Annotated in this window: 38 protein-coding genes, 5 tRNA genes and 1 pseudogene (2 of these 44 running past the window's edge); 14 read left to right on the top strand and 30 right to left on the bottom strand. The window is 36.1% G+C overall.

The genetic code is table 11. The features are described 5' to 3' along the window. Together rpmA and rplU are read right to left on the bottom strand one after the other, a co-directional pair. A protein-coding gene (gene rpmA, locus WCP78_RS02255; protein ID WP_336278879.1) for a 50S ribosomal protein L27 crosses the window boundary here: on the bottom strand, nucleotides 1–172 show its 5' portion. 98 nt of this gene lie to the left of the window's left edge; 172 of the gene's 270 nt are visible here — the first part of the coding sequence; its start codon is at nucleotides 170–172; its stop codon lies off the left edge, out of view. Between the two features lie 22 nt (nucleotides 173–194). Further along, on the bottom strand, nucleotides 195–662 hold the full coding sequence (gene rplU, locus WCP78_RS02250) for a 50S ribosomal protein L21 (RefSeq protein WP_336278878.1): 468 nt from the start codon (nucleotides 660–662) through the stop codon (nucleotides 195–197). 303 nt (nucleotides 663–965) lie between these two features. On the opposite strand from rplU, the gene WCP78_RS02245 reads away from it, so the two are divergent. Further along, nucleotides 966–1,055 (top strand) — tRNA-Ser (locus WCP78_RS02245). Nucleotides 1,056–1,078: 23 nt separating this feature from the next. Here WCP78_RS02245 and pgi read toward each other — a convergent pair. The 3 genes from pgi to WCP78_RS02230 all read right to left on the bottom strand — a co-directional run bounded on the left by pgi (nucleotide 1,079) and on the right by WCP78_RS02230 (nucleotide 7,186). Next, a complete protein-coding gene (gene pgi, locus WCP78_RS02240; protein ID WP_336278877.1) occupies nucleotides 1,079–2,740 on the bottom strand; it encodes a glucose-6-phosphate isomerase in 1,662 nt (553 codons plus the stop codon). Between the two features lie 166 nt (nucleotides 2,741–2,906). After that, nucleotides 2,907–6,047: an efflux RND transporter permease subunit gene (locus WCP78_RS02235; RefSeq protein ID WP_336278876.1), complete on the bottom strand. Its 3,141-nt coding sequence runs from the start codon at nucleotides 6,045–6,047 to the stop codon at nucleotides 2,907–2,909. Further along, a complete protein-coding gene (locus tag WCP78_RS02230) occupies nucleotides 6,047–7,186 on the bottom strand; it encodes an efflux RND transporter periplasmic adaptor subunit (protein ID WP_336278875.1) in 1,140 nt (379 codons plus the stop codon). Before WCP78_RS02230 ends, WCP78_RS02235 begins: the two co-directional genes overlap by 1 nt. 386 nt (nucleotides 7,187–7,572) lie before the next feature. On the opposite strand from WCP78_RS02230, the gene WCP78_RS02225 reads away from it, so the two are divergent. From WCP78_RS02225 to rpsU, 3 genes are all read left to right on the top strand, one after another. Further along, nucleotides 7,573–7,649: transfer RNA gene (locus WCP78_RS02225), tRNA-Arg, on the top strand. Nucleotides 7,650–7,983: 334 nt separating this feature from the next. After that, the gene (locus WCP78_RS02220; protein ID WP_336278874.1) at nucleotides 7,984–9,657 is read left to right on the top strand and encodes a formate--tetrahydrofolate ligase; all 1,674 of its coding nucleotides are present in this window, start codon (nucleotides 7,984–7,986) and stop codon (nucleotides 9,655–9,657) included. Between the two features lie 155 nt (nucleotides 9,658–9,812). Further along, on the top strand, nucleotides 9,813–10,046 hold the full coding sequence (gene rpsU, locus WCP78_RS02215; protein ID WP_336278873.1) for a 30S ribosomal protein S21: 234 nt from the start codon (nucleotides 9,813–9,815) through the stop codon (nucleotides 10,044–10,046). Between the two features lie 1,061 nt (nucleotides 10,047–11,107). Here the strand turns inward: rpsU and WCP78_RS02210 are convergent. Beyond that, a complete protein-coding gene (locus WCP78_RS02210; protein WP_336278872.1) occupies nucleotides 11,108–12,481 on the bottom strand; it encodes a glutamate--cysteine ligase in 1,374 nt (457 codons plus the stop codon). 68 nt (nucleotides 12,482–12,549) lie between these two features. Then, nucleotides 12,550–13,293, bottom strand: coding sequence for a 16S rRNA (uracil(1498)-N(3))-methyltransferase (locus tag WCP78_RS02205; RefSeq protein ID WP_336278871.1), 744 nt, complete (start codon nucleotides 13,291–13,293; stop codon nucleotides 12,550–12,552). Between the two features lie 235 nt (nucleotides 13,294–13,528). Here WCP78_RS02205 and WCP78_RS02200 point away from each other — a divergent pair, with 235 nt between their 5' ends. After that, nucleotides 13,529–13,672 (top strand): hypothetical protein, encoded by a 144-nt coding sequence (locus WCP78_RS02200; RefSeq protein ID WP_336278870.1) that lies wholly within the window; start codon nucleotides 13,529–13,531, stop codon nucleotides 13,670–13,672. Between the two features lie 90 nt (nucleotides 13,673–13,762). On the opposite strand, the gene WCP78_RS02195 is transcribed toward WCP78_RS02200, so the two are convergent. Further along, complete coding sequence (locus tag WCP78_RS02195) at nucleotides 13,763–15,628, bottom strand: AsmA family protein (RefSeq protein WP_336278869.1); 1,866 nt, start codon at nucleotides 15,626–15,628, stop codon at nucleotides 13,763–13,765. Between the two features lie 327 nt (nucleotides 15,629–15,955). Between WCP78_RS02195 and folD the strand changes: the two genes are divergently transcribed. Continuing rightward, complete coding sequence (gene folD, locus WCP78_RS02190; protein ID WP_336278868.1) at nucleotides 15,956–16,855, top strand: bifunctional methylenetetrahydrofolate dehydrogenase/methenyltetrahydrofolate cyclohydrolase FolD; 900 nt, start codon at nucleotides 15,956–15,958, stop codon at nucleotides 16,853–16,855. 1,032 nt (nucleotides 16,856–17,887) lie between these two features. Here the strand turns inward: folD and pgl are convergent. The 4 genes and pseudogenes from pgl to WCP78_RS02170 form a co-directional block, all read right to left on the bottom strand. After that, a complete protein-coding gene (pgl, locus tag WCP78_RS02185; protein WP_336278867.1) occupies nucleotides 17,888–18,643 on the bottom strand; it encodes a 6-phosphogluconolactonase in 756 nt (251 codons plus the stop codon). Between the two features lie 1,019 nt (nucleotides 18,644–19,662). Then, nucleotides 19,663–20,484, bottom strand: a pseudogene (locus tag WCP78_RS02180) (type I glutamate--ammonia ligase); the annotation flags it as partial. A 299-nt stretch (nucleotides 20,485–20,783) separates the two neighbouring features. Further along, nucleotides 20,784–20,860 (bottom strand) — tRNA-His (locus WCP78_RS02175). Between the two features lie 134 nt (nucleotides 20,861–20,994). Then, the gene (locus WCP78_RS02170) at nucleotides 20,995–22,083 is read right to left on the bottom strand and encodes a quinone-dependent dihydroorotate dehydrogenase (RefSeq protein ID WP_336278866.1); all 1,089 of its coding nucleotides are present in this window, start codon (nucleotides 22,081–22,083) and stop codon (nucleotides 20,995–20,997) included. Nucleotides 22,084–22,669: 586 nt separating this feature from the next. On the opposite strand from WCP78_RS02170, the gene mscL reads away from it, so the two are divergent. After that, nucleotides 22,670–23,083, top strand: coding sequence for a large conductance mechanosensitive channel protein MscL (mscL, locus tag WCP78_RS02165; protein ID WP_336278865.1), 414 nt, complete (start codon nucleotides 22,670–22,672; stop codon nucleotides 23,081–23,083). Nucleotides 23,084–23,085: 2 nt separating this feature from the next. Here the strand turns inward: mscL and WCP78_RS02160 are convergent, their stop codons facing one another. Together WCP78_RS02160 and WCP78_RS02155 are read right to left on the bottom strand one after the other, a co-directional pair. After that, the gene (locus tag WCP78_RS02160) at nucleotides 23,086–24,402 is read right to left on the bottom strand and encodes a PAS domain-containing sensor histidine kinase (RefSeq protein ID WP_336278864.1); all 1,317 of its coding nucleotides are present in this window, start codon (nucleotides 24,400–24,402) and stop codon (nucleotides 23,086–23,088) included. A 1,029-nt stretch (nucleotides 24,403–25,431) separates the two neighbouring features. Next, the gene (locus WCP78_RS02155; protein ID WP_336279117.1) at nucleotides 25,432–27,987 is read right to left on the bottom strand and encodes a DNA translocase FtsK; all 2,556 of its coding nucleotides are present in this window, start codon (nucleotides 27,985–27,987) and stop codon (nucleotides 25,432–25,434) included. A 406-nt stretch (nucleotides 27,988–28,393) separates the two neighbouring features. On the opposite strand from WCP78_RS02155, the gene WCP78_RS02150 reads away from it, so the two are divergent. The 3 genes from WCP78_RS02150 (at nucleotide 28,394) to rpoH (ending at nucleotide 31,903) form a co-directional block, all read left to right on the top strand. Then, on the top strand, nucleotides 28,394–29,824 hold the full coding sequence (locus tag WCP78_RS02150; RefSeq protein WP_336278863.1) for an aldehyde dehydrogenase family protein: 1,431 nt from the start codon (nucleotides 28,394–28,396) through the stop codon (nucleotides 29,822–29,824). Between the two features lie 34 nt (nucleotides 29,825–29,858). Beyond that, entirely contained in the window at nucleotides 29,859–30,863 is a 1,005-nt protein-coding gene (locus tag WCP78_RS02145; protein ID WP_336279116.1) for an RluA family pseudouridine synthase, read from the top strand. A gap of 155 nt (nucleotides 30,864–31,018) precedes the next feature. Beyond that, entirely contained in the window at nucleotides 31,019–31,903 is an 885-nt protein-coding gene (gene rpoH / locus WCP78_RS02140; RefSeq protein WP_336278862.1) for an RNA polymerase sigma factor RpoH, read from the top strand. Between the two features lie 145 nt (nucleotides 31,904–32,048). On the opposite strand, the gene WCP78_RS02135 is transcribed toward rpoH, so the two are convergent. The 3 genes from WCP78_RS02135 to WCP78_RS02125 form a co-directional block, all read right to left on the bottom strand. Continuing rightward, nucleotides 32,049–33,482 (bottom strand): hypothetical protein, encoded by a 1,434-nt coding sequence (locus WCP78_RS02135; protein WP_336278861.1) that lies wholly within the window; start codon nucleotides 33,480–33,482, stop codon nucleotides 32,049–32,051. A 214-nt stretch (nucleotides 33,483–33,696) separates the two neighbouring features. Then, entirely contained in the window at nucleotides 33,697–34,986 is a 1,290-nt protein-coding gene (locus WCP78_RS02130; protein ID WP_336278860.1) for an adenylosuccinate synthase, read from the bottom strand. Nucleotides 34,987–35,365: 379 nt separating this feature from the next. Beyond that, nucleotides 35,366–36,529 (bottom strand): phosphoserine transaminase, encoded by a 1,164-nt coding sequence (locus tag WCP78_RS02125; RefSeq protein WP_336278859.1) that lies wholly within the window; start codon nucleotides 36,527–36,529, stop codon nucleotides 35,366–35,368. 367 nt (nucleotides 36,530–36,896) lie between these two features. Between WCP78_RS02125 and WCP78_RS02120 the strand changes: the two genes are divergently transcribed. Then, nucleotides 36,897–36,972 (top strand) — tRNA-Phe (locus tag WCP78_RS02120). Between the two features lie 1,592 nt (nucleotides 36,973–38,564). Here the strand turns inward: WCP78_RS02120 and WCP78_RS02115 are convergent. From WCP78_RS02115 to WCP78_RS02100, 4 genes are read right to left on the bottom strand one after another with little or no spacing between them, the layout of a single operon-like run. Continuing rightward, the gene (locus WCP78_RS02115; protein WP_336278858.1) at nucleotides 38,565–39,134 is read right to left on the bottom strand and encodes a biotin transporter BioY; all 570 of its coding nucleotides are present in this window, start codon (nucleotides 39,132–39,134) and stop codon (nucleotides 38,565–38,567) included. Between the two features lie 58 nt (nucleotides 39,135–39,192). Then, entirely contained in the window at nucleotides 39,193–39,792 is a 600-nt protein-coding gene (locus WCP78_RS02110) for an energy-coupling factor transporter transmembrane component T family protein (protein ID WP_336278857.1), read from the bottom strand. Beyond that, on the bottom strand, nucleotides 39,789–40,469 hold the full coding sequence (locus tag WCP78_RS02105) for an energy-coupling factor ABC transporter ATP-binding protein (protein WP_336278856.1): 681 nt from the start codon (nucleotides 40,467–40,469) through the stop codon (nucleotides 39,789–39,791). Before WCP78_RS02105 ends, WCP78_RS02110 begins: the two co-directional genes overlap by 4 nt. A 26-nt stretch (nucleotides 40,470–40,495) precedes the next feature. Beyond that, nucleotides 40,496–41,938: an amino acid permease gene (locus tag WCP78_RS02100; protein WP_442895295.1), complete on the bottom strand. Its 1,443-nt coding sequence runs from the start codon at nucleotides 41,936–41,938 to the stop codon at nucleotides 40,496–40,498. A gap of 1,078 nt (nucleotides 41,939–43,016) precedes the next feature. Here WCP78_RS02100 and WCP78_RS02095 point away from each other — a divergent pair. Beyond that, a tRNA-Thr gene (locus WCP78_RS02095) sits at nucleotides 43,017–43,092 on the top strand. 987 nt (nucleotides 43,093–44,079) lie between these two features. Here the strand turns inward: WCP78_RS02095 and lldD are convergent. Both lldD and WCP78_RS02085 read right to left on the bottom strand, forming a co-directional pair. Next, nucleotides 44,080–45,231 carry an FMN-dependent L-lactate dehydrogenase LldD gene (gene lldD, locus WCP78_RS02090; RefSeq protein WP_336278855.1) on the bottom strand — a complete coding sequence of 384 codons (1,152 nt, stop codon included), beginning with the start codon at nucleotides 45,229–45,231 and terminating at the stop codon, nucleotides 44,080–44,082. A gap of 797 nt (nucleotides 45,232–46,028) precedes the next feature. After that, complete coding sequence (locus tag WCP78_RS02085) at nucleotides 46,029–47,120, bottom strand: 2'-deoxycytidine 5'-triphosphate deaminase (protein WP_336278854.1); 1,092 nt, start codon at nucleotides 47,118–47,120, stop codon at nucleotides 46,029–46,031. Nucleotides 47,121–47,406: 286 nt separating this feature from the next. Between WCP78_RS02085 and mutL the strand changes: the two genes are divergently transcribed. Together mutL and WCP78_RS02075 are read left to right on the top strand one after the other, a co-directional pair. Then, nucleotides 47,407–49,254 carry a DNA mismatch repair endonuclease MutL gene (mutL, locus tag WCP78_RS02080; RefSeq protein ID WP_336278853.1) on the top strand — a complete coding sequence of 616 codons (1,848 nt, stop codon included), beginning with the start codon at nucleotides 47,407–47,409 and terminating at the stop codon, nucleotides 49,252–49,254. A gap of 118 nt (nucleotides 49,255–49,372) precedes the next feature. Beyond that, on the top strand, nucleotides 49,373–49,618 hold the full coding sequence (locus WCP78_RS02075) for a DUF2093 domain-containing protein (protein ID WP_336278852.1): 246 nt from the start codon (nucleotides 49,373–49,375) through the stop codon (nucleotides 49,616–49,618). A 46-nt stretch (nucleotides 49,619–49,664) separates the two neighbouring features. Here WCP78_RS02075 and lpxK read toward each other — a convergent pair whose 3' ends face one another. The 7 genes from lpxK to WCP78_RS02040 form a co-directional block, all read right to left on the bottom strand. After that, nucleotides 49,665–50,684, bottom strand: coding sequence for a tetraacyldisaccharide 4'-kinase (gene lpxK, locus WCP78_RS02070; RefSeq protein ID WP_336278851.1), 1,020 nt, complete (start codon nucleotides 50,682–50,684; stop codon nucleotides 49,665–49,667). Then, nucleotides 50,674–51,999 carry a lipid IV(A) 3-deoxy-D-manno-octulosonic acid transferase gene (gene waaA / locus WCP78_RS02065; RefSeq protein WP_336278850.1) on the bottom strand — a complete coding sequence of 442 codons (1,326 nt, stop codon included), beginning with the start codon at nucleotides 51,997–51,999 and terminating at the stop codon, nucleotides 50,674–50,676. The genes lpxK and waaA overlap by 11 nt, the downstream gene beginning before the upstream one ends. A 705-nt stretch (nucleotides 52,000–52,704) precedes the next feature. Further along, nucleotides 52,705–52,950, bottom strand: a complete 246-nt coding sequence (locus WCP78_RS02060; RefSeq protein WP_336278849.1) for a DUF4170 domain-containing protein — start codon at nucleotides 52,948–52,950, stop codon at nucleotides 52,705–52,707. A gap of 44 nt (nucleotides 52,951–52,994) precedes the next feature. Then, the gene (locus WCP78_RS02055; RefSeq protein WP_336278848.1) at nucleotides 52,995–53,798 is read right to left on the bottom strand and encodes a 3'(2'),5'-bisphosphate nucleotidase CysQ; all 804 of its coding nucleotides are present in this window, start codon (nucleotides 53,796–53,798) and stop codon (nucleotides 52,995–52,997) included. Beyond that, nucleotides 53,785–55,116: a TldD/PmbA family protein gene (locus tag WCP78_RS02050; protein WP_336279114.1), complete on the bottom strand. Its 1,332-nt coding sequence runs from the start codon at nucleotides 55,114–55,116 to the stop codon at nucleotides 53,785–53,787. The genes WCP78_RS02055 and WCP78_RS02050 overlap by 14 nt, the downstream gene beginning before the upstream one ends. A 704-nt stretch (nucleotides 55,117–55,820) precedes the next feature. Further along, nucleotides 55,821–56,378, bottom strand: a complete 558-nt coding sequence (rsmD, locus tag WCP78_RS02045) for a 16S rRNA (guanine(966)-N(2))-methyltransferase RsmD (RefSeq protein WP_336278847.1) — start codon at nucleotides 56,376–56,378, stop codon at nucleotides 55,821–55,823. Continuing rightward, on the bottom strand, nucleotides 56,359–57,671 hold the 3' portion of the coding sequence (locus WCP78_RS02040; RefSeq protein ID WP_336278846.1) for a pseudouridine synthase. Its footprint extends 73 nt past the window's final position; 1,313 of the gene's 1,386 nt are visible here — the last part of the coding sequence; its start codon lies beyond the right edge, outside the window — the gene reads right to left on this strand; its stop codon occupies nucleotides 56,359–56,361. Before WCP78_RS02040 ends, rsmD begins: the two co-directional genes overlap by 20 nt.

Genomic DNA, 57,671 nt, shown 5'->3' with positions numbered 1-57,671 from the left:
TATGATCTTTCCCAATACCAACGTTATCCCCGGGATGCCAACGTGTACCACGTTGGCGAACAATAATATTTCCAGCAATAACGCTTTCACCACCAAATTTTTTAACACCGAGACGTTTTGATTCTGAATCGCGACCATTCCGCGAAGAACCACCAGCTTTTTTATGTGCCATAGATGCTCTCCTTTGAACTTTCTTACTTATCTGATGTTATGACTGAATCTTCTGACACGGCTTTTGCCTTAGAATTTTGTGTATCAGCTTTCTTGAGAGAATCAGAAGCTTTTGTTTCCTTTCGTACAGCAACTTTCTTTTCAGCCGACTTTGCACCTGTTTTTCTCGACTCTAGGCTACCAGTCAACACCTCCAGAACACGAAGCGTCGTAACTTCTTGGCGATGACCCCGCGTACGCTTGGAATTCTGACGACGACGTTTCTTAAATGAAATAACCTTACGCAAACGCCCCTGCTCTATAATTTTAGCTGTAACCACAGCACCAGAAACAACGGGGGTTCCAACAGTTACATTATCTCCCTCACAAACCATCAATACATCTTTAAACTCAATAACATCACCGACATTACCAGTGATTTTTTCAACTTTTACCAACTGGTCAGCAATAACACGATATTGCTTTCCACCAGTTTTAATGACTGCGAACATTCTTTATCCTTTCGTTCGATCCAGCTCTTATTTCACTTTCAATTTAGATGATAAAGGGAAACAGGCTACTTTTTATCAGTCGCAACAACTTAAAAGGAGTATCAAATACTCATAAAACGTGCATGCATGAACCTTCCTATGCTCAACACCTAAACACATATGATAGAATTTATATTCTCTGTCAAGAAAGACGAATTAAAAAGCAAAAAAGGGGTTGTTCTAAAAGCAATTGAAGGTTACTTATCCATCACTACTCATTTAGTTTTCTGAGATAGAAAAATTCGGTTGTATTTTAATATTTACGGAGAGATGGCTGAGTGGTTGAAAGCACCGCACTCGAAATGCGGCATAGAGGCAACTCTATCGGGGGTTCAAATCCCTCTCTCTCCGCCACTTTATTGAAGAACATGCATTATTTAAATTTCTTTACCTAAAATGCGTCTCTCTTGAATATGCGTTAAAAGCCCCAATGTAGAACTATCGCGATTGCAAGCTTTTTTTTCTCCACGAATGATAGGCAACAATTCATTTGCTAGCTCTTTTCCTAGCTCAACACCCCATTGATCAAACGAATTAATATTCATCAAAACACCCTCAACAAAAACGCGATGTTCATAAAGTGCAATTAAACGACCGAGCGTAAAAGGAGTCAGCAAATCTTGAATTAATACAATACTTGGCCGATTCCCTACGCAACTTTTATGAATTGCAAAACTATCTCTCTTGCTATTATAGGTTTCACTATTTTGAACGAAACATTCAACACCCTCAAGACTGTGACCTTTCATCAAAGCTTCTGACTGTGCTAAGCAATTGGCTACCAACATATCATGCATATGATCTAAATTAGATTCATGACCTTTGACAAATAGAATAAGCTCCACAGGAACAATATCTGTTCCTTGATGCAGAAGCTGAAAAAAAGCGTGCTGTCCATTTGTCCCTAAACCTCCCCAAGTAACTGGACCACTTGAAAAAGTTATTGGACGACCATCTAAAGAAACATTCTTGCCATTTGATTCCATATCAAGCTGCTGCAAATAAGCTGGAAGACGTGCTAAGCGTTGCGCATAAGGAATGATAGCACGCGATGAATAACCACAAATAACACGATGCCAAAACCCTAAAAGAGCAAAACGAATAGGAATATTTTTTTGCAAAGGTGCATTTTTAAAATGCTGATCCATTTGTTGAGCACCTTTAAGAAATTGGCGAAAACCCTGACCTCCTATCGCCAACATAACAATAAGACCAACCGCAGACCAAATTGAATGGCGCCCTCCTACCCAATCCCAAAATTCAAAAATTTGTGAAGAATCTATACCAAATTCTATCACTTTATCGATGGCACTTGAAACAGCAACGAAGTGCTTCTTGACTGCCTCTTCCTCTATATGTGAACTGATCCATTGACGTGCAACACGAGCATTTTCCATTGTTTCAGTTGTCGTAAAAGTTTTAGAAACAATAATAAACAGGGTTGTCTCTGGATTCAAATCAACAAGGATATCGGCAATATGCGCACTATCTATATTAGAAACGAAGTGGCAATCAGGCCCATCATGATAAGGTTTTAAAGCACTAGTAACCATTGCAGGTCCAAGATCAGAACCTCCGATACCAATGTTTACAACATCAGTTATCCTTTTACCGCTACTTCCTTTATAACTACCATTCCGAACCGTTTCAGAGAAATTTTCCATATGAGCAAAAACAGCTTGGATATCTTGAACAACATCGCGTTTATTAAAAATGAAAACTTCATTAGCAGGCAAGCGCAAAGCAGTATGGAGAACCGAACGATTTTCAGTAGCATTAATGAGATCACCAGAAAACATAGCTTCACGTCTACCTAAAACATTTGCCACAACAGCCAAATTATCTAAGAGATCTAATGTATTAGATGCTACGCCACATTTTGAAAAATCAAAAAGGAGGTCATCAAGTCTTAAGGAGAAATTAGTAAAACGTTGTTTGTCTTTTGCAAAATGTTGACGAATATCATGAACTTTATCTCTTACAGCATGTTCTTTTAAAGCTTTTAAAACATCCTCAAAGATTTTCTCATCACGAATCATAAATTATATCTCCTATGGTCGTCACCAATAGAATTTAAACATAAATGATAACAGGCTAGAAAAGTGCTCTTTTATTGCAACTTGTCCATACACAAAATAAATTAGTATGAAAAAATATAAATATACTAAGATGGCATTTTATAAATAAAGATTTGTTCAAGCAATATCATTCAACTTGGCTTAATTCTTTTGTTAAACGTGCAGCTTCTTCTGCTTTTGGTTTAACAAAGCGTCCTAAAAAGAGGTAAACGACTGGCGTTACATAAAGAGTACAAAGAGTTGCTAACCCCAAACCACCAACAATAACCCAACCTAAAGCTATCCGTGCTTCTGCACCAGCTCCTTTTGCCAAAATTAAAGGGATTCCCCCCAAAATAGCACAAATCATTGTCATACAAACTGGACGAAGGCGAATATTAGCTGCTTCCTCTATAGCTTCACGTACACCTTTACCTCGATCACGTAACTGATCCGCAAATTCAACAATTAAAATCCCATTTTTTGCCATAACACCGATTAATAAAATCAAACCAATTTGACTATAAATGTTGAGACTTACACCGCTTAAAAGCATAGCAATCACGGCACAACCAAGACCCAATGGCACAGTAGCCATTATAATGAATCCTGAAATAAAACTTTCAAACTGCGCAGCTAAAACTAATAAGATTATTATAAAGGCAATTATAAAAACGATTGCTAAATTAGAAGATGTTTCGCCAAGTGTTGCAGCTTCTCCTAAAGGTACAATATAATTTTCTTCTGGTAACAAGGAAGAAGCAATGTCTTGCATAATCCGGTAACCATTTCCTAATGCAACACTTGGAGCAAGATTTGTACTTATAACAACAGCACTCATACGCTCTTCCCGTTTTAGTTGAGGTGTAGTGGCTCTTTCTTGCATATCCGCTATAACTGACAAAGGAACATACCGATTATCTTGTGTTTTTAAAACGACATTTTCCAAATCTGCAGGATCCTTGATGGGGTTTTCATGTGATGTAAGTTTTACATCGTAGGAATGATTATTCACGTAAATGGAACCAACCTTTTTTCCATCCAACATTGCCTGCAGAGTATTACCCAAATTGGTAATATCAATTCCCAAATTGGAAGCTTTTTCTCTATCAATTTCAATAAAAAATTGTGGTTGTGTTGCATCAACAGTAAGCCGAGGACGCACGAAACGTTTATCGGCATGTAGAGCATTCACAAGTTTACCAGCAACTGATTGCAGTTTTTCATAATTATCTCCAACTATTGCAAATTGCAATCCTTGACCAGTTCCTCGAACTCCTAAAGAATTTCCTTGCGCAACAAATACAAGCACTGATGAAAATTGTCTTACTTTTTTATTAATATCTTTCACAATTTCTTGCTGGCTACGCGAACGTTTTTCCCAAGGCGAAAGCAATAAAATAAGGAAAGCCCTATTAGATGAACCACCAATTCCAGCAATAGAATAACTGTTAACAACTTCGCCAGAATCACGCAATGGTTGCAAGCTTTCTTCAATTTTCTCTACCTGTCCATTTAAATATTGTGCTGAAACTCCCTGAGGACCGTTAACAACTAATAAGACAGCTGCTCTATCTTCTTCTGGTGTTAACTCATGCTGTAGATTCATATAACTTACTACACAAACCCCTAAAAAGATAAATGAAAAGAGGAGAACAATCCAAGGGTGTTCTAAACATCTACGCAAATTACGAGCATAATGTTCACTAAAAAAAGCACCTAATTTGTCTAAAAAAATAAAATAACGTGCATTCTTTTCATTATCTTTATCTTTAACCTGTCCTTTAAGTACACGTGAAGCGAGCATAGGACAAAGTGTCAAAGCAACAACCGAAGAAATCAAAACAGAAATTGCTAAAACAAAACCGAATTCTCTAAAAAGCCTTCCAATTTGTCCAGGAAGGAAAGAAATAGGTATAAAAACAGCTACTAAAGTCAATGTTGTTGCTAAAACCGCAAAAAATACTTCCCGTGTTCCTAAAACCGATGCGGATAAAGAGCCCAGACCCATATCACGTCGCCGCATAATATTTTCAAGAACAACAATTGCGTCATCAACGACAAGACCTGTTGCCAAAACAAGTCCTAAAAATGTCAGAATATTCAAAGAAAAACCTGCAAAGTAAATCGCAGCAATTGTTCCAATTAAAGCTACTGGAATAGATAGAGCGGGAATGAGCATTACACGCACATCCCGAAGAAAAAGAAAAATTACTATAATCACACTGAGCACAGCAATAGCCAATGCAGTTTCTACTTCATAAAGAGCACTCTTAATAAAAGTAGCATCGTCACTGATAATATTTACATGCACGTCAGAAGGCAAAGTAGCTTTTAAGTGATCAAGAGCTTCTCGAACACCTTTAGAAATATCAAGGGTATTAGATTGCGCCTTACGCACAATTCCTAACCCAATTCCTGTTTCTCCATTAACGCGGAGAATAACCGTCTCTATATCAGGAGACAAAGTAACATGTGCAATATCACCTATATACACGTGAGGTTTTAACATAACCTGTTCAAAAGCCTCTGGTGTTGTCAGTCGAGCAGTAGCACGCACAATTAATGCTTCCTTGGAATTACGTAGCGATCCCACGGGTGCATCTACTGACATGTCAGCTAGAACACGCGCAACATCCGCTACAGTTAATCCATAACTTGCAAGCTTTGCTTGATCGACATCAACCTGAAAAATTTTTGTGCGAGCATTATCAACTTTTACGTCACCAACCCCATCAACAGCAGAAAGCAAATCAACAATCTGATCATTCACAATAGATGTCAAATCATCAATACTTATTGCCGGTGAATTCACTACCAAATACATAACCGCAGCAGCATTAGAATCTGCCTTAATAATCTGAGGAGGATCTGCCTCTTTGGGCAAAGAGTTAGTAATGCGAGAAATAGCATCACGAATATCAGAAGAAGCAATATTCAGATCAACACCAACATTAAACTTAATTTCAATATGGGAACGACCAAAAGAAGATGTTGAAGAAATGGTCTTAACACCTGAAACACGAGAAACTGCATCCTCTATAGCTTTTGTAATCTCACGATCAATTGTTTCTGCTGATGCACCATGAAAATTCGTCACAACCGTCATGACTGGGATATCTACATCCGGTAATTCACGCACATCAACACCTATCCACGCAGCAAATCCTGCAATCATGATCATGGCGTTCACGACAAAAGTAAAAACTGGTCTACGAATAAAAAGCGCTACAATACCACCTTGTTCTGGCTTATCCAAAAGCTGTTTTTCTTCAGACTCTTGACTCATTATGCATCCTGCCCATCAGATGTCGATGATTTTTGTTTATGAGCCTCTGAATCATCAATAATAGCACTTCTCCCTGGGTAAAGCATTTGAACCCCCTGAACAATGATTTGATCACCATCCTCTAGAGCAGCCTTTACAAAGACTTGATTTTCTTTATGTTGAATAATCGACACCGGAACATATCCTACCTTACCATCTTTCACGCGCCAAACAAAAGATCCTCTACTATTCCACTGAATTGCGAGAGGATCTACGACTGGGAAAAGTCCATCAAGAAACTTAAACTGAATAGAAAAAGACATACCAGACATAAGTGTATCTTTTTCATTTTTAATTTCAACTTGAACGTGAAGTGTACGGCTTTCTTCGTCGATTTTATTATCAAGTGCGTAAATACGACCAACAAAGTTTTTTTCTGGTTGTGCTATTAATTTTGCAACCACTTCATCCCCTTTATGAATGTGCGGTATATATCGTTCAGGTACCCACACATCAACCAAAACGCGCTCCCTATTTTCAATGCGACCTATCACAGTATTAAGAGTAACAGTATTCCCTACATCGGTAGGAAAAATGCCTACAATTCCATCAATTGGAGCACGAATTGTTCTCCGATCAAGTGCTAAATCCGCATCACGCAAAGCCAAATTCGCATTATCTAAATCTAAGCGTGCAGCAATTTCCTGAACTTCTGTCGCTGTATTAGTAGCACGCAACTTAAGAGTTCGTGACAGTGTCAACGCACTATTGTCACGTTGTACCCTCGCTTTTGCAACGGCGATTTCTTCTCTTTTAGAGTCAAGCTTTACAATCACATCTCCTGTGTGTACTTTTGCTCCTGCAGATACATAAATTTTATCAATAACACCAGCTGACCAAGGCGTTAGCTCTGCTGCTGCAATAGCTCGCCCATTACCAATAGCAATAAACTGTTTATAAAAATTTTGAACTTTAACAGGATTAACAACAACATGAGCTGGAGGCATGCCTTTTGGCGTCTTTGACGTTGCATTTGGTACATTTTTTGTTCTATTCACTGTACCAAGAGATTGTTCTGAACCATGTTTGGACCAAAAATAGGCGGCTACCAAAACAATGGCTAAAAACACTAATGGAATGATTTTTCTCAATAACCCCATACGTCCACCCCTGCTTTGCAATTAAACGTAAATTTTTCCTGAAAGCCCCTCAACAGCAATATCCGAACCTTACATAGGAATCGAACTCATATAGGTAGTACACCTTAAAGCTAGCTAGGAAACATATCCTATATAATACTACGCTGTCAATCTAACTATAATTTTGTAAATTAAAATTCTGTGCACTAAAGCATTAAGTATTGTTATCATGTCGTTAGCACAATAAAAAACATCATGTGAAAACCCAACTAACCCTAGAAATAATACTGTAGCATTTTAAAGGATATAACAAACGAACAGATAAATTTTTTATTTCCATCAAGTTTCACTTGCAATTCTGTAATGAAACGATTAGGAAACCCTTAGTATTTAGCAAGTGAATGTGTGCACCCGTAGCTCAGCTGGATAGAGCACCAGACTACGAATCTGGGGGTCAGGAGTTCGAATCTCTTCGGGTGCGCCATTTTTTTCTGTAGCGGACTCCTCTCCTTGCACTTATCTAACATATTGGGTTGAATTTGGGTTGAATAAAGTGTCTTACAGAAAATTTAAGTGATCTCGATATTTTCTTACTATTTGATAAATACCTCAAATCTCTTGCTCATAATTTGTCTGTTTCTTCAATTAAATATACCTGTGGTGGTCAATTATTTTTGCCTCCAGCATATGCATCCCTTCTTGCATAGAAAGAAATAAATCTTTAACGATACTTAACTATATTTTCAGGGACTATAAAGTCTATTGCCTAATTATCTGTGTGATCTAAATACCAAAAGACCAAATTTAAGGAATTTCCCATGTCTAAAACAGATACTGAAATTGCTCGCGCGGCTCATAAACGACACATCACTGAAATTGCTGAAAAAATTTGTATCGCACACGAGAATCTCATTCTTTATGGATATGATAAAGCTAAAATTTCTTCTACATACATAAAATCGCTCAATAACAATCCGGATGGTAAACTTATCCTCATCACTGCGATCAATCCAACACCTGCAGGAGAAGGCAAAACAACAACAACAATTGGACTTAATGATGCTCTTAACCTTATTGGAAAAAAAACAATAGCCGCTTTAAGAGAGCCATCTTTGGGTCCATGTTTTGGCATAAAAGGTGGCGCTGCAGGCGGTGGTTATGCTCAAGTTATCCCGATGGATGATCTTAATTTACATTTTACTGGTGATTTGCATGCCATTACAACAGCTCACAATCTTCTTGCTGCAATGATAGATAATCACATCTACTGGGGGAACGATCTGAATATTGATCCACGCCGCATTGTTTGGAAACGCGTTCTTGACATGAATGATCGTGCATTGCGTGATATTGTTATTTCGTTAGGAGGAGTAACCAACGGCTTTCCCCGTCAAACAGGCTTTGATATTACTGTTGCATCAGAAATTATGGCTATTTTTTGTCTTGCAAATGATTTAGAAGATCTTACACAAAGATTAAAAAGAATTATTGTCGCATATCGCTATGATAAAACACCTGTAACAGCCGCTGATCTTAGTGCAGAAGGTGCCATGACAGCTCTACTCAAAGATGCGATGCAACCTAATCTCGTACAGACAATTGAAAATAACCCTGTTCTTGTCCACGGTGGACCTTTTGCTAACATTGCTCACGGCTGTAACTCAGTTATTGCAACGAAAACGGCATTAAAGCTCGCCGATTATGTTATCACAGAAGCAGGATTTGGAGCAGATCTTGGAGCTGAGAAATTTTTTGATATTAAATGTCGACAAGCTAATATTATACCAGATGCCACAGTCATCGTAGCCACAATTCGTGCATTAAAAATGAATGGTGGAGTGAATAAAAATAATTTGGCAGAAGAAAATATCACCGCTTTACAAAAGGGAGCAGCTAATCTTTTACGACATATCAAAAATATGGAACACTATGGTATCCCTTGTATTGTTGCTATCAATCATTTCAATACTGACAGTGATGATGAAATAAGCACATTACAAAAAATAGTTGCAACAACTGGACACAAGGCTGTTTTATGCAAACATTGGGAACAAGGTGGAAAAGGTGCTTTAAAGCTTGCACAGGAACTTATTACCTTAATTGAAAAAGAAGATGCACATTTTAAAACTCTGTATAAAGATGACCTACCACTCGTTCAGAAAATTAACTGTATTATAAGAAATCTGTATGGTGGACGGGGTGCCATAATACCAGATCATGTTCTTAAGCAACTCAAATCTTGGGAAGAAGAAGGATATGGCACGTATCCCATTTGTATGGCGAAAACCCCCTATTCCTTTTCTTCTGATCCTCAAAAATACGGTGCTCCTGTTGACTTTGACATTCCTATACGAGAAGTTCGCCTCTCAGCAGGTGCGGGCTTTATTGTTGTCATTTGCGGAGATGTTATGACTATGCCCGGCTTACCACATTATCCTATCGCTGAAAAAATACATCTTGACAAAAATAATGAAATTCAGGGTCTTTTATAAATCTATATTTGTAAATTTATTAATTAAAAAGAATAGAGTTTTTAAAAAGCTGTATAGACAAGTCATTCATTTATGTGGTATGTGTCTGTCGATCTAATTTGTAGAAGATTGGTTTTTACCTATTATTTATACACTGAAATAAAGCAGGATAAGCTGTGCAAGTACTCGTTCGTGATAATAATGTTGATCAGGCGCTACGCGCGTTAAAGAAAAAAATGCAGCGTGAAGGTATCTTCCGTGAAATGAAAATGCGCGGATATTATGAAAAGCCATCGGAAAGGCGTGCACGTGAAAAGGCTGAGGCTATTCGTCGCACACGTAAGCTTGCCCGTAAGCGTGCGCAAAGAGAGGGTCTTATTAGCAATGGACGAACTGGGGCTTTACGATAGTGTTCTGTTAGTATGCTATAAAATGGCGTGATAATGGAATGGGTGTGATTTAGGAAATTTACATTTTAAATTGTAAAGGTTTTTCTTTCTTAAAAATTTGTTTACGCTGGTTTTAAAGAAGGAAAACAGACTTCTTTAGTAAATGTTTCACTTGTTATTCTATTTTTAGTACTCAGTATTTTTCTTTAAGCTGTTTTATTTTTGTTATATCTAATTTGTCTTACATATGATAATTGCATTTTCCCTAGAGAAAATTCTAACTTAGCCTTTAGTCATTTCAAGTAAAAGGATGAGAGGTCATCACTGAGAATTGTTAGTGACGATACTGCCATCGTATATTGAGAAAATACTCCTTTTATCTCTCTTAAATATAAGTTCTTTGAAAAAAAATTCCATTTAGGTAATGTCGAAAATAAAAGTGTGTATTGGATTCACAATTTTTCCTATTAACTGCTCAAACTAGGCTAGAACTTTATGATTCTTTTCATATAGAATGGTTTTGACTTCATAAATTCTAATTCTAATATAGCTCAATCTGCCTATTGCGGTGTAGTATATTGGTGTTGCCAAAACTTATCCTAATAAGATTATGAAACGCTCCTATCAAACTGCAAAGTTTGATAATGAATATTTACCACTCTGCTATAAAAAGAGATACTTTACATTCTTTAATACACACCATATTATTTTATTACATTTAAAGTGAAGGATATGATTTTATACAATAAATAAAAATTTAAAACCTTCTAAAAAAGAAATCCGGAACCCCTCAAATAACGAACTATACTAATTAAAATATTCACATCGTTCTAAAGTTTATTATCACCCTCATCCCACACCTCCTCTTTGTAACTACCTATAGACAAATTTTAAAAATACGTGATAATCTTTAACTTTTTAGTTAGTACTAATTTAAGAATTTATCTGTGCTATACATAGCTTAATTTCTCAATATTATTCCCACTAATAGTTGAAATTTAAAAATTTCTGTTATCACGGATACTCATACCATAAACTTCTCTTCTGTAAGTACACAAAGAAAACTTTTCCTCTTTAAAGTCCTAAAAAACATGTTCTGAAAACACCGCTGCCACCGACTCACCCCAAATAGAATGGTAGTTAGACAAAAGTTTATCAGCACTTGTTTGTCCCATTGCAATGATCTCTTCCAAGGGAGTTAGAAAATTTGTTTCATCAAAACCATCATCGTTATATTGCTTACGATTTTTTAAGCCTTTGCGCGAAATAGCAATAGCCTGACGTGCTAATTCTAAAATTATGGTTTTACGAAAAGATGTTCTTAATCCTTCTTTAGGAACACGTTCACGCATATCCAAAACTTCTTCAAAACACCAATCTTTTGTCAAATCCTCTGCCTCATTTAATGCTTCACTATCATAAAGAATTCCCACCCAAAAAGCTGACAACGCGCAAATATGCTTCCAAGAACCGCAATCAGCACCTCTCATTTCCAAAAATCGTTTTAAGCGAACTTCGGGAAACAAAGTTGACAGATGATTAATCCAATCCCCTATATTCGGTGTTGAATTTACAATCTTCCCTCTTAATGCTCCATTCATAAACTGTCGAAAAGTTATATGTGTACAATCGTAATAGTGCCCATCGCGCACAACGAAATACATTGGGACATCAAGTGCCCATTCAACATAATCTGAAAAACCAAAACGCTCAGAAAATACAAAAGGTAGAACTCCAGATCTTTGATTATCTGTATCGCACCAAATTTTAGAACGCCAAGACAAAAAGCCATTCGGATGCCCTTCAGTAAAGGGTGAATTGGAAAATAACGCTGTTGCAATGGATTGTAATTTCATTGACACTTGCATTTTTCGGCGCATATCAGTTTCAGATGAAAAATCAAGATTCACTTGAATAGTTGATGTTCGATACATCATATCGAGTCCATTGTGACCAACTTTCGGCATATAATTGGTCATAATCTTATAACGTGATTTAGGCATTCGTGGAGTTTCTGCTAACGTCCACTGTGGACTGGCTCCGATGCCAAGAAACCCAATGCCTAATGGCTTGGCAATTTTTTTAAGAAGAGCTAGATGCTCCATAAGCTCACAGTAAGTTTGGTTAACTGTTTTCAGCGGTGCACCAGATAATTCAAACTGCCCTCCTGGCTCTAAAGAAATAGCGCCCTGCCCCACTGGTTCGACAAGCCCGATAATATTCCCTTTATCTAAAATAGGCTTCCATTCTAGAGCTTTTTGCATTCTCTTTAAAAGTGCACCTATTCCCCTCGTGCCTTCATAAGGAACAGGACGAAGGTTATCTATATAAAACGGAATTTTTTCATGTTCTGTTCCAATACGCCAATTATCTTTTACTTTACACCCCCCTTGGAAATAGCTAACCAAGGAATCTAAATTATAAATTTCACTTTCATCGGTTATATCAAGCGCCATAATTTATTTGATCCTATCATTAGTTCTACCATTTTTAATGAATCATTTAGAATGATTTGACAAACTTCTCAATCAATTAACCAATCCCCCACCGTAGCATTAAGAAGAGCTAAAGCGGCGACAGCTGCCGTATCAGCACGTAAAATACGCGAACCTAACGATATCGGAATTACAAAATGATGTTTTTTTAAAAAACTCCGCTCTTCTTCACTAAATCCACCTTCCGGTCCAATTAAAATCCCCAAAGCAGTAACTTTGTGCTTCTGCAAAAGTGGTAATGGATTACGCAATTCATGCACTTCATCACAAAAAAACAAAATGCGGTTCTCATCCCAACGTCTTAAAAGTTCTGTTAATGATACAGCAGAAACACATTCAGGTAGAGATAAAATACCACACTGTTCAGAAGCTTCAACAACATTAGCCTTCATTCGTTCCATATTGATACGAGTAACCTGCGTATGGTGCGTTATAACAGGCTGCAAAACCGACACACCCATTTCTACAGCTTTTTGCACCATATAATCCAAACGTGCACTTTTAAGTGGAGAAAAACAGTAAATAAGATTCGAATGTATAGTTTGTGATCTTTCTTGATGAATGAGTTGAACTACAACAAATTTTTTGTTTACGGTTACGAGTTTAGCAAGCCACTCACCATCTTGCCCATTGAAAAGTAAAATTTCAGCTCCTTCTTGCATGCGCAAGACACGTACGAGATAAGAAGCTTGTGCCCCCTCTATCCTTATTTCTTTATTCAAAAAAAGTGGCTGTCTAATAAATAATCTTTTAAGTTTATAATTTATGCGCATAAAAAATTGTGCCTTAATTAACCATAATCGTCAAAAATGAAGAAAAAATATAATAAAGAGAGAAAAAATCACATCTATAAAACTATAATGGATAAAGAACTATAGAGTTTCTTTATTTTCATGATATAATAATGAAACTAATAGAATATTAGATGGTTCTGCTTTCATATAACTTCATAATAAACACCATTTATCAGTGCGTTCAATAATTTATCGCATGATTGGAGAAAAAGATATGTCTGCTAAAAAAGCCGCAATTATCACTATCACAACCATCATAGCCTTTATTTTAATTACCATAGGGATTGGTTCAGTTGGAGCTGGTGGGAAGCATATGATTGTCGAAGATGGATATGGCATCTCCTCTCAAATTAAGTAGACATACACGTCAGTGTATCTTGAAAAGTACGTTAATATAACATTTTTCAACGATTTTTTATAAACCTTGACAAACAATAAAAAGCAAAAATCAATTTACGTAAATGTCTTTTTTAACTAAAAAACTGCCACTATACTGCCCCGCAGAAATAAGGGAAAAGACAAAAGGTGAAACAAGACTATTCGTAAGGCATTTAACATCTTTGCATAAAGTTTTTGAACTATTGTTTTTTCGTAATTGTGCCTGCAGTGTAAGTCCATTATTCCAATTTTGATTCATAGCGTCTGCAACTTTTCCTTTAATAGACAAACTCCAGTCCGCTGTACGCATCAGTGATTCTGCCACTGTCATTGTACCGTCTAAAAATCTCGTTTGAATATCCCAACGATTAAAAGCTGTTGATAGGGTATTGTTATTCTCTAAAAGAAATTGTTTATTCTCTAAAAGCTTCTCCTGCAAATCATTTAAATCATATCCTAATAGCCGGCCTGAAGACATATTTAATGCTAATTCACCTTGCATTTGCGCAAAAATTTCCGACCAATAACGAGTAATCGTCTGTATTGTCATCATAAAACTCGCTTTAGTTTGCGCAAATGGCATAATTCCCAAAGCCTCTAAAGCTTCCTGCGTATCAACAGAAGAACCAGAAATGCGTCCTTCAATGCGCATTTTCTGGCCATATGGTATAATTTGGATGTTACTTTGAATAGATCCACCAAAAACATTAGCATGTCCAATGTCGAGAATACCCTGTCCATTTCTTATTTGTATAGCAGCCGCTAAATTAGTAAGTGCAACATGACCTACTTTTGTTTCTAGAGCAGAAAGTCGTATATCTACTCCAATATGCTCAAAAAATGCTACATCCTCTTCAACTGAAGAAAATACAGTTTCCAAGAGGTTAAAATTTAGATTATCAAATGCTAAAGATCCAATTATAACTGGTACATGATCTTGAAAATAAAATTCTAAAGCTCCACGCGCATTTACTGTGCCTACATTAAATGTAACATTATTAATTTGAATATGCATTGGCTGCGCTAAGAAATACGATTCCCATACAACAGGTTCTTTTAATTTATACCCCCAAAACTGATTTGCTCCGATCCAGGATAATGTCTGATTCCAACCTGGAGAGCGCATTGATACCTTTCCATCAAAAATATAATATTCAGATAACTGCACTTGACCTACAAAGGTTATACCACCACGCACAGAATTGAGACTTGCCTTAATCTGGCTTTTTCCTCCTGCTAACAGCAGTAATGCTTGATCCGCATCAATCGATAGTTTTGTTAATTCTCCGTGCCAACGAGCATCTGCACGGAGCCGTGCTCCCTGTATTGACTCTGGCCAATCTAAAGTCACATTTAATCCCGTTATTTTTTCGGTCATACTCGAAATACTATCATGGTACACGATTACACCATCTTCAATAACAATCCGCCCAAAAGGTTGTTTCAAAAGACGCTTTATATCTGGCTGATCAGGATTATGCTGAATTACTTCGCGTGCATTTCGTATCGCTAATCCTAATGTACCTTGTGACCGTGAAAATCTATCAAAAAAATCAGCTGCTGTTTTAACTGGCTTTTCCATCACAAATTGTGGACGCACAATCCGTGTCTCTGAAAAAGAAACATGTCCAAAAAAAAGATCCATTAAAGAAAGATCAACTTCTATTGATTCAGCTTCCAATAATGGTACAGCATTATTGATCTTTGATGTTAAAGTAATGCCGGAAAGAAATGCTTTAGGATAAGGCAAAAGTTTCAACCGTGGTGGATCACGTAATTGTACGTTATAGCCCGTCCATGCGCTCAAATCCTGTGCTAAACGAATACGAATCGCATCTGTCGACACAAGATAGGGTAAAGCAAAAATACCAATCCCAAACACAAAAATAATTGTAACACAAACCCCGCTTAAAAACTTTATTACTCTGACACGCACAATCTTCCTCTACATTTTAGCCCCTATAACAAACTAAAAGCAAATTTAAATTATCATTAAAAAGCTTATTATTTAATGCTAAAATTCATTCTCTACAGTTCATAACTGAATTATTCTTGTTCTTATCTAAAGTTTATTTGAACGGCAATATTGCCGCTTCTTAACAAAACGATTATTTTAAAATCTTTCGAAAACTAAAAAAAGATATAAAACTGTAAAACCACCCTCATCGTTCTCATTAATATCGCTGTGGTGTTCTATTGTATTATCAAAAAATACTCTACAAAAAAACAAAAACAAATAATCCTACCGAAAGGGATCCCTCTCATGAACAATATTATCAATGGAAAAAAGCTTGCTGAAGAAATCATTGTGAAAGTTAAGGCTGAAACAATAAAACTCCACGAGCACTACAAGATACAACCTGGTATCGCTGTTATAATTGTTGGAGACGATCCTGCAAGTCAAGTATATGTAGCATCTAAGAGTAAAAAAGCCGAAGAATGCGGTTTTTTTTCAATAAAGCATATGCTTTCCAAAGAAATACGAGAAGAAGAACTCCTTCAACTCATTGCAAAATTAAATGCAGATTCTAAAATCCATGGTATTTTAGTGCAACTTCCCCTACCTCGCCATATTAATACAAACCACATAACACAAGCTATTTCTTTCCAAAAAGATATCGATGGTTTTCATTATATTAATATGGGAAAACTCGCGGCAAATGCACTTGAAGATGCCATTATTCCCTGTACCCCAGCTGGTGCCATGATAATGATTGAACGGCAATGTGGACGAGATTTATCTGGTCTTGATGCTGTCGTTATTGGACGCTCTAATATTGTCGGCAAACCTATGGCAGCCCTCTTAACAGCAGCGAATGCTACTGTGACAATCGCTCATAGCCGTACCCGAGACCTCGATGATGTATGTCGTAGCGCTGATATTCTAGTAGCAGCTATCGGTCATCCACGCATAATTAAAAAAGAATGGGTTAAAAATGGTGCCATTGTTATTGATGTTGGCATTAACCGCGTTGCAGCACCAGAAAAAGGTATAGGGAAAACACATCTTGTTGGTGATGTCGATTTTGAAGGAGTAAAAGATAAAACCGCCGCGATTACCCCTGTTCCAGGAGGAGTTGGACCAATGACAATCGCCATGCTTATGGTTAATACACTCAAAGCTGCCGCCAGATTGAATAATCTGCCTGTACCAAAATTTTAAAGCTTTCACTAACTTTATTTAGTCACATCACTTTTTATTTTTACTTCTGGCATGCACAAGATGCCCTTTTATATGCACAATTAATTGACTGATCAAAACAAAATATTTTATGTCCAATACCATGTTCATTATTTGAAAGGTCAGCACATGGCTATTTGCATGTTAAATTTTACACAACGTTTAAATAGCTAACTTACAATGCAAATACCCCAATAGACAATGTCATAACTCTATAAAAACACAACATAAACGTTACTAAAACCTTCCATATAAATTGTAATAAAGGCTTTTCTCAATGTACAGCGATAGCTCTTATACTCTTAAAATAATATCTGTTTTAACTTTTGAAAAGGTGCTTTTATAAGTGAGATAGGAACAAGATAACCACGCACGATACCATCTTTTATATTGATGAATGATATTATGTAAAATGACTTTGAGTGATTTTTGATTCAGTATCGCCTTTATCGTGTGTGTGTGTTGATTTTTGAAATCATCTAGCAAACTTCAAGATTATAAACTTATGGCTCCCTTTAAATCTAAACTCGAATGGCTTTGCATCACAATATTTTCATTTTCTAAAGCTAGAAACATATTATGAAGAATTCTACATATTTCTTCTTTAGATCTTCTAAACCTTTCCCTTTATAAGGCATATAAATTTCAACGTACTGAAGATTTTACCTCATTCTCTATTACTATCTAAAAAATTAAAAAGGATATTATGTATTAAAGCCTTATATATTATTATATCGTAATTTTATCCCTCATCATTAATACATTTTACTTCTTTATAGCTTCTATTAGATAATCATGAGTTGAAAAATTTCCTGTAGCTTTACCCTACCATACAAATCAACCAGTTCCTCTTTCAAAAGATTTAAAGTTTTTGTTTATTCCGAATTTTTGAATTAAGTATAAAGAACAAGCAAAATAAAGCTCTTTTATGATTATAATTCACATATAAAATACTATTTTGCTACGTGCATATCTGTCTGCCCCCAAAAGGCTATTCAATCTTTCCAAACAAGGCTAGATGCTCGCACCAATATCCTGTCCTATTTCACTTATTTTATTTTCTTCAGGTGACCAATAAACCTGAAGAAGATGCTGAGCGTAGCGTAAAACCGCCCGAACAGGCATTTCCATTTCAGATCCTCCCTGACAAATAACTTCAAAACAATCGCGTTTCTTAAGCCCTTCAAAATGGAGAACAATGTAACGAGCTTGCAGTATAACTGGTAAAGTCAACGTAAGTCTTGGCTCACGAGCACTCTTTGCATGAATAGGTAAAACAAGCGCACGCGTTTGAAGATCAAGAGCTTGCTTCAAACGATCAGCATCAGGAAAAAAGGAAGCTGTATGCCCATCAACATCCATTCCTAAAACAACAACATCAAATGGTCTAGGCAAAGTATTGATACGATTAGCTGCTGAAAAAGCCGCAAGCTCAACAGTAATTGTATTATGATAAAGTCCTACAAAACGCGCTTTGGATGCAAAATTTTGTAACAAATAACGCCGCACAACATGTTCGTTAGAGCGTTCATGATCAACAGGAACAAAACGTTCATCAACTAAAGTGATAATAATATTTTGCCAATCTATATCAGCCTTTGACAAATAATGAAAAAACAATTCAGGTGTTTTCCCACCAGACACCGCTAAAACTGCTCGCTTATGCTCAAGAACAGATACACTAAGTTCTGCTGCAACTCGATCAGCTAATGCTAAAGCTAAGGCAGCTGGTGTTTCAAAATTTAAACGATCGATATTAATTCCATGCATTATTATTGTTCTAAACTAAATTTATTTTCATATACACCCATCATGTTCCACCAAAACATTTGAAACAGATGACGCATTAACCAATGTGCTATGCCTATGAATAGATCTGCCTTTTACTTTCCATCCCCTAATAATCATACCAATCTAACGCTAAACAAATTCAACTTCTTCATGACATATAAACAGAGTTAATTTCCACGAATAACACACCTCAATAAGCGTTCATAAGCAGCAGCATTACACTCAGAAAACGCGGACACAAAACTCATGTCTCATGGAATATACAAGAACTGCATACCATAAAGAAGACCTAGATCCTGAATTATTAAGTCGTTGTTTTACGTTCTTATAAGGCTAGAGACAAATAAGTAAATCTATTATAATAAATTTATTGAATCCATATTAAAATATTATGGAGAATAGATTTGAAAAGCACAACAATTTTAGATATCTGCGTCAATATTTACTGACTGATTAGGTCAATAAAAAGTGTACCCGTTCACAACGCTAATTATTCATTTTAGTTTTAAGGACAACATATTTTTTTCTTCTATAGATCCTCTCCTCAAATCATATAGAAGAACGCCCAATATACCAAGCAAGATATTGTTACATACACTATATTACTTCACATTATAAATATCGATAGATCTAAAAAATATAAAACTGTATTTTTTTATCATGCCAGTGCGATATGATTAATAAATAATATTCCATAGCCACCAACCACCGCAATGATAACATTTGATCTTATATTGTGTCGCCTAACGCATCGGAGAAATGCATAAGAGACTCTGAATTTCCCTTTATAGAGAGATTCAAATAGCCATTGTAAAATATAATATTGGTTAGAAATCCACAATGACTCATAAAAGAACTCTATAAGCCACGATACCATCAAATTTTGAAATATATCAATATGAGAAATTTAATATTTTTACAAACAGATCTTTGAGTTTAACCGTTGTTAGGCATGAGACGGGCGACAAGAGGAGAAAGCATCATCAGAACTTCAGACAATAGCGAAAACAAGTACTTTTCCTACCATCCTTCTCCGTACAAATTTAACACCTGTTTTCTTATCAAGAACTGATTGGTAGAATATGCATGGTGAACCCTGGTTGTTCTTGAATAGGCTTCTTAGCCATAAAAGTTGCATATATATTATGCTTAAATGCCGCTTCACGAATTGTGTGTTTAAACGTAAAAATTGGATCCGCTAATTCAATCGGATCACCATAATGTAAAATTTAATTTCAAACTGGCCAGCTCCTTTCTCATGAGTAAGCTTATCAATCTCTAGTTCTTACGCTTCCGAAAAATGATAAATATCATCAATAAGGTTATTGAATTCATTCACGCCAGCCATCTAATATCCCCCTGTCCTCTGCAAATTGCTCGTCCCTAACAACCAACCGAAAGAACTAACTGATAATCAGAGCCAAGATTTCTCGCTACCAAATAAAGTTCAATTTCTGATGAAACAAGTGGCTCTAGCGCCATTTGGTTGTAAAAACCAACTGCTGTTCGTAAAATATTTCGTAGCATACAATCCATAATTTTCCCATTTTGATATATAAAATCATAAATCACAGTGCAGTAGGGTTATCTTCCATAATATAATGCTTAATTTAGAAAGATTAGGTTTAAGGGTAAAAATCACCTCCTGTTTTGGAATATTCAAAAATACGGCTATCTTCAGGATACTCTCCTGAAGTTATTGCCATGAAAACTGCTGAAGATAATGCTAATAATCTTTCTGATATAAATTTTTTAGAAAGCGTTACCTTACCACATACTACACCCACTTGATCAGACGTAATGCACTCAATATTTTCAATACCTCAGAAAGAAAGCTACCTACTGGAGAAGCTCACTTCTAACTGTTATACTACATAATTTTTCAAGGAAAACATGACAGTCGCAGAATCCTTTGCTTTTCATTTTCTACCATTTATTACAGCTAGAATATCACTACTCAAAATTAAGCATCGTTGTTATGACATTATTCTATGCATGAGCTGTGAAAAAATTGCATCAACCCCATTTAAAGAATGCTATAATTAATTGCCACCAAGGTAGAATATAATGCCTCGCAATCACTATAAATCCCTTATTATATCAAATATAGTGAAAAAACTGGTACGGTTGGTGGGATTTGAACCTACGACCTCTGGTGCCACAAACCAGCGCTCTAACCAACTGAGCTACAACCGCATAATAAACGTCTTAATAGGTGTTCACTATTTAGTAAACACTCTTCTCTTCTAATTTGACATAAGGAAGATCAGAAAAGTTTGCAAGCCCCCTAAAAAAAATCTTACATTTTTTATTCAGAAAAAACAATTTTATCACAAATGTAGTGTACGTTCTGCCCAATACTTAACACGCTGATCACGGTAAGCTTTTATAGTATCAACACCATCTTGCTGCATAAATTGCAAAATATCTTTTAGAATAGTTATTGCAAGATCTGGCCCTTCGTAAACCATCCCACTATATAACTGAATCAAATCTGCACCAGCTTTAATTTTTTCTAACGCAGTTTGTGCATTTCTTATACCACCAACACCAATAAGAGCAATCTCTTTACCTAATTTTTGACGCATTTTTGCAAGGACAATAGTGGAACGTTCAAATAATGGACGTCCAGAGAGTCCCCCCTTCTCTCCACTTAATACGCTATTCATCAGTCCTTGACGTGAAAGAGTGGTATTGGATACGATTAAACCATCAAAATCAGAAAGTGCCATTTCTTCAGCCACATCATCTAGTTCTTTCTCTGATAAATCGGGCGCAATTTTTAAAAAAATAGGGATGGAAAATCCGTGCTTTTTTCTCTGTTCACTACGCACCTTCGAAATAGCACTAATTAAAAGATGTAAACTTTCACGAGCCTGTAAATCTCGTAAACCAGGCGTATTAGGTGAAGAAATATTAATTGTAAAATAATCAGCAACATCATAAAAATGAGCAATACCAGTAATATAATCGTCAACTTTATCGACTGTATCCTTATTGGCGCCGATATTAATCCCTATAATACCGAGCCGTTTACAGATGTGAATTCTGCTGTAAACAGTCTGATGCCCATCATTATTAAAACCCATTCTATTAATGATTGCTTCATCTTCTTTTAAGCGAAAAAGCCGCGGCTTAGGATTTCCCATTTGAGGTTTTGGCGTAACCGTTCCAATCTCAGTAAATCCAAAACCTAGACTAAAAATAGCATCCACAACCTCTGCATTCTTGTCAAAACCTGCAGCAAGACCAACAAAATTTTCAAAATCAAGACCCGCGACAGTCACACATAAACGTTTATCAACAATCTTTTGGCAACTGTTTATGCCACTTTTCAGACTGACAATCGCTAAACGATGTGCATGCTCTGGATCTAACATAAATAAAGCAGAACGACCAATACAACGAAAGAAATTCATCAATCCTTCTCCACAACTAAACAATCTATCGCACCTCATATAAACCACTTAACATACAAGATCACAAATAAAGATAGCAAATTATAGACGATAAGAATGAAACTTCTTTAATGTAAATGAGAAAGTGCACAGGTATAATGGATATTCATGTTTATGTTTATAAACACTGCGTAAAATTCCTTATATATTTGGAAAGGCTTTTTTGAAATTATTCGAGCATTGAAAATTAAAGAAATCTGCAAATAAGCAATAAAGATCCTTTATAAAATATACCTAATTTTCAAAATTTTATCGTAAAGGTCGTAAAACAATTTTATAAATCAGGTACAATTCTTTTCTTTTAGCTAAGAACAAAATCAAACACAATTTATCAAAAAAGTCTTCGATAATACGAGCTTTATAATAAATCGATTCCCGTATCATAAAGAATACAGCTCCTAGTAAGTTCTGACATATTCAAACAGTCTTAGAAAATAATTTTAATATCTATAATAACACTGCACTAAAAGAAAAAGCTACCCTTCACTTTTTTATAAAAAGCGATAATTAGCCTTATCATACGTTAATAAATAAACAGGGGAACACAATGCTTAAAGAATTCAGAGAATTTGCCTTAAAAGGTAATATGATTGATCTTGCTATCGGTGTCATTATAGGGGGCGCTTTTAGTGGTTTAGTTAATTCAATTGTCAATGATATTTTTATGCCAATCATTGGTCTCATCACAGGTGGAATTGACTTTTCTAATATGTTTATCCAACTTGCAGGTAAAAAACAAGCTACACTGAGCGCCGCAAAAGAAGCCGGAGCCACAATTAGTTATGGTCACTTTATAACTCTATTTATAAATTTTCTCATTATTTCTTGGCTTCTTTTCTTATTGGTGAAAGGCGTCAATAAAATACGCCACAAACAAGAAAAAGAGGAGAATCCTAAAAAAATGTCTTTAGAAGAACAACTTCTATCAGAAATTAAAGATTTATTAGCCGAAAAAAAATGAATTTATTTGTAAGTCTTTTCATGGAATACAGGAAAAAACATTTCTACAGTTGTTCCATGATTAGGCTTTGAAAATAACATAAATTGGCCACCACTCTCTTCTACCATCGCTTTACACATTGGTAAACCTAAACCAGTTCCAACAAAAACGCTGTCACCAGATCGACCATCTTTGCGCTCTACTTGACCATAAGGTTGTATAGCTTGCATGATTTCTTCATCGCTCATCCCTATACCATTATCACTCACTGAAATTTTTACTCGTTCTTTTTGAATATAAGAAACGTGAACAATAATTTGCCCACCAAACGGTGTAAAACGGATAGCATTAGAAAGAAGATTCCACATAATTTGACGAAATATTTGTTGTGATACACAAATAAATGGCACATGAACCGGTGCAACAATGCGCATAATAATACCATTATGATTAGCCTGTGTTTCAAGGAAAGCTATACTCGCCCGCAAACAAGATGTAACATCAAATGCTTCAGCTATAAGAGACTCATTGGTCTTATTATTTGAGCTAAAATGATTTGCTTTCGAGCACTCTAATAATTGATTAACCAACGATAATATATGTTTTCCAGATGAGATAATATCACGCAAATACCCACGATAACGCTCATTATCTATCGAACCAAAACGGCCATCTTCCATAATTTCTGCGAAACCGATAAGAGCACTCAAAGGTGTTCGCATCTCATGAACAATTCCAGCTACTTTGTTTTCTTCTACCTTTTTACCTAATGGTAGAGCCACACCTGTCATATCACGCAGCATAACAGCATAATTGTTTTTCCGTACCAAAGGTACAATTATTATAGAAACTATTACATTTTTATGATCTTTTGTTACTAAATCAGCTGTTTCACCACGGTTTAAAACCCGATTTTTTTCCTGTCTATGAATTAACTCAAAATATTTTTCCACTAAAGGACGACTTTGCAAAGTAAATAATGATGATAGTGGCTGTGCCAGTAATTCATTTATTTCATAGCCAGTTAATGCTAGAGCAGCGCTACTAACTGATTGAATAAAACCCTGTCCATCTAACCATAAAACGCCATCAGTAGCTATATCCAATAATGATAAAACCACCGCTGGTTCTTTTATGAGAGTTTGTTCTATTACATTTATAGATAATGTCCGAGCAGACGACATTTTAATTGCCGCTTTCTCAGATAAATGCCCAGATCCTAAAGATGAATGCAACTCATCACGCAACCGTTCTGCAATTTCACCAAAAGCTGCACGCTCTATCTCTGAGAGGTCTGATATTTTTGTATTCGACTTTTCATCTCTTTTTTCTTGCATCATTAAAATACCAAAACCAAGAAACTCTTGACCCTATATTTAACATCAAAATTAGTAAGCAAATAATTCAACATAGAGCTCTTTTGAACAACTATCTACAGATCATTAAATTGTGTGTTTGTTTCCAAAGACAGATCACCTTTAATAAATACAGAGTATCCAGTATCGTTCATTATTATATTTGTGACGAACATAAAAATTAGTCTTAAAATACAAAAAATACCAGCTCAATAGCTTTTTAGTTAATGCTTTTAAAATATATAAAATTGGCCATTTTTATCTCCGAAGAAAAATGTCGCAGCAAAATTTCAGTATAAAACGAAAAAATTTTCATCTAATAATCTAATTCATTTGCTTTTAATAACACTATAAAATCAGAAAACTTTCCGGCTTGACCTTCAAGAAAATAACTTCACCATGTATATTGACATTTTGAACAGGAAGAATGATCTCGATTTGCATTTCATTTTCAACACTAAGGAAGGAATTTCCACCGCAGTTGCATATTTATCCACTTCTGCAACAAACGAACATAATTGCAGCACCTGAGCAGCAATCCCCAAAACATCTTCTTCCAGCAAGCTTCAAGCAACAATGTCTCACTTAAACTAAACAGTAGCAGAAGCAATTATAGAAAATTCAGCATAACACTTTAAAGTTACTCTCAATTCAAGGAGACTATGTTGAATACTCTTCAATACCTTATACTATTCCGTTTTATCTAAAAAGACTCTTTCAAATTATAAATAATGCAGAAGATAACCAAAAAATACACCCAAGTACCATTTAACCAAAGAATATTTTACTATCAGAGGAGATAATAAAATCTATCTGTCCTCACATGAGGGTTTGTTTAATTTCTCTTACATTTCAGATAATCTTCAAATGCCCGAGACATCTTAAGCCTCCTTTTCATCCGGCACCACTTATGAGCATTTAATGTAAGATATCACCTCTGATATTCTTCCCCATTTAATATTAGATAACACCCGTTTTGATAAATAAATTAAGAAAATATCTAAAATAGCTGTACTATGAAGCCATAAAATCATCTTGCTTACCGCTGTATTCACTAAGCAAAATTTCACGTTTACCAACATGATTGGCAGCTCCAACAATGCCTTTTTCTTCCATCCGTTCAACTATGGAAGCGGCCTTATTATAACCGATTGCAAGCCGGCGTTGAATATAAGATGTTGAACATTTTTTATCACGCATAACAATCTTAACAGCTTGTAGATAGAGTTCATCACCGTCATCATCTAAACCTTCTATAGTAGAAATTTTTGCAGCTGAATCAGCAGACTCCACATCTTTATTATCCTCTTCGCTGTCCGTTACCGTTGCTAAATAATCAGGTTTTCCTTGTATTTTAAGATGGGCAACCACAGATTCAACTTCTTCATCAGATACAAAAGGCCCATGAACCCGAACGATACGTCCACCGCCTGCCATATGCAACATATCTCCCTGACCCAAAAGTGTTTCAGCACCTTGCTCTCCCAAGATTGTACGGCTATCAATTTTCGATGTTACCTGAAACGAAATACGGGTGGGAAAATTTGCTTTAATCGTACCTGTAATTACATCAACAGAAGGGCGCTGCGTTGCCATAATGAGATGAATGCCTGCAGCACGCGCCATTTGCGCTAAGCGCTGAATAGCGTTTTCAATTTCTTTACCGGCTACCATCATAAGATCAGCCATTTCATCAACAATAACAACAATATAAGGAAGCTGTGTCAAATCCATTGCTTCTTCATGATAAAGCATTTCCCCACTTTCCTTATCAAACCCAGACTGTACAGTACACATGATTGTTTCGCCTTTTTGCGCTGCCAATGCAACTCTTGCATTAAAACCATCAATATTACGCACCCCTAACTTAGCCATTTTACGGTAACGCTCTTCCATTTCACGAACTGCCCATTTTAAAGCTGTTACAGCTTTCTTTGGATCAGTCACTACAGGCGTTAAAAGATGTGGAATACCGTCATAAACAGAAAGTTCTAACATTTTAGGATCAACCATAATCAGACGGCACTGTTTTGGTGTCATTCTATAAAGAATTGACAAAATCATTGTATTAATCGCAACAGATTTACCCGACCCTGTTGTGCCTGCAACCAATAAATGAGGCATTTTAGCTAATTCTGCAATGACAGGCTTACCATTAATTCCCTTCCCTAAAGCAAGGGATAATTTAAATTGACTTTCACGAAAAGAGTTTGATTGGATTAATTCACGCAAATAAACTGTTTCACGAACTGCATTTGGTAACTCAATCCCAATAACATTGCGTCCAGGGATCACTGCAACACGTGTAGAAATAGCAGACATCGAACGAGCAATATCATCAGAAAGACTAATGACTCTCGATGACTTTACTCCAGCCGCAGGTTCAAATTCATACATTGTCACCACTGGCCCTGGATGAACATGTATAATTTCACCCTTAATTCCAAAATCTTCCAAAACGCTTTCTAAAAGTCCCGCACTACGCTCCAATGTTTCTTGCGTAATAATTGCTCCATCGTGGAAAATGGGTTCTTGCAATAAATCAATCGGAGGAAATTTATAATTGTTACTATAATTTTTATCATCCACAGATTGAAAATTGGGTATAAAAGTGGAATCACCACGACCTAATCGTGTACTGACTGTGTAGGATGTTTTATCTTTTTTTCTTAGCACAGAAACATCTTCTAAGTTTTCTACTATACTAGTAGTATTGCTTGAATTATCGGTGACTGCGGTCGCTCCTACATCACTCAGTGTGTCAGCAGTCTTTTCAAAATCAAACTCAGAATTATACACCTGAGTCTCTTTAACTGCATGTGTATAGCTCTTTGCACATGTTACGTTAGAAGTTTTCTTAATACCTTGAACATCTTCTGTTGAGGATTCTGATGTAATTGAATCGTACAATTTCGGAAAACGATATTCAAGAACACGGTAAAAAGCAGTGATTGACTTATCAAAAGTAGAAACAGTATCCAGCGCAACATCATTGTTTTTACGCTTAATAGATGTTGCATCTTTTTCTAATATTTTAGCATCGATCTGTTCTAATATAAAGGGTTCACACTCAAAAAATGCATCATCAGAAAGATAAAAAGTAGGCTTTGTTCTTTCTTCCATATTCTCTACTGGTAATTTATGCTTCTCTATATTTTTTTCAGCCTGAGTGCTAATAGTTTGCTGTGGTAACTGTCCCAAAACTGTTAAAGAACAAAATGGCTCTTCATTTTTAACTGATGAAGAATCAGTCATTCTTTCAGTCAATTGAGAATGTATTGTTTTTTTGTTATAATATGGAATTCTCGTAAGCTTTTTATGCTTTTGCTCTGCAAAAATTTTAAATTGTTCCGCAAAAATTGGATCTGTTTCTATGCGACGACGTAGAATCTCAACTTCTGGCGTTCGCGTGAAACGAGCGTTCCGCCCAAAGGTGAATGCTTTTTTCCATACTTCGGGATAAGGAAATATCTTAGCAAGGTCAGCAGACGAACTTGTTTCTGCTACATTCTTTGCACTCTCATCAGAAAAAGAAGACGTAGAAATGGATTTTGTTTTCGAATTATGCATGATACCCAACAAAATTACAGCAATGAGAAAGAACATTGCTTTTTCAATAAAGAATGCGCAGAACATACAACATGAAGGTTAATAACTTTTTGCTGATAGTACTATTTTATGAAAAAATTATACCTATCAACGGTGCGCCCTTTCCACCTAGTAATGCATATCACAAAATTTATGGTGCTACCCAGCTGCGCTACATTATTTTAGAAAAACTCTATCACAGAAATTAAAAAAAAATCACTCATTCTTCTCTTTTTTCTCACATCTGACAGGCGAGAACCGCTTCCATTTTCCATTATCAATTTCTGCAAAGCAGTTCTATTTTTCACTTTTTATAAAATTATCCTTGTTATTTTCGTTTAAAATAGCTGAAATAGCTTAAAAATTAACAAAAAATAGGAAATGCAAAATGCTTAATAAACGAAAATTCTACATCAATGGTCGATGGGATGATCCGAATAATCCTCATGATTCACATGTTATTAATCCATCAACAGAAGAAGCTTGTGCTGTCATTAGCCTTGCCAGCACAAAAGATGCAGATAGAGCAATTAGTTCTGCTAAAAATGCTTTTCAAAGCTGGAAAACAACCCCAGTGAATGAAAGACTTAGCTTCGTTGAAAAAATTTTAGAGCTCTATGAAAAACATTCAGAAGATATGGCAAAAACCATTTCGATGGAAATGGGAGCGCCTATTGATATGGCACGCAATGCACAAACTGCATCGGGCTATTCTCATATTCGCAACTTTATCAAAGCTTTCAAAGAGTTTTCATTCCAAGACGTTTTAGTGGAAGGAAATGAAAAAGCTATTCTTCACTATGATCCTATCGGCGTGGTAGGATTAATTACCCCATGGAACTGGCCTATGAATCAGGTAACTCTTAAAGTTATTCCTGCTTTATTGGCGGGATGCACAATGGTATTGAAACCTTCTGAAATTGCCCCTCTCTCTGCTATGCTTTTTGCTGAAATTTTAGATGAAGCTGCTCTACCTGCTGGTGTTTTTAATTTAATCAATGGAGATGGGAGCAATATAGGCTCTTACATATCCTCTCATCCAGATTTAGAAATGATAAGTTTTACAGGATCAACCAGAGCAGGAAAATCTATTTCTAGAAATGCCAGCGACACTTTAAAAAGAGTTTGTCTCGAACTTGGAGGTAAAGGAGCTAATATCATTTTTGCCGATGCTGATTCAGAAGCTATTCAACGTGGTGTACAGCACTGCTTTTATAACAGTGGACAAAGTTGCAATGCACCAACGCGCATGCTTGTAGAGCATACTATTTATGACAGAGCCATCAAAACAGCCAAAGATATCGCTGAAAAAACAAAAGTTGGTCCAAGCCACCAAGCGGGGAATCATATTGGTCCCGTAGTATCAAAACAACAGTACGATAAAATTCAAGAGCTTATTCAATCCGGAATTGATGAAGGTGCAACTCTTATTGCAGGTGGCTCTGGTTTACCGATGGGAATGGAACGTGGTTATTATGTACGCCCAACAGTTTTTTCCGATGTGAAACCTAATATGCGTATTTTTAGAGAAGAAATATTTGGTCCAGTTCTTTCGATTCTTCCTTTCAATACGGAAGATCAAGCCGTCGCTTTAGCCAATGATACCGAATATGGTCTCTCAAACTATATACAATCGCAGGATCAAAACAAATGTAGACGTATCGCTGTGCAAATGCGATCTGGTATGGTAGAAATTAATGGACATGGCTTACCCAGTGGTAGTTACTTTGGCGGAGTCAAATTTTCCGGGCGTGCCCGTGAAGGCGGACAATGGGGTATTAAAGAATTTTTAGATACCAAAGCAATTTCGTACTGGTAAAAAAAATTTTTATTAAAAGCTTAATTAGGATCATATATTGGTTCAATGGATAACGGATGAGAGTGCTCTTGGGCAACGACTTGATCAGTGGCTTTCTAAACAATGCCACAATGAGTTGTCGCGTTCACGTTTGCAAATCCTCATCCGTGAAGGTTCACTTAGAATTAACGGTCAATTAATAAAAGAACCGAAAACAAGATTAAAATCCGATCAAATAATTGAATTGACAATACCCGTCCCCAGGGATGCAAAACCTAGTGGTGAAGCCATTGCATTAGATATTTTATTTGAAGATAATCACATTATTGTCATCAATAAACCAGCTGGTCTCGTGGTTCATCCTGGCAATGGGAATTGGACTGGAACATTAGTTAATGCTCTTATTTACCATTGTGGTGATAGTTTGTCTGGTATCGGCGGCGTCAAGCGCCCTGGTATCGTCCATCGTCTTGATAAAGATACAAGTGGAGTTATGGTTGTTGCTAAAAATGATTTTGCTCATAAAAATCTCAGTATCCAATTTTTTGATCACGGACGTACCACTGCACTAGATCGATGCTACCACGCATTAATTTGGGGATCCCCCAGCAGAAATACTTTGACAATTAACGCACCCCTTGGCCGTTCTCCTCATAACCGAACAAAACAAGCTGTCATCCACAGTCAAAGCTCTCATTCTCGCCATGCTATCACTCATTTTTCCCTACTTGAAAAATATGGAGCTCGTGCAGATAAAACATCTTTTGCCAGTCTTTTGGAATGCCGTCTAGAAACCGGACGTACGCACCAAATTCGTGTTCATATGGCTCATATCGGACACCCACTCGTAGGTGATACTGTTTATGGAAATTCTTTTAAAACAAAATCAAACATACTTAATCCCATAATAAAAAATGCAATTAGTAAACTTAATAGACAAGCACTCCATGCAGCTAGTCTTACCTTTCAACATCCCGCTACAGGTAAAGTTATGTCTTTTTCTTCACCACTCCCACAAGATATGGCTGAACTTATCGATCATTTCAAAAAAATTAATTGAAACTTTTGTCTTTTTCATGATTTTATAATAGAATATCTCTTTTTGAACAAAATTTAAAATTAAACTTGTCAAGCTGTTATAAGAGAGAAGTTGTGTAATATCTGCGAATAGAGTTTGCCTTGTCAGGAAATTCATGAAAAAGGAGGGTGCTATATATGGCCCATATGAATTTGGTATCAGTGATAACAGGTGAGGGAGGATTGAGCCACTATTTGGAAGAGATACACCGTCTTCCAATGCTTAAGCCAGAAGAAGAGTATATGTTGGCTCAACGTTACCGTGGGCATAATGATCTGAAAGCTGCACATAGATTGGTCACGAGTCATTTACGCCTTGTAGCTAAGATTGCAATGGGATATCGAGGTTATGGGTTGCCTATTGGGGAAGTTATTTCAGAAGGTAATATTGGACTCATGCAAGCTGTAAAACGTTTCGAGCCAGAACGTGGGTTTCGTCTTGCAACCTATGCGATGTGGTGGATTAAAGCATCAATTCAAGAATATATATTGCGGTCTTGGAGTCTCGTAAAAATGGGGACAACAGCTAACCAAAAGCGTTTGTTTTTTAATCTTCGTAAATTGAAAAATAAACTGCAAGCATTTGATAGCGGTGATCTCAATGCGGAACAAGTCAAAGAAATTGCAACCCAGTTAAATGTAACAGAAGACGAAGTTGTATCAATGAATCGCCGACTTTGTGGTGATACTTCACTCAATGCACCCCTTCGTATAAAAGAAGGAGAAAATAGCGAATGGCAAGATTGGTTAATTGATGACTCTGACAATCAAGAACAAGTTTTAATCGAACAGGATGAATTAGCAAATCGTCGCTCTATGTTAACACACGCTATGGGAAATCTGAATGAACGAGAAAGACGTATATTTAAAGCACGCCGTTTAAGCGATGAACCACTAACGCTAGAAGAGCTCTCAAATGAATTCAACATCAGTCGGGAGCGTGTAAGACAAATTGAAATGCGTGCATTTGAAAAAGTGCAACATTCCATATCTACAAGAGCCTCTACTTTATCTCAAAGATAAATACAAAACTAATAATAATGTCTGCTATTTTTGATATTGAGGAACAAAAATTTATTCACTTCATCTATCTTGATTAAGTTGTTATGCCCTTTTAAAGGAAGAAAAGCTAATTGTAGCTTTTCACTTACCTCTCTTTATCAGTGCTTTATTTTTTTTGCTCAAGAGCTGTTAGTTTATCTGGCTTTATGAGCCACTGTTTAATAACCTCATTAAAAATAGCTTCACCTGTTGACCCTTTTGCGAAAGTCAATTCGTTTACACGTCCCCTTTTATCAGTTAGTACTAAACGTATCCAGTCTAATTCCCGCATCAATTGTAAATTTCGGTCAAGAAATGGATGATTGCCACTTAATGCAATAAGAAAAAGATCATCATCAATTTTTGCAAAAACGGTTCTTGTTAAAGAGCGCCCTATTGATTGCTCACTTGCCTTAAAAGTCAACGCTTGAACATTGCTTATAGCTTGGCCTGAAAATTTATCAGAAGTAATAAAAATCAGATCCATAGTATATGCAGCAGGAAAAGATATGTCAGTATTACGGCGTAAAACTAACCGTAATGATAACCCTTCATCTGGAATCGTTATATCACCTTGTATAGCTGACTCTTCTGGAGCTCCTTTAACATGAGATTCCTTTATAAGCGACCATCGTACACTACCCGTTGCTATCTTTTCTGTATCATAATTCGTACGCGTTTTATATAAAATGGCTTCACCTAGCTGTTCAATTGATTGCAGATTAGCAGCAACAACTGTTGAGATTCCTTCTCCATTTGATGAACCATTTGCCGTTCGATCTAGACCAACATCAACTTCACTACCGTCCTCTAATAAACGTTGCGTTAATTTTTTATTAGTTAAAAATGTTCTCGGTAATGCATTAGCAACTTGAATATTTGCTTTTGATAATTGGTATTCATTTGATACAAATACGCGCTTACCAATAAGAAAAATACCAATAATCAATATGATAAAACTAGTAAAAGCAACAATACCTATCATAACGCGCTTTTGTATTGATGACCGATTAGCACGACGTAAAGCCTGAGAAAAAATATGCGAAACAACATGAGAATGATCTACTTGAGAAGCAGAAACTAGAGAGGATTCTTTAAGTGTTTTTTTATTAACGCTCTTAGAAGGAAAATGAACATTCATATTAATAGGCTCTGCGTCTGGTATATTTGACGCAGAAGCTTCATCACATGTCTTACTTTCCTTTGAGCTTGGAACAAAGAATTCCTCTCTTTTATCTGGCACCACAACCGAAACATCCTTACCTTGTGGTAACACAGAGTTTTGTATGATTTTGTCGTTTTCAGTCGCACCTACAGATTTCCACTCAGCACCTGAAAAAAATGACTTCTTTTCAACTGCCAAATATTCTTCTTCAACAGTTGTAATAGCACTTTGCAAAATCTGTCTTTGCTCATATGCCATATCTTGTGGAATTTTTGCTACTACAAATTGCTGTTCTAGTGTTTCAATAGCTCGTTTATAGATTCGTTTGCGTGTTTGTTCTGTAACATTACCTTGCGCATCAATCGCTTTTTTTAAGATTCTAATGAAATCGACCATATCCTATGTATTTTTTCTTATACTGAGAAATAAATCCCAGCCACAAGACCAAAATGCCTTTTATTTTAACCTTCTAAATTGATTGCTATTAATTGATTATAAATGCAGTTTTAATTTAAAGCGAATATATAAAATAAACAATGCTATTTTGTACTTTTCCATCATTCACACTTAAGTTTTTACTCATAGAAAAAAATAAAGATAAAACTAATTATTAATCTGCAAAGGGATCAGTCACAAGAATAGTATCTCCACGCTCAGGACTAGTGGATATTAAAGCCACCGACGCACCGATTAGTTCTTCAATATAGCGTATATATTTGATAGCTTGCACTGGTAAATTTTCCCAACTTAATGCATGCGCTGTTGTTTCTTTCCAGCCATCCAATGTCTCATACAGTGGCCTTACACGAGCCTGAGCTCCCGTAGAAGAGGGTAAATAATCAATCCTCCTACCATCAAGTTCATAGCCAATACAAATTTTAATTTCATCTAAGCCATCCAATACATCAAGCTTTGTCAGTGCTATACCCTTAACACCACAAATTGTTACCATTTGACGTACTAAGACAGCATCAAACCAACCACATCTACGCTTTCGCCCGGTCACAACACCAAATTCATTCCCACGCGTCCCAAGAAATTCGCCAACATCATTCATCTGTTCTGTCGGAAATGGCCCTTCTCCAACACGTGTCGTATAAGCTTTTGCAATGCCCAAAACATAATGAATTGAGCCAAGCCCCATACCTGAACCAGTATATGCTTGCCCACAAATTGTATTTGATGATGTCACATAAGGATAAGTCCCAAAATCATTATCAAGCACAGCACCTTGAGCCCCTTCAAAAAGAATGCGCTTTCCCATCCTATAACTTTCATCTAAAAGACGCCACGTACAATCCATAAAAGGCAAAATGTCATCCGTTACTTGCATCAATTCATCATAAAGAACTTGAGAATCAATCTCTGCAACACCCATCCCACGACGCAAAGCATTATGATGTCGTAAAAGCCGTTCAATCTTGACCATGAGCGTACTTGTTTCTGCCAAATCCATTACTCTAATAGAACGACGACCTACCTTATCCTCATAAGCTGGACCAATACCACGCTTTGTTGTTCCGATGGTTAAACCCGAAAGACCACTTTCTCTAATTGCATCTAGATCACGATGCAAAGAAAGAATTAAAGGAGCATTTTCAGCAAGACGTAAATTTTCTGGGGTAATATTCACACCCTGACTTCGTAATTTTTTTAATTCTGCAACAAAATGATGAGGATCTACTACAACACCATTGCCAATAATTGATAATTTTCCACGAACCAAACCAGACGGCAAAAGCGATAATTTATAACTAGTTCCATCAATAACCAATGTATGACCCGCATTGTGTCCTCCCTGGTATCTTACAACAACATCTGCTTGCTCAGATAACCAATCTACAATTTTACCTTTGCCTTCATCTCCCCATTGCGTACCAACAACTACCACATTGGCCATAACTTTCTCCGTTGTATTTGGTAAAATAAAACTAGCATAAAAATAGATTCTGCTTTATAATTAGATCTTAGAAAAAGTGCTATTCTTCATGTTAAATTTTCTCACCCCTCGTCTTTATGGTCATAAAAGAAAACATAACTAAAGTATAGAGTGCACATTAATTAATAACTAATTATTTTTGCTGTAAAAAATAGAAAAATTAAAAGCTCTTAATTATTACTTTTGCCATAATTAGCGAATGATTATATCTATTCTTTTATCATTCACAATCTGTATAATGTGTAAGGATAATTTACATACTAAAAAAATGCAACAGATCATAATAACCTATTACATTTTCTTTTTTGAAAAAACTTTCTTATAAAATTATAAAAACTATTTAAAGGTGAGCTTTCTCAACCTGAAATGCCCACTCAAGCCATTTCGTTAAAGTTTCTAGGTCAGAAGACTCAACTGTTATACCAGTCCAAATTCGAAGTCCTGGAGGAGCGCTTTGATATGAACCAATATCATAAGCAGCGCCTTCCTTATCAAGGCGATCCACTATTGCTTTGATAAAAGATACCTGCGCTTCAGTATTTAAAGCAGTAATAACTGGATCTACAATTGTCAAACACACAGATGTATTAGAACGTGTTTGGGGCACCTTTGCCAAATATTCTAACCATGGTGTTTGGCGAACAAAAGAGTCGAGTACAGCGAAGTTTTTATTAACTCGCTCCCTTAATGCTGGCAAACCACCCAGTGACTTCGCCCACTTCAATGCATCAAGATAATCTTCAATACATAGAAGAGAAGGTGTATTAATTGTTACCCCCTTAAAAATACTTTCATTCAATTTCCCATCTTTTGTCATACAAAAAATTTGAGGCATGGGCCAAGTTGGGGTATAATTTTCAAGCCGCTCAACAGCACGAGGACTTAGAATCAACATACCATGTGCTGCCTCACTTCCTAAAACTTTTTGCCATGAAAAAGTCACAACATCTAATTTCAAAAAATCAAGATTTTGTGCAAAAGCTGCTGATGTTGCATCACAAATTGTTAATCCTGCTCGATTATCTGGAATAAAATCTGCATTAGGAATACGCACTCCAGAAGTTGTCCCATTCCATGTAAAAACAACATCACGGTCAAAATCAATTTCAGACAAATCTGGCAATTCACCATAAGGGACTTGCAAGCGACGCACATCAGAAAGCTTTAATTGCTTAACAACATCATCGGCCCATCCTGAACCAAAGCGTTCCCATGCTACCATATCAACACCACGTTCTCCTAATAAAGACCATAGAGACATCTCAACAGCACCAGTATCTGAAGCAGGAACAATACCTATATGATGATCAGAAGGCACTTCCAAAATTTCACGAGTTAAATCAATAACTTCTGCAAGTCTTACTTGTGCTACCATAGATCGATGTGAACGTCCAACTAATGCATTTTTTAAAACTTCAACAGTCCAGCCAGGTCGTTTAGTACAAGGACCAGAAGAAAAGTTAGGATTATTTGGACGACAACCTGGTTTTTGCAATATTGCCATTATTCTCCCCTTTCAACTTGCTTGCCTTTTTTAAAAGAAAGACAAACTCACCATTAAAAATTGTGCCAATAGCTCCCCCCGCACAAATATTAATAACGTTTTCTATTTATTTCGTAAGCTTAGAATATGTAAAATCTTTATAAAAGATACCCATGCACTAGCTTGATTCTCAAAAGTAGTTATCCAATCATCATACAGATAAAACAACATCTTGATAGGAATACTCTAATTTATCACAATATATCTATCAAGTTGATTTTATGGAAAGAGTAATTATAATTAAAATAAATATTTTTCTTTTGGTGGCTGGACAGAAAGAATTTTAATGCTATAACCGCACACACGTTTCATATATTCAGTGAGACGTGCCCAGATAGCTCAGTTGGTAGAGCAGCGGACTGAAAATCCGCGTGTCCGTGGTTCGAATCCGCGTCTGGGCACCATTTCTGTTCAAATTTCTTTTTTAGCTCATTTTGTCATCAACCTTTTATTGCTGATTAATTAATAAAACAGAACCCAAACAGACTGTTGAAGTTTGCAGTTGTGATACTCTAGAGATGATCTCTGACATAAAAAATCTTCAATGCTTGGAATTCAGATCTAAATGAAATACCATCAAGTATCGAAATGTTGATCTTTATTTATCGTATAGATGATTCTTAAAATATCCATGTCGGCTAAAATATGCCCCCTCAAAACCTCCCAAAATATCTCAAAAATAGTTTTGAGAGTGATGATTATAATTTGAAGCAAATATCTTGCATAAGAATCCTATCTTTTGTTGATTTATGTTCACCGTCAATAGTCATTACAAGATGACTTGTTTTATTTTTTCTAAAAAATCAGTAAGTTATTCATTAATATGATCTAGTTTGATTGTGTGTTTGTTCACACAATGAAAAGCTTAGAATAGCGGATAACGGAGTGATTGTATGGTATTGTTATTTAATGTATTAAGTGAGTAATGGATTTTATTTGCAGTATATTGATGTTTTATCCGTTATATAAGGTGTTTATTGTTTTTCAGAATATAAGCATATTCAAAAGGGGGTAATTGCAAATGTTTGACAGATTTCTGTCATTACCTATGAAAAAATTTGCTGCAGAAACAATTACATGCTGTTTATTTGAGAAATGTTTTAATCGTGTTATTGGTGCCCTTCCTTCAAGGATTATTTCTTTTTTAATATGCTCAAGTGTCTTGTGTTGTATTTTCATGGGAAGTAACGTAAGAGATCTTCACGCATCTGGTGGTTCCACCTACACAAAATTTGTTAGTGGTCATTGCTATTCCACATATTGACTCCGCAATAATATCCACTTGCATGAGATGTAAATGCGGGAATACTAAATGTACGATTAAAAGAAAGCAGTCTTTATAAAAAATTTAAAAAACTTCACGTTCTTTTGCTAAAAGATACAGAGTCATAAAACTCTTACAGGTAATGACAGATCATTGGGGTCAATTTGCATTCTTTATTTTTTCCCTTCTAACGCCTTTTTAAAAGCCAATCATCTCCTTATTTCACCAGATCATCATAAATGGTTCTTAATATTCCCATTGTGATCACTTTTACTGGTAAAATTTTTATACTAGACACTCAAATTATCACATGCCTGCGTATGTAATTTGTAATTTTTATCCTACCAGTTAAATATGGAGGATGTGGCATTATATAAATATGACCCTAACCTATTATACACATCTATCAATTTCTCAAAAAACACTTCCACACTGTCCCAAAAGCTATCTCTTTTATTTAAATAAGAAGATTCAATAACTTCATGCAATAAAGAAGCAACCTCTTCACTAAAAACAAATCTGTTTTAAAAACATTAGAAAATAATAACAACAGGTGTTTTCTCTTGAATAATCACACTATCAAATTCTTTTTGCGACAGATGATTTGATATGATCACATAAATAATGCAATATTCTTTTTTATCTTGCATATTTTCTCGGATAAAAATGCAGATAAATGAGGTAAGAAAAACTTCATCATATTGCTATTTTAACTTTTGCTATACAAAAATTTCATTCAAAGCGACACTCCTCTTTTTTTGCCAAAATAAGAGGAGAAGATTTTTTTACGGCAAGCGCTATAGAGCATGAAAGTAAAACTTTTAAAATATCTCCAATCATAAAACCTGATGAAATTATTAAAGAATTCAGCAAAGAAACTTTGGTAATATAAGCCATCCATGGTATTCCAAAAAGATACACAATCCCAATACCACCCACAACATTTATTACAAACAGTATGATAAAATTTAATCGCTGCCAAAATAGTTCAGCCATAAAGCCAATAAAAAGTGCCGCAAATGGGAAACCAATTAAATAGCCACCACTAGCTCCTAAAAAAACACTGATACCTCCATGCCCACCAGATAATAGAGGTAAACCAACAGCAACAAGGAGAAGAAAAAGAACAGATGCTAAAATCCCTCTTTTCGCTCCGAGTATAGATCCTGCTAACATTGGCCCCATAGACTGAGCCGTAATAGGAACGCCAAGAAAAAAAGGAAGGTTGATAGGCGGAAAGAGACCCAAAACTGCATAAATAGCTGTAAATAATGCAATATAAGTTATGTCTTTCGTACTCATTCAATTATTCTCTCTCCATGAGTGTTTTTATGATTTTATTTTCATTACAGCTTTATCATCAATCTCTGTCATAAGAACGTGCATCTAAGGCTTCAGCAACCTCTTCCGCCATCTTAATGGTTCGTATAATTAATGGCACTGCAAGAGCAAAAATATTAGCTTCAAATCCACGTGCACGTTGTGCTTCACGCACCTCGTGAAACTTTTCACTAATAACTGGAATAAATCTAATTGCCATAGATAATACCATACTAAATTTTGATGGATTTATACCACAGCACTGAAATGGTCGAAGCCCTGTTTCAATTGAGCTTACCATATCAGACACTTTGGTTGTTAAAGAAACAAGAGAGGCTAACAAAATAAGAGTAATAAGACGTAATATAACTTCAAACCCTAAAAGCCAATTATAAAAAATAACCTGCACAATAAATATAAGCCCTAAAAATAAACTCATCGATTTAAGCTGCTTTAAAATATTGTTAAATGGAATCCGTGCTAACGCATATAGTAAAATAACAAGTAATAAAAATAGTGAGAGCAAAGGTATAGACGACACCATAAATATGATGGATGTACATACAGTAAGAAAAACCACCTTAACCTCTGGTTGAAGTCTGTGAATAAACGTATCCTGAGAACAATATAAACCGATCATGACATTCTTTTTATATATGCCTTTATAGCAACAGAAGGCACATCATCAACAACTATCTCTCCCTTATCAAAGACAAGAACTCTATCACATTTGCTAAGAAATTCTAAATCATGTGATACAATAATCACTGTTTGTGATAACTCCTCTATAACTTGTGTAACGCGACGCTTATTTTTTAAATCAAGCAATGTCGTCGGCTCATCAAAAATAATATAATCTGGTTTCATTGCTACTACACCAGAAATCGCAATTAATTGTTTTTGTCCACCGCTTAGCAAGTGAACCGAATGATTTCTAAAATCTTGGAGATCATAGCGCTGTAAAATTTCATCTATACGTTTTGTAATTTCATCCTGACTAAGTTTTAAATTTTTGAGACCAAAAGATAAATCTTCTTCTACTAATGGAAAAACAATTTGATTATCAGGATTTTGAAAAACAAACCCCACTTTACGCTTCACTGCCTTTGCGTCACGCTTTGTATTAAGTCCATCAACACTTACAAAACCACACGACGGTAATTGCAATCCATTAATAAGACGAACGAACGTACTTTTCCCAGAACCATTCGCACCAATAATTGCAATTCGCTTTTCAGTAAGCTGTACAGTAATATCTTTTAAAGCGCAAAAATCACCAAAAACTTGCGTTACTTTGTCAAATTTTATGATTCCCAAAACTTATTCCAATCAATCTCTTTACATTATCCTTTTATCCTCTCCCTTAAGTTATAACTCAAAAACAAAAGGAAACACCATATAGGAATGATAATAACTGCCAAACTCATATCAGGCATCTGTACAGAAATATATGATTCAAGGAACAGCGTCTTTATCCCCATAATCCCGAATAACTGAGTCATTAATCCATTTTGTCGAAAGCCACTTACAAACATAATGCAAGACAGTAAAACAAGAAAACAAAGGCAAAAATAATTGGCATAAGGATGTAAACCAAATGCGTAAACAAATGGCTCTTTTCTGTCTTTATGTGCTTTTCTAAACTTTAAATGAACGATAATAATAATAGTCCAAGTGATAACCGCTGCTGCAGTCGCAAGAGCCATAATACGCATAAAACTATTATCAGGAACAAAAGCATTAATAATGATGACTATCGCAGTACAGATCGATGAAAAAAGGGTAGCAACATAAGGAACACCAGCAGCACTAAGTTTACTAAAAATATGTGGTGCATTTTTTTGTGTAGCTAAATTATAAAGTATACGACTGTTAGAATAAATACCACTATTATAAACAGAAATAGCAGCTATAATCACCACAAAATTCAGAATATGACCCGCCGTAGGAACTCCTATAGTTTCAAAAATCGTAACAAAAGGGCTACCATTTTTACTAATCATATTCCATGGGCTTATCATCATAATAACGCTGATAGAACCAATATAAAAAATTACAACCCTCCACATTACCTTACGAATAGCAGTTGGTATTGCTTTTTGTGGATTAGATACCTCTCCAGCAGCAATACCAATAAGCTCTGTTCCACCAAAAGAAAACATCACCACGCAAGTAGCCAAGATAACCCCCACTGCACCATAAGGGAAAAAGCCTCCATCATCCCAAAGATGATGAACACTCGCTTGATTCCCGCCTATTCCAGTGACAATGAGAACAACTCCCGAAATAATCATACCAATGACAGCAATAACCTTAATCAAGGCCAAACAAAATTCAAATTCTCCGAAAAAACGGACATTCCATAAATTAATTAATGTGATCAATGTAACGATAATGAAGGATGATTTCCAATGATCAATTAAAATCCAATGATCAAGATAAAACCCAATAACTGTAAGTTCTGTCATGCCAACGAGAATATAGAGGAACCAATAGTTCCAACCTGTTATGAAACCCGCTAAGCCCCCCCAATATTTATAGGCAAAGAAACTAAAAGCACCTGAAGTTGGTTCTTCTACTGACATTTCACCGAGCATTCGCATGATGAAATAAATAATAAGCCCTCCTAAGAGATAAGATAAAATGGCAGAAGGACCAGCTAACTGTATAGATTCTGTCGATCCATAAAAAAGACCTGTGCCAATCACTCCTCCTAAAGCAATCATTTGGACATGACGATTTTGAAGGTTACGTTTTAATTCATTGTGCTTTTCCTCAAACATCATTCCTCATTACTTTTGTTGGATTCAAGCTTCATTTTTATCGAGATGATTAACCGTTATTCTTATGCAGAAGATGCACTTCTTTCAAAAAAACATAAAAATAAACGCAAATTTATCGTGTGTAATAATGCAACGACTTGCTTTTCTGTGCATTACGTAAATGTTCCATTAATAATGACAAGAAAAAGTATGCTCCGTCCTTTATTTAAACTAATGGCTTTCATTTTTGTTACTATGACAATCATAGTATCTGTCATTGATAGTGTACATACTATGGTCACAGAAAATTGGACAACAACTTCTCTGGGTAAAATATTAGCAAACCTTTTGCAAACAGATATTTATCATCTTAACCAGTCTATACATAATATTACACCACCTTTCCTCTCTTCAACGTGTATCGCCATAACTTGTTTACCAGCATGGTCTATCTTTGGCATCTTAGCAGCGGTGTTTTGTACATTGAATTGCAAAAAACAAAAGCCTTTTCACAAAACCTCATATATAATAAGAGAATATATTTGATATTGAACAAGTTCTCTAAAATTCAACTGCACCATACACACTTAGACATCTACACCTACAGATGTTTTGTCCTTTCAATATATTGAAACTATTTTGTTAACGGAGCAGATGAAGGAGCCATTATTATAAAATATGTATCATAATTGATTCAGGCTGCTATAATATGAGGATGTTTTGATCAATTCAAAAGATTTAACAACGTATACTGTTCCTCTAATACCACCTATGAAAAAAATCTGTACAGAAGAAACTCAATAGTTTAAGCACAATCCAAATTATCTATAATTCTTCACTTCTTTGTTTAGTTACTAAAAAGCTTTTCTTTGTCGTTTCCATGTTACACTCGCACATAGAAAATATACAAAAAATAATGTCAGCAGTACTCCTTATAAAATTAATATTTTTCAAAAAAACAACGAAGGTATAAATTTTTCAAATCCTATCTTAATGTTTGTTAAGGCTTATTAAACAAAATGCATGCTTGCTTTTGTGCATTCTTTTAGCTATTACCCTCAAACTAGCTTTTGTGCTTTTATCTAATTAATATATTATCTATGCCGCATTAGCTCAGTTGGTAGAGCACATCATTCGTAATGATGGGGTCGCTGGTTCGAATCCGGCATGCGGCACCACCTTATATTTAAAACAAAGTATGCTCAATAAATCAGTCAGCATTATCCTTTTAATTTATCGTTGATTGTTTAATTGAACATACTAGTGCTTGCTATAAAGAGAAACTTCAACACTAAGGATTAAAGTCTGAATAATAATCACATCCATAAAATTTGCTTATCTTTGTCGTCATACAAATAGCCATTAAAAAACTATTATGCTGACATGTGAGTTTTAAATCAACCAATCTATAGTTTCTCTTAATATACACACTTTTTCGATGCAGATAGATCCAAAGCTCTATCCTATAATAACTAGTTTTTATTTTCTTTCCATTATTCGCTCCTATATTTTAAAGAGCATGACTAATTACATTTTCATTCTCATTTTATACAATAATTCCATTAATAAAAAAGCTGTTTAAGCAAACTGTTTTCTCTTATAAGGGCTAAAACGACTGATTTTTAGCTGTGTAGTTGCGCGGTTCAATATTTTTAATACGATATCTTCAATGCTTAATATAATATTACTTTTTTATCATATATTCTAAATCAAGTAGTACTAAAAAAAATTTCACCGCGCTTTACGAAAATAGCTCTCAACCAATAATACATTTATCAATCAAGCCATTTCATATCTTTTATCCTTATAAATTTAATCAACAAATAGTATTTGCCAATCGTGTGATATTTTCAAATAACACGCTCTTCTACACTACAGATCCTAAAAATCGTTGTGCTACTACTTGAAGAAAAAATGAATGTTTTGAAAATGCAACTGCTAAATTACTAACGGGATAAAGCAAAACATACCAATTACATCATCATTAAAAATATCAAATGAAGCAACCTGCAATAAAAGCTAGTTGATATTTAATAAGACTCTAGAGTCAGAAAAATGATCTAATTAAGAGCTCTTTTCAATAATACACGCAAAATATCAGGTTGCATCTCCATATACTAATCAACTAAACAGCATCTTTAAGAAAAACCATACATCCGCATCCCTCATTGATCTATAACATTCGGACTTACTAAATTCTCACGTGTAATTTCCTTAATTGATCGTACACCAGTCAAAACCATAGCAACTTTCATTTCATTGGCAAAAAGATCAAGAAGGTGAGTAACACCTTTTTCACCCGCAGCCGCAAGCGCATAAACAAAAGCACGACCAATCATAACAGCATCCGCACCTTGTGCTATCATTCGAACAACATCAAGACCAGAGCGAATACCAGAATCAACTAAAATAACCAAATCACCCTTTACAGCCTCTGCAATTGCCGGCAAAGCCCGTACAGTTGACAATACACCATCAAGCTGACGCCCTCCATGATTAGACACAACAATACCATCAGCACCAAATTGCACCGCTTCTCGAGCATCTTGTGGATCGAGAATACCTTTTAAAATCATTTTCCCCTTCCAGAAGTCTCTAATCCATTGCAGATCAGACCAACCAATGGATTGATCAAAATTGGCTCCAAGCCAACCAATATAATCTTCCAATGCAACCCTCTTTTGAAGATAGGCAGAAACATTTCCAAACTCATGTGGACGCCCCATAACCCCAACATCCCAAGCCCAATATGGGTGAGTAAACGCTTGTAAAATACGGCGTAAACCAGCATAAGGTCCAGACATCCCTGAATGGGCATCACGATAACGTGCACCAGGAATTGGCATATCAACCGTAAAAACCAATGTACGCACACCAGACGACCAAGCTCTATCTAAAGCATCACGCATAAAACCACGATCCTTGAGAACATACAGTTGAAACCAAAATGCGCTTCCAACCTCTGCATGCACTTCTGCAATGGAGCAAACTGAAACTGAAGATAATGTAAAAGGAATACCCTTCGAAACTGCCGCCCGTGCAGCTTGTACCTCACCACGACGCGCATACATGCCAGTTAATCCAACAGGCGCAAGCACAATCGGCATATCAAATGTCTGATCCAAAACCTTAATTGACAGATCAACTTGACCAACTTGTTTCAGAATCCTTTGACGCAGAGCAAGAGCTTGAAGATCCGTCCAATTATGCCGCAACGTTTCTTCAGCATAAGCTCCACCATCAATATAGTGAAAAAGGAAAGGAGGAAGCCGACGTTTTGCTGCTTTGCGGTAATCAAATGTTGAGGAAATAATCATAATAGCACCACTGTTCCTAAATAAAAGGTGAAAACACCTTAAAACCAATAATCCCCAACCCGCATGCCTCCTGTATATATTTTATAAAGCGTTTCATTCAGTAATTGCAGGTAACGGAGATTGCAAGTACAAAAAGCATGTAACAAAAACAACATTCGTATTTTTGCAGATTTAGAACCGCACGCCACTGCAATCCATAACGTATAAATTCATACGTCATAATATGCATCTAAAAATTGAGACGTAAATTTTTTGTGACCAATACCCCTCAAAAACAAAATTCAGCCACTTACTCCAATCTTAAAGTACCTAATCCCTCCAATAAAGACACCTTACATCACAGTCTGTCAAAACGTGCATAAAAGAGCATAACCAATTTTGAAAACACAATATCCCCTATAAAAATGAAAAAAACCCTTAATAAGACAACATCAAGCTACTAACTATGCCTTGTAATTTTCTTACAATAATACGAAAAACTTTGTGGATTTCCCCACTAATCAAAATTGATCAAAACACGCGTTTATAATTTACATAAGGCATTTTAAAAAATTTTAAATGTAAGAACGCATAAATAAGAAGAAGAAGTAACTTCATAAAATCATCAAAATGGCATTTCACATGCAAGTAAAATGCACTATACCACCATTTAAACTCTAAGAATAGAGTTAATGGTGGCAAATTGTTCTGCACCTTTAATTTAAGAAATTAATAAACTAGCCATATGCAATATCTTTAGAAAACAAGCCTTCTCTCTAATGAATACATTTCTTGCACATGCTTTATCAAAGCCCATATTATTTAAAGTGCTTAGACAATTTTAATCCCTGTGCTTGATAATGTGATCCAGCACCTTGTCCATAAAGTACTAACGGCCGCTTAAGCATATGCTCATACATTAAACGACCAATAATTTGGCCATGTTCCAAAATAAATGGAACTTCATAGCTGCGCACTTCTAAAACTGCTCTTGTTCCTTTTCCTCCTACTTCCGTATGCCCAAATCCTGGATCAAAAAATCCTGCATAATGTACCCGAAACTCACCAACTAAAGGATCAAAAGGTTTCATTTCAGCGGCATAAAGCGGAGGAATATGAACAGCTTCTTGTGAAACTAAAATATAAAATTCATTAGGATCAAGAACCAACTCTCTTTGACCACAATCAAAAAGAGGCTCCCAAAAATCTAAAACATGAGCAACAGCACGTTTATCAATATCAATAACACTTGTATGACGTTTACCACGATATCCCACAAGTCCGTCCTCATTTCCTATTAAATTAATGGAAAGTCCAACACCACCATCACTAATATTAGGACAATCATCCGATATAAGTGTTTCTTTTTTATGCAAATCATGTAATTCAATTTCATTTAAATAACTTTGTCCCCTTCGGAACCGAAGCTGAGATAAACGTGAACCTGTACGTACTAAAATTGGAAATGTACGTGGACTAATTTCAAGATAAAGCGAACCATGATAACCTGCACAAATTTTATCAAATTCTTGAGAGTTATCCGTAATCACACGCGTAAAAATATCTAGTCTTCCCGTAGAGCTTTTGGGATTGGCAACTGCAGATAAAATTTTTGGTAAAGCTAAACTTTCCAAAAGAGGAACAATATAAACACATCCCGTTTCCAAAACTGCTCCATCCCGCAAATCAAATTCATGCAACTTTAACCGCTTAATCTTATCAAGAACTTTTGTATTAGATCCCGGCATAAAAGAAGCACGTATGCGATAGGCTTTTTCTCCTAAACGAAGATCAAGACTTGCTGGTTGTATTTGATCTGCATCAAATGGCCAAAGAGCTGCAAGAACATCACTGTTAATTAAAGCCTGTATATCACTATCAGCTAAAATACCACCTCTCATACGCGCCATACTATCTTAACCTCCCAATCTTTTACTCTACTTTTCTATCAAGTGATTAACTTGCAAGAATATATTGGACAAAAAAATTATTTTCCTCTGCTCTTACCAACCAAGTTTTCTACATAATTGATAAACGCCATAGACAATAAAATAGCAGTTAGTACGATACTTTTAAAAAAATTAATACCTATTTTGAGGATAAGATTTTTCATATTCTCTTATTCTTGAATGTTGAATAAATGATGTTATCATATTCGCAAAACTTTTATAAAATCAGCAAGAATGCTTTTAAATTATGATTATACGCCATCTCAGCGAAAATATTATTAACCAAATTGCGGCAGGAGAAGTTATTGAACGACCTGCAAGTGTCGTCAAAGAGCTTGTTGAAAACGCCATTGATGCTGGAGCAACCCGGATCGAAATTGTCACAGCAAACGGTGGAAAAAATTTTATAAGGGTGAGCGATAATGGCTGCGGGATTCAGGAAGATCAATTAACTTTAGCAGTTTCTCGCCATTGTACATCAAAGATTACAGACGATGTGCATAATATTTGCTTCCTTGGTTTCCGAGGAGAAGCTTTACCCTCTATTGGTTCTGTTGCTAAACTTAAAGTGACCTCGCGAACACAGCATGCTGAAAACGCTTCTGAAATTATCGTCACAGCAGGGAAGACTATGAGGCCAAAACCCGCTGCCGCCAATCCCGGTACTATCGTTGAAGTGCGTGATCTCTTCTTTATAACTCCAGCACGATTAAAATTCATGAAAACTGACCGTGCTGAAACAAATGCCATCACCGATATGGTTAAACGAATTGCCATCGCATTTCCACATATCCGCTTTTCTCTTTCTGGTTCAGACCGAACTTCCATGGAATTGCCTGCTACAGAAAATAATACCCAAGGACAATTACAGCGTATTACACAGATTATGGGAAAAGAATTTGCTTCCAACAGCATCATACTTAATGCTGAACGCGAAACAGTTCAGTTAACTGGCTTTGCTTGTTTGCCATCCTTTAATCGTAGTAATAGCCTTCATCAGTTTGCTTATGTGAATGGACGTCCAGTACGAGATAAATTCCTTTGTGGAGCAATTCGAGGAGCTTATGCTGATCTTATGGCTCGGGATCGCCATCCTGTATGTATTCTGTTTATTAATCTACCACCAGCTGATGTAGATGTGAATGTACACCCAGCTAAAGCTGATGTACGATTCCGTGATCCAGGATTAATTCGTGGTTTAATTATTGGAGCAATTCATGAAGCATTGCATCAATCTGGTATTCGTCCTACTTCAACAAGCTCTGAAGCAATGTTGTCTGCATTTCAGACATCACCACCATTGGAAACTTATAAAAATACTCAGAGGTCTTTTTCTTACAAATCACAACACACACCCCTAATATCATCATCTGTATCAACCCTTCATAAGCCGCTAGACAATGCTATGAACCCTGTCAATTTAAAAGAGGATTCCATGCCTATTATGAGCTGCTTAAATACGCCAAGCGGTGATGTACGCGCTACAAACCCTATACCCTCATCAGAAGAATTAAATTATCCTCTAGGAGCTGCTAGAGCACAAATTCATAAAAATTACATCATCGCTCAAACCCAAGATAGCTTAATAATTGTTGATCAGCATGCTGCTCACGAAAGACTGGTTTATGAAGCACTCAAGAATGCACTTTACTCTAAACCACTTTCTTCACAATTGTTGCTTATCCCTGAAATTGTAGAACTATCTGAAGAAGATGCAACATGCCTTTTAACTCATAAAAGTTCTTTGCAAAAATTTGGTTTAGGAATAGAATCGTTCGGACCCGGAGCAGTCGTTGTGCGTGAAACACCCTCCATGTTAGGGGAAATTAATGTGCAAGCTCTCATTAAGGATCTAGCAGACGAAGCAGCCGAATATGATACTACGGACAATTTAAAAGCGATGCTTGATCATATTGCAGCAACTATGGCATGCCATGGATCGATAAGATCAGGACGCCTTTTGCACCCAGAAGAAATGAATGCACTATTACGGCAAATAGAGACAACACCTAATACGGGTACGTGTAATCATGGTCGTCCTACTTATATAGAACTTAAATTGGCTGATATAGAACGGCTTTTTGGCAGAAAATGAGCTAATATTCATAGCTTTGTTAAAAAATATTTTTATAAATTCACTCTCGACTTTATCAAGTCTCTTATGGCACTTTGTTCGAATCATTTCTCATTCATATAAGAAGGGGTTATAAAGAATGTTTTCCAATGATGAACGTGAAGCAAAAATTCATTATTCCAATAATGGATATAAAATTATAGAATATGGAACCTACACCCTTTGTGCAGTTAGTGGACAAAAAATTCCTATAGATGATCTAAAATATTGGAATCATCATCGCCAAGAGGCATATGCAAGTTGTGAAATTTCTTATCATCGCGAACTGGAATGCAATCCACATCTCAGCCAATTGTTAAAAAAACACAGAGAAACAACTAAGTGAAGAAGATTATAAAATTCAACTTTTCTCTTCACAAAATTGTAAAAAATTAGAGAAAACGTTTTCGTTTTGAAAAACGAACCATAACCTCTTGAAGAATCGTACGGCAAAAATTTTTTTGAGCAAAATCAACTTCAACATCGAATACAATAAGCTTTTTAAAGTCTTGTTGTACATTACTTGCTCGTATACGTGTATAATCCTTAGCAGTTGTAGCCAACCATAAATTTTGAGTTTTAGCTCTTTGTGCAAGATTTTTTAAATCTGCATCAGTAAAAAAATAATGATCAGGATAAGAATAAGTTTGAACAACGTGACCAGACAGTTTTTTAATAGATTCAAAAAATTTATTTGGATTTCCAATACCTGCAAATGCCAAAAATGACTTTCCTTTAACCTCGTCAGAAACCAATGATTTAAGATGAGCATAGTGTAAAGACTTTCCAGTACCGCTGACAAGGCAATTGACTATATTATCTCTATTCGAATCACCAATCAATAAAACACTATCCATTAAAGAAAACTGTGTTTTTAGCGGTGCACGCAAAGGACCTGCTGGGAAAACAGATCTATTACCAAAATTACGCATTGCATCTACCACAAGCAACGCATAATCCATGTAAAGACGACGGCTTTGAAACCCATCATCCATTAAAATAATACTACAGCCCTCTTCCTTGAGCCGTTGTGCCGCTGCATAACGATTAGGTGAGATGGCAACCAAAGCATGCCGTGCAAGTAAAAGTGATTCATCTCCAACATCGTGCACATTATCATATTCATTATTGACGAGGCGCACCCCCTTAACCGTGCCACCATAACCACGTGATACAATGCCAGGCACTAAACCAAGCTCTTTAGCCGCTTGGGAACAAGCAATAACAACAGGTGTTTTACCCGCACCACCCAATGTAAAATTGCCAATACATAGAACTGGAAGATCAATAACAGGAGGCTGCTTTGTCATATGGAAACGTAAAAAATACCCATATAGCCAAGAAGCTGGCATTAATGAAAAACGCAAAAAACTTTTATCTTTCCACCAAAAATTTGGCGCTCTAATGTACATACCTACTACCCCGACGTTGACTTAAATTTGTCTGTATCACGAGGGGTTGTAAAAACGGATCAAGAACCTTTAACGTACGTTCAAATGCACCCGTCATGCTTGTTGCTACTTCATGAGCCTTATCAACCATTTCTCGACGCAGTGCTTCATTTGTTAAAAGTCTATAAACTTGACTAGCGAGCTGTTTCGTATCGTGAACCATATATGCTGCATCATGCATTAAAAATTGTTCAAACGTCTCTTGAAAATTTGAGATATGAGGTCCCGTTAAAATGGCTGAGCCAAGAAAAGCCAACTCCAACGGATTGTGTCCACCGTGTCCGCACAACGATTTACCAATAAAAGAAACTTTTGACAAACGAAGAAAAAGCCCCATCTCTCCGATCGTATCTCCCCAGAAAATATCCGTATTAACATCTGGAATAGTATTATTACTTCTACGAATAAAACGCAAACTTTCGTTTCCACACCTCTTGATAAGATCTTCTGAACGTTCAGGATGGCGGGGTACAATGATTGTTAACAAATCTGGCAAATAATTTTTCAAAATCCTATGAACATCAAAAGCAACCTGCTCTTCTCCTTCATGGGTTGAAATAGCTGCCCAAACTGGACGATTGCCAATAGCATTACGATAATGCTCAAGCAATGCACGATCCTCAACTAGGCAAACATCGGCCTTAAGATTACCAGAAAACGCAACAGATTTTACTCCAAGCGCATGGTAATAAGTAATATCTCTTTCATTTTGGCCAATAGCCATATCAATATGTTGAAAAATATGTCGGGCAAGAACGCGCCGTTTTTGCCAAGATTTAAAAGAGCGTTCAGACATATGAGCATTAACCAAAATCTGTGGAATACGCATTTTAGCAAGCTCCTTAATGCGTAGAGGCCAAATTTCCGATTCACAAATCAATACTAAATCAGGCTTCCAATGACCAATAAATCGACGCACTACTGAATCCAAATCCAACGGAGCATATTGATGTATTAATCGATCACCAAAGTACTTTTCTACGAGAGAAGATGATGTAACAGTACAAGTTGTTAATAATATATTGATTTTTAATGATAAAATATAATTAATAAGTGGAACAAGTGCGAGAGTTTCTCCAACACTTGCCGCGTGAAACCAAATTAATGGACTTTGAGGACGTGCTTTATGGCTTTTCCCCAAACGCTCTTTTTGACGACCCCAATCTTCTTTTCCGCGTATAGCACGAAAAAACAGATAAAGAGGGATAACAGGACGTAAGCAAAAACCAACAATCCGATAGATTAAAAGAGCCGCACGTGCCTTTAGTTCTACCATTTATCACCTCACTTACCTATTTTAAAATATCTGCAAGCTTCTTTATAAACACTTCATCATATCTTGCTTTATTGTATTTATTTTCTCTAGAAAAATACTATTTGCATTTTAAAGACAGAAGTACTCTATTTTAATAGAAATGACTAATATTCAAAGAGCGCAATTACAGTTTTATCTCTTACTTTTTAAATAATTCTCTCCCATGACAATATATGTATATGGATAATAACTGTCTTTCACTCAGATGTAGGAAATTTTGGGTATAAATTGTGCCTGTTACTCATTTTATTAACATAATGCATTTTTCCCAAACCATGCGTAAAATTCAAAACACTACTTTTTTACAAGCTGTACCATTTATTTTTGAATCATGAATAAGAAAAAACACCACAAAAAACTCTTCACCTAAAAAAAGAGCTTATAATATATTATCCGTACAAAAAGTTAATAATGATAATAATTATAAGTCCCTTGTTTCTTTGCAATTTTATCTAAACTTTAATCGCTTTGTCTAAAAACACATGCATTCCCCACAACCATACAATAAAAGTTGTGTCAACCACATTTTATCCATGAATGCCGACGCCCATCGCCAAGAGCACTAGATAAAAACTATACCCTTCTTTTTTAAATTATTCTGATATCAAATTTAACCCTATCACACTTACTCGCATAACAAAGACAATAATGATTTATCCATCAAGTTTACTCTACACCACCTGCTTCAGTATCAAGAAACCGCTGCAAATCTACAATGTAATAACGTTGTAATGCATTATCTACACTGCTCTGCGCTTTTGTCTGCCATGCTTCTTGAGCTGATTGATAATCTGGAAAAATACCAACTACATCTAAATCACTGAGATTCTTAAATTGATTACCGCTGAGATTTTTCAATTCCCCACCAAATACAAGATACAAATATTGTTTTTCTTTGTTAGCTCCGACCATATGTTTCTCCATACATTAAGGGATTTTAACGCGTTCTCATGTGCTTAAACTAACTTTTCTTGACGAACAACATCTATCATATTTTGGCAGCAATTATTTTTTCCAGCAATTAAAAAGCCACATTGATAAGGTTCAACCCCGTAAGATATAGTGGGTGTGTCCAGCGATAAAAAACATCCACCGCATCCCTGCAAAATAAGATCAGCGGCAGCAATGTCCCATTCATGACAGTTCGGACGTATCACCACAACATCGACTTCACCCTGAGCAGCAAGAACTATCCGGTAAGCGAGAGAAGGAATATGATGATAAAAACTCACCTGATTGCAAAAATCATCTGGGAGCTTTTTAGCTACAGATTCATCAAGAGATACTTTATATTTGCGATTAACCTGAGATGCCAAAAGAGGGAGCTCTATGCCATTTAATGTAGGCATTTTACCAACAACAGCTGCATAAACATCCCCTCGAGCTGGACACTGCAAAACACCTACGATAGGGCGCCCATTTTCAATAATAGCAATCGAAATACACCAATAGAGACTGCCAGACAAAAAACCACGAGTCCCATCAATAGGATCAACTACAAAGTATCGTTCATAGATCTGACCTATACGGTCATCTTTTGTTTCTTCTGAAATCCACCCATAAGTTGGACGCGCCCCAAGAAGCCTTTCCTTTAAAAAGCAATCAACTGCAAAATCTGCTTCACTGACCAACGAACTGTCATCTTTAACCCAAACATTTAACTCACATCTAAAATACTTCATTGCTAACTCTCCTGCCTCTCGACAAACATCAAGCAAAAGATTTAGATCAGAAGAATGGCGCATATCATTTTCCTGCAAGTGTCATTCCCTCAATTAACAATGTTGGAGCAGCTGTACTATAACGCCGATCAATATCGCTTGCAGGTGTTAAATGTGCTAACATATGAAGCAAATCAGAACCTAGCGTTACTTCGCTTACTGGATAAGCAATTTCTCCATTTTCAATCCAAAAACCTGAAGCACCACGGCTATATTGGCCTGTAACAAAATCAATACCATGCCCAAACAATTCTGTAACATAAAAACCATTCCGTAAATTTTTTATGATATCGTAAGGCGATATTAAACCTGGTTCAATAGCAAAATTTGTACTTGCTGGCTGGACTAATGACGCTGAACGCACACCATGGCCATTGGTTTCAAGACCTAATTCACGCGCAGAAGATGATGAAAGAAGCCAGTTTTTTAGTACACCATTTTCAATAATATGTAATGCTTTCCCCTCTACCCCTTCTCCATCAAAAGGACGAGAAGAATTCCCACGTAATAGCAAAGGCTGATCTGTTACATTAACACCAGGCTTCATAACAGCTCTACCAAGAAAATTTTGTAAAATACTCGTTTTGCGAGCAACCAATGCTCCATTAACCATAGATGCAATATGTCCAGAAATCCCACGAGCTGTACGAGGATCAAAAACAACATCAACAGCTCCAGTAGTTGCACGAACTGCTCCCAAACGTCGAACCGCACCTAACCCTGCATTTCTACCCACAGTTTCTGCTGCTTCTAAATCAGAAAAATGCAAAGCAGTCGTATAATCATAATCCCGTTCCATCGCTGTACCTTCACCAGCAAGTGCGCTGCAAGAACGTGAAAAATAACTGGAACGATAAGATCCACAAAACCCATGGCTTGTTACAAGAACAAATCGGCTACGGCCATAAGCCGTCGCGGCTCCACCAGAATTGCTTACCCCTTTAACATCAAGAGCTGCTGCCTCCATTTTCAAAGCATCTTCTGTTAAAAAATGACTGTGTGGAACAAAATTATCAAAGAGATCAAGATCTTTAGGATGAATCACCAAACACTCTTGATCTGCCAAACCTTCAAATAAACTGTCAGGAGAAGCTTTAGCCATTGCAATAGCACGTGCTGTTAGTTCTTGCGGATAAGCCGCTAAATTAGCAGAAATACTCGCAACTTTCTTGCCAACAAAAACCCTTAATATAAAATCATCGCTCTCTGAAGCTTCTGTTGATTCAACTTTCCCACAACGAACCGATACACGAAGAGAGTGTGAGCCAATAATTACAGCATCAGCAGCATCTGCTCCAAAACGCTTTGCAGATTCAACCAATGAAGTGGCTTTATCAATCTGATCTTTGTCAGTCATCATAAACTCCCTCAAATCCTGATCATTCTATTGATAAGCAATCCGGGAAGTTTATAGAAAACTATAACTCTTGTGTGCTCATCGATAACAATTATATGCAATTAAAGTAATGCACTATTTTTCTTTTAACTAATCGAATAATCTCCCTTTTGGCTTATTTCTAAAAAGATTCAACAATTGTAAACTTCTTGAATTCAAGCCTTCCAATTTTCTCTATCATTTTACAAATAAAATTAGCGTTTTTACAATCGAATCAATAGAAAATTATACGATAACGCTTGACTTTAACTCAAAACTTTCAAACGCTTCAATAAAATGCTTTCATAACTGTTGGTAAAATCTAAAAAATGACTTAAACTGAATACTTCTCAGTTATTAAATGCTGAACTAATTTTTATGTTATCTTTCTGTAATGCCTCACTTAATCGCAATGAAATACTTTCATGCTCTGCTAACTTTCCTTGCCTTTATTAGCACTTTCATACAGTTACTTATTTAAAAGTTTTTTGCAATTGATATAGCCTGAACAAAACACACTCCTGATTTTATCTCCACACATGACCGTATAATAATCACCAAAACCTCTAACTAGAAAAAAGCTCTACATCCACAAAACAACCATCATTCACAAGAAAAATAATGAAAAACTGTATGGAATAATTTTTATACTATCGAATAAAAACAGTTTTTTCTCAAGAACAACCCTATGATTGCAGTTTATAAAAACGTATTACTGTATCACCGTACAAGCGCTCATCATCTACATAAAATGTATCAGGTAAGTGAATAATGACATCTTTCTTTTCTTCAAGAACAAAAAGTGCATCAGCTTTTGCCCATCCCCCTTTTAGAGCCTCGACAAAAGCACGCTCACCTAAACCGTGACCATAAGGAGGATCTGCGCAAATAACATCAAATGGAAGCATTGTTCCAATATTGCCAAGTTTTGTTGCATCACGGCGGAGAATCCGGCCAATCGCCTGCAGTTCAAAAGCTTCAATATTTTTTTGGATGAGTCCACGTCCTTCAACTGAATTTTCGACAAAAACAGCAGCCTTTGCACCACGTGAAAGCGCTTCAATGCCTAAGGCACCAGTACCAGCAAAAAGATCAAGAATACGTTTATTTCTCCAAAATCGTTCTTCTCGACTAGCAAAAATATTAAAAAGACTTTCGCGTATACGATCACTCGTTGGACGAATTGACTGACCAACAGGTGCAAATAAAACACGTCCCGCTAGTTCACCGCCTACGATCCGCACGCGACCCTCCTGACAACTGCGATGTTTTTGCACGACTATGATGTAATTTAGGCTTTTTCATATCGCTACCCCATGCTTTCGTCCTTCGCTTATTCTTTAAAGAGCGATCACCATGATCATCTTTAATGGTCTTACCTTCTCTTTTTAAAAAATAGTCCTTTTTGTCAGGAACATACTCCTCTCTACGATAAGATGCTTTGTAACGCTTTTTATCTTTCCGCAACTGAACTTCTGTAGACTTTTTCTTACCTCTATGGGATAATCCTTTACTGGCATCGCTCTTATCATCATGTAGATTATCCTCACGATAGACAAACTTCCCGCGTGCACTCTGCGGACGTGCACCAGGTGCCATCCAAACATTAGAAGAGCGAGAACGCGGCAAATAACGCTCTCCTTTTTCCCTCTCATTCTTATTCTTACTCATTGATTTTTCATTAGGCTTTGTGCTCAATTGTGTCCGATCATGTTTAGCAAAGCCGCTTCGTTTACTGCGCTGTACATCTCTTCCACTTGAAAAAATCCAACCGTCATTTCCGATAACACGATTTTTATTACTTTGCTTTTCCATAACAACTACAGAATTTGAAAATGGCTTAAGAATAGGAGCATCAAAATCTGCATTGGCTTGCATAATTAAACGCTCACCTAATTGATCGCGTAGCGTCCGACCTTTTAGTTCACGAACTGCCCCTTCTTCCAAGTCAGATAGCTGAAATGGACCATAAGATACACGAATTAAACGATTAACCGATAATCCTAACGCGCCAAGAACATTCTTTATCTCACGATTTTTTCCTTCACGCAAAGCCACTGAAAGCCACACATTAGATCCTTGCTCACGTTCAAGCGATGCTTGAATTGAACCATAAAAAATACCATCAATTGCAATACCATTCTTAAGGTTATCAAGTGCACTTTGTTTTACTTTACCATGAGCACGAACTCTATATTTACGTACCCATCCTGTTAAAGGAAGCTCCAAGACACGCGCTAAGCCACCATCATTGGTTAGCAGTAAAAGACCTTCCGTATTAATATCAAGCCTGCCAACAGAAAGGACGCGAGGCATTCCTTTTGGCAAATTACTAAATACTGTTGGTCTACCTTTAGGATCACGGTTAGTGGTAACAAGTCCTGCTGGCTTGTGGTAAAGCCATAACCGCGTTCGTTCTATAGGAGACAAAGGCTTGCCATCAACTTGAATAATATCAGAGCGAGTAACATTAAAAGCGGGCGTTGTCACAACCTCACCATTAACAACAATACGACCAGCCACAATCATCATTTCTG

This window comes from Bartonella occidentalis (assembly GCF_037070875.1).
Taxonomy (GTDB): domain Bacteria; phylum Pseudomonadota; class Alphaproteobacteria; order Rhizobiales; family Rhizobiaceae; genus Bartonella.
Note: the sequence above shows the minus strand (reverse complement) of the source record. Positions and strands in the feature narration are given on the sequence as shown.

Bases quoted from the DNA above. Each gene is read 5' to 3' on its own strand.
- folD (WP_336278868.1), top strand. From the start codon at position 15,956: ATGAACAATATTATCAATGGAAAAAAGCTTGCTGAAGAAATCATTGTG.
- lpxK (WP_336278851.1), bottom strand. From the start codon at position 50,684: ATGTACATTAGAGCGCCAAATTTTTGGTGGAAAGATAAAAGTTTTTTG.
- WCP78_RS02150 (WP_336278863.1), top strand. From the start codon at position 28,394: ATGCTTAATAAACGAAAATTCTACATCAATGGTCGATGGGATGATCCG.
- mutL (WP_336278853.1), top strand. From the start codon at position 47,407: ATGATTATACGCCATCTCAGCGAAAATATTATTAACCAAATTGCGGCA.
- rpoH (WP_336278862.1), top strand. From the start codon at position 31,019: ATGGCCCATATGAATTTGGTATCAGTGATAACAGGTGAGGGAGGATTG.
- WCP78_RS02110 (WP_336278857.1), bottom strand. From the start codon at position 39,792: ATGATCGGTTTATATTGTTCTCAGGATACGTTTATTCACAGACTTCAA.
- WCP78_RS02075 (WP_336278852.1), top strand. From the start codon at position 49,373: ATGTTTTCCAATGATGAACGTGAAGCAAAAATTCATTATTCCAATAAT.
- WCP78_RS02135 (WP_336278861.1), bottom strand. From the start codon at position 33,482: ATGGTCGATTTCATTAGAATCTTAAAAAAAGCGATTGATGCGCAAGGT.
- WCP78_RS02230 (WP_336278875.1), bottom strand. From the start codon at position 7,186: ATGGGGTTATTGAGAAAAATCATTCCATTAGTGTTTTTAGCCATTGTT.
- pgi (WP_336278877.1), bottom strand. From the start codon at position 2,740: ATGATTCGTGATGAGAAAATCTTTGAGGATGTTTTAAAAGCTTTAAAA.
- WCP78_RS02125 (WP_336278859.1), bottom strand. From the start codon at position 36,529: ATGGCAATATTGCAAAAACCAGGTTGTCGTCCAAATAATCCTAACTTT.
- WCP78_RS02085 (WP_336278854.1), bottom strand. From the start codon at position 47,120: ATGGCGCGTATGAGAGGTGGTATTTTAGCTGATAGTGATATACAGGCT.
- rplU (WP_336278878.1), bottom strand. From the start codon at position 662: ATGTTCGCAGTCATTAAAACTGGTGGAAAGCAATATCGTGTTATTGCT.
- WCP78_RS02155 (WP_336279117.1), bottom strand. From the start codon at position 27,987: ATGCATAATTCGAAAACAAAATCCATTTCTACGTCTTCTTTTTCTGAT.
- pgl (WP_336278867.1), bottom strand. From the start codon at position 18,643: ATGCATGGAATTAATATCGATCGTTTAAATTTTGAAACACCAGCTGCC.
- WCP78_RS02130 (WP_336278860.1), bottom strand. From the start codon at position 34,986: ATGGCCAATGTGGTAGTTGTTGGTACGCAATGGGGAGATGAAGGCAAA.
- WCP78_RS02200 (WP_336278870.1), top strand. From the start codon at position 13,529: ATGTCTGCTAAAAAAGCCGCAATTATCACTATCACAACCATCATAGCC.
- waaA (WP_336278850.1), bottom strand. From the start codon at position 51,999: ATGGTAGAACTAAAGGCACGTGCGGCTCTTTTAATCTATCGGATTGTT.
- WCP78_RS02050 (WP_336279114.1), bottom strand. From the start codon at position 55,116: ATGACTGACAAAGATCAGATTGATAAAGCCACTTCATTGGTTGAATCT.
- WCP78_RS02100 (WP_442895295.1), bottom strand. From the start codon at position 41,938: ATGATGTTTGAGGAAAAGCACAATGAATTAAAACGTAACCTTCAAAAT.
- WCP78_RS02170 (WP_336278866.1), bottom strand. From the start codon at position 22,083: ATGAATTTCTTTCGTTGTATTGGTCGTTCTGCTTTATTTATGTTAGAT.
- WCP78_RS02205 (WP_336278871.1), bottom strand. From the start codon at position 13,293: ATGCGCATAAATTATAAACTTAAAAGATTATTTATTAGACAGCCACTT.
- WCP78_RS02115 (WP_336278858.1), bottom strand. From the start codon at position 39,134: ATGAGTACGAAAGACATAACTTATATTGCATTATTTACAGCTATTTAT.
- WCP78_RS02220 (WP_336278874.1), top strand. From the start codon at position 7,984: ATGTCTAAAACAGATACTGAAATTGCTCGCGCGGCTCATAAACGACAC.
- WCP78_RS02060 (WP_336278849.1), bottom strand. From the start codon at position 52,950: ATGGTCGGAGCTAACAAAGAAAAACAATATTTGTATCTTGTATTTGGT.
- WCP78_RS02235 (WP_336278876.1), bottom strand. From the start codon at position 6,047: ATGAGTCAAGAGTCTGAAGAAAAACAGCTTTTGGATAAGCCAGAACAA.
- mscL (WP_336278865.1), top strand. From the start codon at position 22,670: ATGCTTAAAGAATTCAGAGAATTTGCCTTAAAAGGTAATATGATTGAT.
- WCP78_RS02210 (WP_336278872.1), bottom strand. From the start codon at position 12,481: ATGGCGCTTGATATAACCGATGAAAGTGAAATTTATAATTTAGATTCC.
- WCP78_RS02160 (WP_336278864.1), bottom strand. From the start codon at position 24,402: ATGATGCAAGAAAAAAGAGATGAAAAGTCGAATACAAAAATATCAGAC.
- lldD (WP_336278855.1), bottom strand. From the start codon at position 45,231: ATGATTATTTCCTCAACATTTGATTACCGCAAAGCAGCAAAACGTCGG.